Below are 55,842 nucleotides of genomic sequence, written 5' to 3'. Positions count from 1 at the left end.
CGACCCTACGCAGATGAACCTGCGCGCGGCCGTCGGCCAATTGTTCGGCGCCGTTGGGCAAGCCGCGCACGCCGCGACCGAGGAACAGCAGCAGCGCATCCTCGACATCGTCAACAACGCGCGACGCGAGATCTACGGCATCCTCGGCGAGGACTGATCGCCTCTGAAAGCGCCCGTCGGCACACCGTGGCGGCGGGCGTTTTCGCGCGCACCGGCTACGACACGTCGACCCAGTCGAGCGTCCGTTGCACCGCCTTGCGCCAGCCCGCGTACCCCTGCGCGCGCTGGTTGTCGCTCCACGCCGGCGTCCACCTCTTGTCCTCCTGCCAGTTGGCCCGCAGGTCGGACGGGTCGGCCCAGAACCCGACGGCCAGCCCGGCCGCATAGGCCGCGCCCAGCGCGGTGGTTTCGGCGACCACAGGTCGTACCACGTCCACGCCCAGCACGTCGGCCTGGATCTGCATGCACAGGTCGTTGTTGGTGATGCCGCCGTCGACCTTCAAAACCTCAAGGCGCACACCGGAATCGGCAGCCATGGCGTCCACCACGTCGCGGCTCTGGTAGCAGATCGCCTCCAGCGTCGCGCGGGCCACGTGCGCGTTGGTGTTGAAGCGCGACAGCCCCACGATCGCGCCGCGGGCGTCGGATCGCCAGTAGGGCGCGAACAGGCCGGAGAACGCCGGGACGAAGTACACCCCGCCGTTGTCGTCGACTTGGCTTGCCAGCCACTCACTTTGCGCGGCGCCGCTGATGATGCCCAGCTGATCGCGCAGCCACTGAACCGCCGATCCGGTCACCGCGATCGAACCCTCCAGGGCATAGACCGGTTTGGCGTCGCCGAATTGGTAGCAGACGGTGGTCAGCAGGCCGTTGTCCGACCGCACGATCGACTCGCCGGTGTTGAGCAGCAGGAAATTGCCGGTGCCATAAGTATTTTTCGCCTCCCCGGCCGACAGGCACACCTGCCCGACCATGGCCGCGTGCTGATCGCCGAGGACGCCCGTGATCGGCACTTCGCCGCCCAGCGGCCCGCTGGCCTCGGTCACGCCGTAGGGCTGCCGCGGCGACGACGACGCGATCGCGGGCAGCATCTGCCGCGGGATGGAGAAGAACGACAGCAGCTCGTCGTCCCAGTCGAGCGTCTCCAGGTCCATGAGCATGGTCCGGCTGGCGTTGGTGACGTCGGTGACGTGCACGCCGCCCCGCGGGCCGCCGGTCAGGTTCCATAACACCCAGCTGTCGGGCGTGCCGAACAGCGCATCGCCGCTCTCGGCGGCCGCGCGCACGCCGTCGACGTTCTCCAGGATCCACTGCAGCTTCCCGCCGGAGAAGTACGTCGCCGGGGGCAGGCCCGCCCTGCGGCGGATCACGTCGCCCCGGCCGTCCCTGTCCAGCGCCGACGCGATCCGGTCGGTGCGGGTGTCCTGCCAGACGATGGCGTTGCAGTACGGCCGCCCGGTGCGCCGATTCCACACCAGCGTGGTCTCGCGCTGGTTCGTAATCCCCAGGGCGGCAATGTCTTTCGTCGTGAAGTCGACCGAGTTAAGCACCGACATCAGCACCGAGGAGGTGCGCTCCCAGATCTCGATCGGGTTGTGCTCGACCCAGCCGGCGCGCGGCATGATCTGCTCATGCTCGAGCTGGTGGCGAGCGACCTCGGTTCCGTCGTGATCGAAGATCATGCAGCGGGTGCTGGTAGTGCCCTGGTCGATGGCGGCTATGAATTCTCCGGACGCGGCCAATTGTTGCTCCTGGGTAGTGAGCTGTGACACTTCATCGTCCATGATGGTCTACCCGACCACCGCATCTGCAGCAGGGCGACGACGCCGATGACACCGTCACCCTTGCGTAACCGCCGGTAAACCTGTTGCATCGGCGTTGTGGGCGAAGAGGTCAAGCGCACCACGTATGACCGCGGACATCGGCGGGAATACCGGCGCAAGGTGCAGCTCAGTCTGGACGTCTTCGAGACGATGCTGGCCCAGTCACGCTTCGACTCCGACCGGCCGTTGACCGGTATGGAGATCGAATGCAACCTCGTCGACGGCGACTACCAGCCCGCCATGTCGAACCGGTACGTCCTGGATGCCATCGCTGATCCCGCGTACCAGACCGAATTAGGCGCCTACAACATCGAATTCAACGTCCCACCCCGGCCACTGCCCGGGCACACCGCCCTGGACCTGGAGGCGGAGGTGCGCACCAGCCTCAACGACGCCGAGATCAAGGCCGGCGCGGGCGGGGCCCACATCGTGATGATCGGCATCCTGCCCACGCTGATGCCCGAGCATTTCAACGAGGAGTGGATGAGCGAGTCGGTCCGGTACGCCGCACTCAACGACTCGATCTTCAATGCGCGCGGCGAGGACATCCCGATCCAGATCTCCGGCCCGGAACCGCTGGACTGGCAGGCCACCTCGATCGCGCCCGAATCCGCCTGCACCAGCATGCAATTGCATCTGCAGGTGGCTCCCGACGACTTCGCGCCCAACTGGAACGCGGCCCAGGTGATCGCCGGCCCGCAGCTGGCGCTGGGCGCCAACTCGCCGTACTTCTTCGGCCACCAGCTGTGGGCGGAAACCCGGATCGAGGTGTTCACGCAGTCCACCGACACCCGGCCCGAGGAGCTGCAGACGCAGGGCGTGCGGCCGCGGGTGTGGTTCGGCGAACGCTGGATCACCTCGATCCTCGACCTGTTCAAGGAGAACATCGCCTACTTCCCGTCGCTGCTGCCCGAGCTGTCAGACGAGGATCCGGTCGCCGAGCTGGCGGCCGGGCGCATCCCGCAGCTCCCCGAGCTGCGGCTGCACAACGGCACCGTGTACCGCTGGAATCGGCCGGTGTACGACGTCTTCGACGGCCGCCCGCACCTGCGGCTGGAGAACCGGGTGTTGCCGGCCGGACCGACCGTCATCGACATGCTGGCGAACTCGGCGTTCTACTACGGCATGCTGCGCAGCCTGTCCACGGCCGAGGACCCGCTATGGGCGAAGATGGAATTCGCTGCGGCACAAGACAATTTCCTCGAATCGGCGCGCCACGGCATGGACGCCCGGCTGCACTGGCCCGACCTGGGCGACGTGAGCGCGCGGGAGTTGGTGCTGGATCACTTGCTGCCGATCGCCGAAGAAGGGCTGAGCGGCTGGGGAGTGGACGTCGAGGTGCGCGACCGATTCCTCGGTGTCATCGAGGGCCGGGCGAAGACCGGCCGCAACGGCGCCGGCTGGCAGGTGGCGACGGTGCGGGCGCTGCAGGACGGCGGCATGACGCGGCCGGCGGCGCTGGCCGAGATGCTGCGGCGGTATTGCGAGCACATGCACAGCAACGAACCAGTGCACACCTGGGGCAGCGAGTAGGTTTGCAGCATGTCGACTGAATTACCGGACTGGGACAGTGAATACCGCGAACAGGGCCGGCTCGAGGGACCGCCGCCGTGGAATATAGGTGAGCCGCAGCCGGAGTTGGCCGCGCTGGCGGCCGCAGGCAAGTTCCGCAGTGACGTGCTCGACGCGGGCTGCGGCGTCGCGGAGCTGTCGCTGTCGCTGGCCGCCGACGGTTACACCGTCGTCGGTATCGACCTGACGCCCACGGCAGTTGCGGCCGCCACTAAAGCGGCCGCCGAACGCGGCCTGAGCTCCGCCACTTTCGAGCAAGCCGACATCACGTCGTTCACTGGCCACGACGGTCAGTTCAATACGATCGTCGACAGCACGCTGTTTCACTCGCTGCCGGTCGAGGGCCGCGATGGCTACCTGCGTTCGATACACCGCGCGGCGGCACCCGGCGCCGACTATTACGTGTTGGTGTTCGCTACGGGGGCGTTCCCCGAGGAGTGGGTACAGCGTCCCAACCAGGTCGGCGAGGACGAGTTGCGCGCCGCGGTCAGCAAGCACTGGGTGATCGACGAAATCAGGCCGGCCTTCGTGCACGCGAACATGCCCGCGGACCGCCAGCAGGGGGACCAACCGATGCCGCCGCACGACCGCGACGAAAAGGACCGGATGAAGCTGCCCGCCTACCTACTGTCGGCACACAAGGCCTGAGCTACGCGGCGGCCGTGGCGGCGGTCGCGGCGATCAGCGCCTCGGCGAAGGTCTCCAGGTCGGCGGCGGTGGTGTCGGCGTGCGGCGAGATCCGCAGCAGCGGCCCCGTCAGCTCCAGGGGCGCGCGCTGGACGCCGGCATAGGTGGTCAGGATTCGTCGTTCGGCGAGCAGCCAATCTCGCACCGCCTGCGGGTCGGCGCCGTCGACCGGGGCCAGGGTGGTGATCGCGCTGGGCTCCTCGGCCTCCTCGATCACCGACCAGCCGGGCACGTCGGCCAGCACGGAGCGGCTGATGCTGCCGAGCTCGGCCAGCCGGGCGCGCACCGCCTCGGGCCCGTAGGCTAGATATTCGCCGAGCGCCACCGAAAAGCCCACGCGCGCAGCGACATTGGCTTCACCGAATTCGAGCTGCTGGGCCACCGTCGCCGCCGGCGCCCACTCCGGGGCGGCCAGCCGCGGCGACAACCGCTGCATCAACTCCGGGCGCACCGCGAGCACGCCCACCCCACGCGGCCCGGCGATCCACTTGCGCGAGGTGGAATACGTGACGTCGGCGCCGGCCGCACAGTCCACCTGGCCCAGCGCCTGGGCCGCGTCGACGACCAGCGGCAGGCCCAGCTCGCCGCACAGCCGGGCGAGCATCGGCAACGGCTGCACGACACCGCAGTGGCTGGCGACCGCCGTCAGGTGCACGAAGTCGGGACGGTCGGCCTCCAGCGCGAACGCCGCGTCGTCGAGGGCCAACCGGCCGTCGCCGAGCGTCGGCAGCAGTTGGCGGTCGAATCCGTGCGCCGCCAGCACGGCCAGGTTGGGGCCGTATTCGCCGGGCAGGCACGCCACCTTTCGGCGATCGGCCGGCCAACCGCCGAGCAGCAGGTCCAGGGCGTTCAACGAGCCGGTGGTGTAGACAACTTCGGCGTCGGGCATCCCGCACAGCGCCGCGAAGGCGGCCCGCCCGGCGTCGAGCGCGGGGGCGGCCGCCTCGGCCGCGACGTAGCCGCCGACCTCGGCCTCGTAGCGCGCGTGCTGGGCGGCGGCGTCGATCACCGAGAAGCTCTGGCGCGAACATGCCGCGCTGTCCAGGTGCAGGCCCGCGACCGGAGGCCGGGCCTGTCGCCATCGCTCGGCCAGCGCGTCGCCGGCGCTCACTTCAGCGCTAACGACAGCCCGAAATCGCCCGCCTTGTCGGTCCACCACTGCACCCGGCGCAATCCCGCGTCGGCCAGTTCGGCGCTCACCCCTTCCGGGCGGAATTTGCAGGACACCTCGGTCAGCATCTCCTCGCCCGCGGTGAAGTCGACGGCCAGATCGAGCGCGTTGATCCGCACCCGCTGGCCGACCTCGGAGCGCAGCCGCATCTCGATGCGTTGCTCGTCGTCGTTCCAGCGGGCCACGTGCGCAAAGGCGTCGACGTCGAAGTCGGCGTCGAGTTCGCGGTTGATCACCGCGAGCACGTTGCGGTTGAAGCGGGCCGTCACCCCGGCCGAGTCGTCGTAGGCGCGCAGCAACCGGTCGGTGTCCTTGACCAGGTCGGTGCCCATCAGCAGCGTGTCGCCGGGCCGCATGACCGCCGACAGAGACCTGAGGAATTCGGCGCGCGGCCCGGGCGTGAGGTTGCCGATCGTCGACCCGAGGAATGCGAACAGGCGCCGCCCGCCGCTGGGGATCTCGCCCAGGTGTTCCTCGAAATCGCCACAGACGGCCTTGATTTCGACTCCGGGGTATTCCTCCTGGATAGCGTTGGCCGCGATCTGAAGGATGCTCGAGTCGACGTCGAACGGCACGAACCGGCGCAACGACCCGCGGTCGCGCAGGGCATCCAGCAGCTGCCGGGTCTTTTCCGAGGTTCCACTGCCGAGCTCGACCAGGGTGTCGGCCTCGCTGGCCGCCGCGACCTCGGCAGACCGGGTCCGCAGGATCTCGGCCTCGGCGCGGGTGGGGTAGTACTCTGGCAACCGGGTGATCTGGTCGAACAGATCACTGCCAACCGAATCGTAGAACCACTTGGGCGGCAACGACTTCGGTATCTCCCGCAGGCCGTCGAGCACATCGCGTCGTAGCGCCCGGTAGGCGGAGTCGGCCTTGAGATGGTTGGACAGCGTCAGCGTCATGAAAGTCCTTTCGGTTAGTCGAGCGCGGTCATCGTGACACCCTGCGCGGTGACGTCGACGAGATGACGATCCGGCACGTCCTCCCACGCGGGGTCGTGGTCGTAGGGTTCGCTGGCCAGCACCACCCCGTCCGGGCGGCGCAGGATAGACAAGGTGTCCCCCCAGGCGGTGGCCAGCATGCGAGAACCATTGGCGGCCAAAATGTTCAGCCTGGCAGTTCGATCGAGCGATCCGATCTGCGCGATCGTCTCGCCCAGCACGTCCAGCCCCAACGCGAAGATAGCGGACGCCAATAGCGCACTGTCGCACACGGATTCGGCCGACGACGTCAACGGCAGCACGGCGCGGTCGACAATGCCGTTGTGCGACAACAACCATTGCCCGTCGGTGAAAGGTGCGGTGGCGCTGATTTCGATCGGCATCCCGACGGTCGCCGAGCGCACCGCGGCCACCACGCAATGGCTGCGCAGCGCCGGAGCGACCGACTCGAACGACGTGTCGCCCCACAGCGGTGCGGCACTGCGCCAGCGCCGCGGCACCGCGCCCTCGGCGGATCCGTCGAAAAACCCGACGCCCCAACCGTCGGCGTTCAGCAGGCAGTGCTTTTGGCGGCGCGGGGCGTAGGACTGCACCCGCAGGCCGAACGGCGGGTCGAGCACCAGCGAGGACACCGAGACGTCGGTCCCCAGCCAACCCAGATGACGGCACATCAGGCAGTGGCCCCGGAGTCGGGGCCATCCCACGCCAACCGGACGCCGGAAAAGATCTGACGACGGTACGGGTGATCCCAGTTGCGGAAGCTGGGCCGCAGGATCGCCGATTCCACCGCCCACGAGCCGCCGCGCAGGATCCGGTAGTCGCCGTCGAAGAACGGGTGCGAGTAGCGCTCGTAGATCATCGGCACGAACCCGGGCCAGGGGCGCAACGGCGAGCTGGTCCACTCCCACACGTCGCCCAGCATCTGCTCGACGCCGTAGGCCGAGGCCCCGGCGGGGTAGGCGCCGACGGGCGCCGGGCGCAGCGACGTGCCGCCCAGGTTCGCGACGGCGGTCGACGGCTCCTGCGCGCCCCACGGGTAGCGGCGCCGCGTGTTGGTCGCCGGGTCCCAGGCGCAGGCCTTCTCCCACTCGATTTCGGTGGGCAGCCGGGCGCCGGCCCAGGCCGCGTACGCCTCGGCCTCGAAGTAGCTGACGTGCTGGACGGGCTCGTCGGCGGGAACGTCTTCGACGTGGCCGAACCGGGTCCGCGTCCGCGCGTCGCAACCCCAGAACTGCGGTGCGCTGAGGCCCACGCTCAGCCGGTGCTCCCAGCCGCGGTCCGACCACCAGCGCGGCTCGGTGTAGCCGCCGTCGGCGATGAAGTCCTGCCATTCGCCGTTGGTGACCGGCACCCGGCCGATCCGGAATGCGGGCACGTCGACGACATGGGCGGGGCGTTCGTTGTCCAGCGAGTACGGCTCGTCCGCGGCGTCCACGCCGAGCACGAACGGGCCGGCGGGCACCAGCACCGAGCTGCCCGCCACGTCCGGACGGCCGGCGGGCAGTTGGCCGGGATCGCGCAGCAGCGCGGCCCCGGTGCGCAGGTTCAGCGCCTGCAGCATGGTCTCGTCGTGCTGGTTTTCGTGGCTGACCACCATGCCGTACACGAACGCGGCGCGGTCCCCGGCGGGATCGTCGGGCAACGCGTCCAGCGCGTCCAGCGCCGCGGAACGCACTGTGCGGCAATAGGATCGGGCCTCGTTCGGCGAGAGCAACGGCAGGTCGACGCGGCTGGCGCGCGAGTGCACGAAGGCGTCGTAGAGGCCCTCGACCGGCGGCGGCAGGATGCCGGGCCGGTTCGGGTCGCCGCCGCGCAGCAACCAAAGCTCTTCCTGCTGACCGATGTGCGCCAGGTCCCACACCAGTGGGCTCATCAACGGGTCGTACTGCCTGCGCAATTCGGCATCGTCGAAATCGACGAGGTTCAGCGTGCGCGTCCGCGCCCGCTCCAGGTCGCCGGCGAGCTGTTCCCTAGACGTCACAGATCCCCTTGTGCCAGCTGCGAAACCGTCGCCGCGATGCCGTGGCCGACGACCTGGTCGGAAAAATCGTCGCCGGGGCATCGGCCCTGCGCGACGTTGTCGACCAATCGCCCCATCGGTTCGGCCAGCTCCGCCGGCGCCCGCTCGGCCGCGATGGCCACACAGCGGATGGCCGCCGCGCACAGCCGCCGATCGCGCAGACCGAGCCGCGCGGCGGTGTCCCACGCGGTGGCCACCGGTTCGACGACTTCGGCGGCGAGGTCGGCGGCGGCCGGGTCGTCCAGCAGGGACACCAACGTGAACACCACCGCGGGCCACAAGGCGTCGGGCACGCTGTCGAGGTAGCGGATCTCCAGCCATCGCCTGGGCCGCACCGGCGGGAACAGCGTGGTCAGGTGGTAGTCCAGGTCGGCGATGGTGGGGCGGCGGTCGCCGAGCAAGACGCGGCCGTCGACCCAGTCGGTGAACGGCACCCAATGCGTCACCGGCACCGCCTCCGGGTTGTTCACCAGCATCACCGGCGCCTTGAGCGCATACCGGGCCCAGTCGGTGCCGGGGTCATCGCCGCTGGCACCCAGGACCGGGCCGCAGCGCGCGGAGTCCATCGCGCCCCACACGCGCTGCCGGGTGGACACCCAGCCGGTGAACTCGCCGCGCAGCATCGGCGAGTTGGCGGTGATCGCGATCATGGTGGGCCCCAGCGCATGCGCCAGCCGCACCCGCGCCGCCCATCCGGACTGCGGCCCCGCGTCGACGTTGACCTGAACCGAGGCGGTCGACGTCATCATCGCCGAGCCCGCCTCGGCCGAATCGCTGGCGGCGAAGAATTCCTCCATCGCGCGATACCGCGCGCCGGGGTTCACGCGCGTGGGTGGCCGCAACGGGTCGGCGCCCAAAAAGACAAGTCCCAGACCAACATTCGCGAATGCCTTGCGCAGCACGGCCTGATCGGTGTGCATCGCGCCGATGGCCGCGGCGATGTCGTCCGCCGGCGGGCCGGACAGTTCGACGGCGCCGCCGGGCTCGACGGTGACCGCGCTGGCACGCGGCAACGGCGGCAACGACTCGATGACTTCGGTGATCTCGTTCCAACTCGGCCGGCGATACGGATCGGCCGGGTCGAAGCAGTGCGCCTCGACCTCCAAGCCGACGCGACCCAGCGGACCATCGACCAGGCAGCCGTCGGCGATGTATTGCGCGGCGGCCGAGGAATCTGCCATCTCGGCTTCGATTGGGCGGGCGGTATCCCGCTGCGAGGCCGCGGTGGTGATAGCGGCGAGCGTCATATCACGATCCCTCCGGGCCCGACCACACCCGAACATCTTCGGGCCGAGCGCCATCTTGGGCGGCTATCGGAACGATAACCGCCGTCACTTCATCATGCAGATCGCCCCGACAAGTTCCCGTTCCCGCAGGTTCTCGCGACGCGATAGACAGATACCCACATTTACCGCGCTATTGGCCTAACGCGTTTTGCATCGCCCCGGCCAGCACGTTGACCGCCGGACCCGCATTGCCAGATTGGCAAACCTTGGCCTGCAGCAGGACGTTTTCCCGCAGCCGGGTTTGATTGAAGCACCGGCGATCGGTGCCGCCTTCCTGCTTGGTCCAGTTCTCGTCGGCTGCGCCGGCCGGCCCGCCGGTGAACGACCAGACCTGCGTCTGCCCGTTGTCCAGGTGCATCGCCGTGGTCTGACCCGAGCAGCCCACGGTCCGGTCGACCACCCGGTGGAAGGCCCGGGCAGCGGCGTCGGGGGTGGCGAACACCCCGACCGCCTGCTTGACGAAGTGCGTCTGGTCGTTCGGAGCGGTTTGACTGGTGGCCCCGTTGAACGACGCCAGGTCGGGATCGTTGTAGACCTCGGGCAGGCCGATGTCGGCCCAGTTGTTGCAGTCGGCGAGGTCGACGAAGTATCCCTGAACCGGTTCGGTGAACACCGACTCGAAGCCCATCGGCCCGCCGACGATGTTGCCGACCGACCCCTTGCCGAGGACCGCGTAGGAGACCACCCCGGGCTCCGACGGGTGCGCGGCGGCGCTCGGGATCGCCGATGCGGCCACGACGGCCACAGCGACGGTCACCGCCGCGGCGCAGATTCGCCTCGTCGGGTCCAAGCGGCTAGACCTTGGCCGAGACTTCGACGTCCACATTGCCGCGGGTGGCCTTCGAATACGGGCACACCTCGTGCGCGGCCTCCACCAGATCGGTGGCGGCGGCCTGGTCGAGACCGGGCAGGTAGCCCACGATCGTCCCGGTGAGCCCGAACCCGCCGTCGGAAGAGTCCTTGCCGAAGCCGATCTGGACCGTGACGCTGGTGGCGTCGTCCAGCTTGATCTTCGACTTGCCGGCCACCAGCCGCAGCGCGCCTAGGAAGCAGGCCGCGTATCCCGCCGAGAACATTTGCTCGGGATTGGTGCCCTCGCCGTTGCCGCCCATCGCCTTCGGCGGCCGGGTGTCGAGATCGATGCGGCCGTCGTCGGACTTCACGTGGCCGTCGCGGCCGCCGCCGGTTGCTGTGGACGCCGTGGTGTAAACGACTTCAATGGTCATGAGTCTCGATCATGCCAGGGTGCCCGCCGTGCAGGGAACCTCGAAATTCACTGCCCCTGGTTGGCCCGCAGTCCTTCCTCGACCTTCTTGCCGAGATCGGGGTCGACGTTGCGCCAGTACTCGAAGACCCGCGACAGCACCGGCTCCTTGACGCCCTTGGAGACGTGACCAATGATGTTGTGCGCCAAGCGTTCCCGCGCCTCGTCATCGAGCACCTCGCGGACCATCGTGCCGGCCTGGCCGAAGTCGTCGTCCTCGGCGCGCAGCGTGTAGGCCGCCCGGATCATCTCGCCGTCGGCCTGCCAACGCACCTCGGCGGCCCGCGCCGGATCGGCCTGCGGGCCGCCGTACGAGTTGGGCGCATAGACCGGGTCCGACACGTTGCTCATCCGCATCGCGCCGTCCTTCGAGTAGCTGTTCACCTCGACCCGCGGCGTATTGACCGGGATCTGCCGGTAGTTGGTCCCCAGCCGCGCGCGATGCGCATCGGAGTACGAGAAGCCGCGGGCCAGCAGCATCTTGTCCGGGCTCAGACCCGTACCGGGCACGGTGTTGTTCGGCTCGAACGCGGCCTGCTCGATTTCGGTGTGGTAGTCGGTGACGTTGCGGTTCAGGGTCATCTTGCCGACGTCGATCAGCGGGTAGTCGCCGTGCGGCCACACCTTGGTCAGGTCAAAGGGGTTGAACCGGTAGGTCTTGGCCTCCTCGAACGGCATGATCTGCATCTTCAGCGTCCAGCTCGGGTGATCGCCGCGCTCGATGGCCTCGTACAGGTCGCGCTGGTGATAGTCGCCGTCCTCGCCGGCCAGTTGGTCGGCGTCCTCCTGGGTCAGGAAGTCCACACCCTGATCGGTGATGAAGTGGTACTTCACCCAGAAGATCTCGCCGGCGGCGTTGATCCAGCTGTAGGTGTGGCTGCTGTAGCCGTTCATCTGCCGCCAGCTCTTGGGGATGCCCCGGTCCCCCATCAGCCAGGTCACCTGATGGGCGGACTCCGGCGACAGGCTCCAGAAGTCCCACTGCATGTTGTTGTCGCGCAAATTCGTTGCCTGCATACGCTTTTGGGACCGGATGAAGTGCTGGAACTTCAGTGGGTCGCGCATGAAGAAGACCGGCGTGTTGTTGCCGACCAGGTCGAAGTTGCCCTCGGTGGTGTAGAACTTCAGCGCGAAGCCGCGCGGGTCGCGCCAGGTGTCTGGGCTGCCGCGCTCGCCGGCCACCGTGGAGAACCTGGCGAGCATGTCGGTCTTGGCGCCGGGCTGGAATACCGCGGCCCTGGTGTATTGGCTGACGTCGTTGGTCACCTCGAAGCTGCCGAAGGCGCCGCCACCTTTCGCGTGCGGCTGGCGTTCCGGGATGCGTTCCCGGTTGAACTGCGCCATCTGCTCGATGAGGTAGTGGTCCTGCAGCAGGATCGGGCCGTCGGGACCGATCGTCAACGACTGGTCGTCGCTGGGCGCGGCGATTCCGGCGTCGGTGGTGGTAAAGCGGTCGGTCATCGGACCATCTCCTCGGGGCTGTCGTGGAACTTCGGGGGCATACCCACACCGGTCGAACGTCAATCGGCATCAACACGTTTCAGTCCCCCAACGCACAAACCGGCGCCCCTTCGACAGGGCGCTGGTTTGGTGTCGCGAGCGCTACGGACGCGGGGGCGGCGAGCTGGGCCCGCCCGGCCCACCCGGTCCGCCGGGACCGAACGGACCGATGAATACCGGCCCACCCGAGCCGAACGGCGGCGGACCGCCGGGGCCACCGGGGCCGAAGCCGGGACCGGGACCCCACGGTCCGGGGCCACCGCCGTATTGCCACGGACCGGGGGCACCGGGTCCGGGGCCAGCGGGCCCACCGGGCCCGTACATGCCGGGGTGATGCTTGTGGTGGCAGTGGTAGTGCCCGAAGACCATGGCTCCCGAGAAGAACACCACCGACAGGATGAAGACGATTCCCGCGACGATGGTCACCCAGGCCGCGGCCACATACAGTTTCGGCGGCTTCAGGCGCTCGGGCTGTGCGGGCGGTCCCGCCGGCACCGGCGGCCGCGGCGGTGGCGGCGGAGGCGGGGGAACGGCGCCGGCCGGCGTCGGCTGGGTTGACGGTTCTGGTGTATCACTCATGCCTTCGATAGTGCCCTCGTCTGGCCCGCCGTAACAGGTCGCCCGAAACAAAGTTGCTCTGAATTAACCGAATTGGGTTCTTAGCGCAGCTCGCAGGGAAATCGCAGGTAGCCCGGCGCTCGGGGTGAGCGCCGGGCTACTTTGTGTTCAATTAGCGGCCCCCCGGGGTCCTCCTGTTGCCCCGTGAGCATCTGAACGGTTGGGGACTCACCCCCACAGGCACTACGGCGTGTGGGAGGGAGCGACCGACGACGGGATCTGGCTGGGTCCGGGAGCACCGGCAGGTCCACCACCCGGCAGCGCGCCCTGCGGCGCCTGCGGCGGCGCGAACTGCCCGCCGGGACCACCCGGGCCACCCATGCGGTGGTGCCAGCCCGCCGCGTGGTGCTTGTGGTGGTGGTGGTGATGGCCGTGGTGCCCCAACGCCATTCCGGCGAAGAAGATCACGGACACGATGAAAACGACGCCGGCGACGATGGCAACCCATGCAGCGGCCAGGAAGACCCGAGGGGTCTTGTAAACGGGTGACACGGGCTTGTTGGCCGGTGCCGGGGCGGTGGCGGTCGAGGACCGCGCAGTTGGGGTTTCAGATGTTTCACTCATGAGACACATGATGCGGGGGTAAACAGTAGTGATCGCTATGCGCTGCTTATGTAGCAGCTGTGAGCTAAAAACCCCGTCCTACCAGGCGGAACGGCTTCGAAGACGCGCTAATCCGGCTTGAACGGGTTGACCGCGAACTGGATCACCCGGTACGGGGCGGCAACCCTGGCGCGGGTGTCCCACTGGCTGACGAATATGCGCAGCTCGTCGAGCGTCGAACCGGGCGAGATGTACCCGCCGTACGGCTGCGCCAGCCGGTTGTCGGTCGGCGGCGGCAGGCTTTCGGCCGGGTCGGGCCAGTCGTCGTGCTGGACCACCGTCGTCACCGGCGCGGTGCCCAGCGACGTCGGGTCGTCGGCCACCCGGACCTCCATGTTGCCGTTGCTGGCGTTGAAGTACGACAGCACGGTCTTGCCGTCGATCTGCCGCACGGACATCTCGCCCACCTGGTCCGGCCACAGCGGCGTCGGCGGCTTGTTCCAGCCGCCGTCCGGGCCGCCGGCCCAGCCCTGCCAGCGGGACCGGTCGGTGAAGCTCTGCGGCGTCGCCCGATACAGCACCACGGGCTGGCTGCGGGTGAAGCTGTTCGCCACGATGTACACCCAGCCGGTCTGCGAGTCGGGCGTCGGGATCGGGTCGTAGTACCCGCTGATCTGGGTCTGCGAGCCGCCCTGATATGCGGCCTCGCGCTTGGACCCGGCAATCGTCTGCCAGCCTGCGTGCGCCGGTTCGGCCGCCACCAGCCGTGAGGTCTGCGGCTTCAGGTCCTTGGTGGTGGTCACCATCATGTAGTTGCGCCGGTTGATCTGCACCACCCCGGCGGGCAGCTGCGAGTCCCCAGACGGTGTCGGATCGGCCAGCAGCGGCCTGGTGATTCCGGTGACGCCGGTGTAGCGCACCCCGTCGGGGTCGTCCACCGATGCGGTGTCGACGTGCAGCGCCACCGGCGAATACCAGCCGCCGAACCCGACGCCCTGCCCGGCGAAACTGTCGCCGCACACCTGCAACAGCTCGGCCGGGAATTCGAGAAATTCACATAGGTCAGTGGCGCCGATGCCGTAATCTTTTGTGGCGGTTCCGGTTCCGGCCGTCGGGCCGATCCGCAGCACCTGACCCGGGGCCAGCGGCTGCACAATCGGCTGCGGGGCGGGCGCGGGCGGGTCGGCACGCGCGACTGAAAGACCTTGCGCGGCAAGCAAACACAACAGAGCGCAACACGCGACCCGGGTGGGACTCACCCGCGGATCACAATTCAGAGACCAGCAGCTCGGCAATCTGGATGGTGTTCAGCGCCGCCCCCTTGCGCAGATTGTCCCCCGACACGAACAGCGACAGGCCCCGGCCGTCCGGGACTCCCTCGTCGCGCCGAATCCGGCCGACCAGCGAGTCGTCGATTCCGGCGGCCGCCAGCGGCGTCGGGACATCGGTCAGCGTCACACCCGGTGCGGTACTGAGCAATTCGCGCGCCCGCTCGGGCGAGAGCGGCCGGGCGAACTCGGCGTTGATCGACAGCGAGTGCCCGGTGAACACCGGGACCCGCACGCAGGTCCCGCTCACCAGTAGCCCGGGAATGCCGAGGATCTTGCGGCTCTCGTAGCGCAGCTTCTGGTCCTCGTCGGTTTCGCCGGATCCGTCGTCCACCAACGAGCCGGCCAGCGGCACCACGTTGAAGGCGATGGGCGCCACGTAGGTCTTGGGCGCGGGGAAGTCCAGCGCGGAGCCGTCGCGCACCAGCTGCTCGGCCTCGCCGACGACGGCGCGCGCCTGCGTCGCCAACTCCTCGACACCGGCCAGCCCGCTACCGGAGACCGCTTGATAGCTCGACACCACCAGACGCTGCAGTTGCGCCTCGTCGTGCAGCGGCTTGAGCACCGGCATCGCGGCCATCGTCGTGCAGTTCGGGTTGGCGATGATGCCCTTCGGGCGGTTGACGGCGTCCCTGTAGAAGTTGACCTCGGACACCACCAGCGGCACCTCGGGGTCCTTGCGCCACGCCGAGGAGTTGTCGATCACCGTGACGCCGGCCGCGGCGAAGCGCGGCGCCTGCACCAGCGACATGGTCTTGCCCGCCGAGAACAGCGCGATGTCCAGCCCGGTCGGGTCGGCCGTCGCGGCGTCCTCGACCTCGATCTCCTGCCCGCGGAACGGCAGCTTGCGGCCCTGCGAGCGGGCCGACGCGAAGAACCGCACCGTGGTCGCGGGGAAGTCGCGCTCCTCGAGCAGGTTGCGCATCACCTGGCCCACCTGCCCGGTGGCCCCTACTACTCCGATGGCAACCATTTACCTACCCGTCCCCCCGTACACCGTGGCCGTCTCCTCGCCGCCGAGCCCGAACGCCTCGTGCAACGCCACGACGGCCTTGTCCAGTTCGGTGTCGCGGCACAGCACCGAGATGCGGATCTCCGAGGTGGAGATCAGCTCGATGTTGACGCCGACGGCGGCCAGCGTCTCGCAGAAGGTCGCCGTGACGCCGGGGTGGCTGCGCATCCCGGCCCCGATCAGCGACACCTTGCCGACGTGGTCGTCGTAGAGCAGCTGGGTGAAGCCGATCTCGTTCTTGAGGGCGTCCAACTTGGCCACCGCGGTGGGCCCGAGGTCGCGCGGGCAGGTGAACGTGATGTCGGTCTTGCCGTCTTCGACCTTCGAGACGTTCTGCAAGACCATGTCGATGTTCACTTCGGCGTCGGCGATGGCCCGGAAGACCCTGGCCGCATAGCCCGGGATGTCCGGGATGCCGACGACGGTCACCTTGGCCTCGCTGCGGTCGTGCGCGACTCCGGTCAGAAGGGGGCTTTCCATGGTTATGTCCTTGATCGATCCGACGACGACTGTGCCCGGCTTGTCCGAATAGGACGACCGGACGTGTACGGGCAGGTTGTAGCGACGGGCGTACTCCACGCAGCGCAGCATCAGCACCTTGGCGCCGCAGGCCGCCATCTCGAGCATCTCCTCGAAGGTGACGGTGTCCAGCTTGCGGGCGTTGTGCACGATCCGGGGGTCGGCGCTGAAGATGCCGTCCACGTCCGTGTAGATCTCGCAGACGTCGGCCTTCAACGCGGCGGCCATCGCAACCGCCGTGGTGTCCGAGCCGCCACGGCCCAGCGTGGTGACGTCGCGGGTGTCCTGGCTGACGCCCTGGAAGCCGGCGACCAGCACGATCCGGCCCTCGTCGAGCGCGGCCTGCAGCCGGGTGGGCGTGACGTCGATGATCTTGGCGTTGCCGTGCGTGCCGGTGGTGATGACCCCGGCCTGCGAGCCGGTGAACGACCGCGCCTGCGCGCCGAGCGACTCGATGGCCATGGCCACCAGCGCGTTGGAGATCCGTTCGCCGGCGGTCAGCAGCATGTCGAGTTCGCGGGGCGGCGGCACCGGGCACACCTGCTGGGCCAGGTCCAGCAGGTCGTCGGTGGTGTCGCCCATCGCCGAAACCACCACGACGACATCGTTGCCCTGCTTCTTGGTCTCCACGATGCGTTCGGCGACGCGGCGGATTCGATCGGCGTCGGCCACCGAGGATCCGCCGTACTTCTGTACGACAAGCGCCACTGTTTCTCTGCCTGCCCTTCTGCGGCTTGCATGCGCCCTTTTCGGGCCCCGCCCAGGGATTGAACCGCTGGGTCTAAGTCCACAACAGGATACGTTCCGGTGCATTTTATTTAACGGCGCGATGCCCAATGGCCCAGCCCACGGTCAAAAGCTCGATTTCTCGCCGCCGAGCCGATCGCGGTAGAGTTCAGGGCGTGCAGCGGGTGCTCCTCCTCGGACGCCGCGACGGGGTCTGATCCAGACCGGCCTCCCGTCGCGGGGGTTCGTGACGCGCCGGTCTGAAGTCCCCCTTCTGACATCCCCGGAGCAACTACCGTGAACAACTTTTCCGCTTCTGATAGCGCCGATGCCTATTCGTCGGCGCGGACCATCGTGACTCCCGCGGGCCCACCCGGGCCCGGCCAGGCCGGGTGGAATCCCCAGCGCGGATCGGCGATGCCGGTCAACCGCTACCGGCCCTTCGCCGACGAAGTCGAGCCGATCCGGCTGGCCGATCGCACCTGGCCCGACCGCGTCATCGAGCACGCCCCGATGTGGTGCGCGGTGGACCTGCGCGACGGCAACCAGGCGCTGATCGACCCGATGAGCCCGGCCCGCAAGCGCCGGATGTTCGAACTGCTGGTGCGCATGGGCTACAAGGAGATCGAGGTCGGGTTCCCGGCGGCCAGCCAGACCGACTTCGACTTCGTCCGCGAGATCATCACCGAGGGCGCCATTCCCGACGACGTCACCATCCAGGTGCTGACGCAGTGCCGGCCCGAACTGATCGAGCGCACCTTCGAGGCATGCGAGGGCGCGTCGCGGGCGATCGTGCACTTCTACAACTCGACGTCAATCCTGCAGCGGCGCGTGGTATTTCGCGCGGACCGGGCCGCCGTGCAGGCGATTGCGGTCGAGGGTGCCCGCAAGTGCGTCGAGCAGGCCGCGAAGTACCCGGGCACGCAGTGGCGGTTCGAGTATTCGCCGGAGTCCTACACCGGAACCGAATTGGAGTACGCCAAGCAGGTGTGCGACGGGGTCGGCGAGATCATCGCGCCGACGCCGGAGAACCCGATCATCTTCAACCTGCCCGCCACCGTGGAGATGGCGACACCGAACGTCTACGCCGACTCGATCGAGTGGATGAGCCGCAACCTGGCCAACCGGGAATCGGTGATCCTGAGCCTGCATCCGCACAACGACCGCGGAACGGCCGTTGCCGCAGCCGAATTGGGCTACCAGGCGGGCGCGGACCGGATCGAGGGCTGCCTGTTCGGCAACGGCGAACGCACCGGCAACGTGTGCCTGGTGACGCTGGGCCTGAACCTGTTCTCCCGCGGCGTGGACCCGCAGATCGACTTCTCCAACATCGACGAGATCCGGCGCACGGTGGAGTACTGCAACCAGCTGCCGGTGCACGAGCGGCACCCGTATGGCGGCGACCTGGTCTACACCGCGTTCTCCGGCAGCCACCAGGACGCCATCAACAAAGGCCTGGACCAGATGAAGATCGACGCCGACGCCGCGGGCACCGATGTCGATGACCTGCTGTGGGCCGTGCCGTATCTGCCGATCGACCCGCGCGACGTGGGACGCACGTATGAGGCGGTGATCCGGGTCAACTCGCAGTCCGGCAAGGGCGGGGTGGCCTACATCATGAAGGCCGATCACGGCCTGGTGCTGCCGCGACGGCTGCAGATCGAGTTCTCGCAGGCGATCCAGAAGATCACCGACGGCGAGGGCGGGGAGGTCTCGCCCAAGGAGATGTGGGACGCGTTCTCCGAGGAGTACCTGATGCCGATCCTGCCGCTGGAGCGAATCCGCCAGCGGGTCAACGCCTCCGAGGAGGACGGCGGCAGCACCTCCGTCGTCTCGACCGTGAAGATCAACGGGGCCGAGCACGAGATCAGCGGCGTCGGCAACGGCCCGCTCGCCGCGTTCGTGCACGCGCTGGGCGATGTCGGGTTCGACGTCGCCGTCCTGGACTACTCCGAGCACGCGATGAGCGCCGGCGACGACGCCCAGGCCGCCGCCTATGTGGAGGCGTCGGTGGGCGGCCGCACGGTGTGGGGTGTCGGGATCGCGCCGTCGATCACGACCGCGTCGTTGCGGGCCGTGGTGTCGGCGGTCAACCGCGCGTCGCGCTAGGGCCGGTCAGAACAGCGCGAGCTGCTCCTCGGCCGGGGCGGTGTCGATGAATTCCTCCATGCTGGTGCCGCCGATGACGCCAGTCACGCAGTCCATGAACTGCACGTCGGAGACCACCGGCACGCCCAGCTGCTTGGCCTGATAACCCTTGCCCTGCTCGGAGGCGGCGTCGTTGCAGATCACCAGCGACGTCTCGTGGTCGACGGCGTCGGTGTAGGCCAGCCCGGCGTGCAGGATCCGCTCGACGAGCTCCTCGTGGGTGCGCCGCACCTCGCTGGCCAGCGCCACCCTCATGCCCTGCACCAGCGGGCGGCCGCGGACATACGGGCCCGGGTTGAGGTACGGGCACGGCATCCGCGACGCCAGCGCCTTCAGCGGCCGCAGCTCCTCGTGCGTCACGCGGCCGTTGGGCCAGCGGCGCCGGGTGACCGGCCGCACCGGCAGCCAGATGTCGTGCTCGCGGGCCCGCTGCAGCGCCGACGCCAGCACGCGGGTCAGCACCATCGCGTCGTCGAACGCGTCGTGCGGGCGTTCCTGGGTGACACCCCAGTGCGCGGCCAGGGTCTCCAGGCGCAGGTTGTCCAGGCCGAGGTTGAGCCGGCGGCCCAGCTCGACGGTGCACATCACGCTGTCGACCGGGAGGGCGGCGCCGGCGAGCTCGGCCTCCGCCGTGACGAACGCGTAGTCGAACGCCACGTTGTGGGCCACCAGCGTGCGCCCGCGCAGCACCTTCACCAGGTCGCCGACGATGTCGCCGAACTGCGGCTGGTCCTCGAGCATCGCGGTGGTCAGGCCGTGCACGTGGGTCGGGCCCGGGTCGACGCCGGGGTTGAGCAGGCTGACGACGGACTGCTCGACGTTGCCGTCGGCGTCCAGTCCGAGCACCGCGACGCTGATGACGCGCGCCTGGCCAGGGCGAAAGCCCGAGGTCTCGACGTCGATGACGGCCCAGCCCCCGTCCGGGTCTCTCGCCGGGCGGCCCCAGGGCGCCGATGTTAGGGGGCTCATGGACTGAGAATGGCACGCCAGACCGACATCACAGGGTCGCTCGCGCATCGTGTCGGCACCTAAACACCGATCGCCTTTAAACTGCGCGGGTGGTAACCACCCGGGCACGTCTGGCGCTGGCCGCAGGCGCGAGCGCGCGATGGGCGTCCCGGGTCACCGGCCGCGGCGCCGGGGCCATGATCGGCGGCCTGGTCGCGATGACGCTGGACCGCTCGATCCTGCGCCAGCTCGGCGTCGGCCGGCGCACGGTCGTCGTCACCGGCACCAACGGCAAGTCGACGACCACCCGGATGACCGCGGCCGCGCTGTCCACCCTGGGGCCGGTGGCCACCAACGCCGAGGGCGCCAACATGGACGCCGGCCTGGTCGCCGCGCTGGCCGCCGACCGGGACGCCGCGCTGGCGGCCCTCGAAGTCGACGAGATGCACGTGCCGCACGTCTCCGACGCCGTCGACCCCAGCGTCGTCGTGCTGCTCAACCTGTCGCGCGACCAGCTGGACCGGGTCGGCGAGATCAACGTCATCGAACGCACGCTGCGGGCGGGCCTGGCCCGGCACCCGGCGGCCGTCGTCGTGGCCAACTGCGACGACGTGCTGATGACGTCGGCCGCCTACGACAGCCCGAACGTGGTGTGGGTGGCCGCGGGCGGCGGCTGGGCGAACGACTCGGTCAGCTGCCCGCGCAGCGGCGAGGTCATCGTCCGCGACCCCCCTGGTGAGCAAGGCCACTGGTATTCCACCGGCGCCGACTTCAAGCGGCCCAGCCCGCAATGGTGGTTCGACGACGACACGTTGTACGGGCCCGACGGGCTGGCCCTGCCGATGCGGCTGACGCTGCCCGGCGCGGTGAACCGGGGCAACGCCGCCCAGGCCGTCGCGGCCGCCGTCGCGCTGGGCGCCGATCCCGCCAAAGCGGTGGCCGCGGTCTCGGGAGTGGATGAGGTGGCGGGCCGCTACCGCACGGTCCGGGTCGGCCAGCATGAGGCGCGGATCCTGCTGGCCAAGAACCCGGCCGGCTGGCAGGAAGCGCTGTCGATGGTGGACAAGCACGCGGCGGGCGTGGTGATCGCGGTCAACGGGCAGGTGCCCGACGGCGAGGACCTGTCCTGGCTGTGGGACGTGCGCTTCGAGCATTTCGAGGACACCCAGGTCGTCGCCGCCGGGGAACGCGGCACCGACCTGGCGGTGCGGCTGGGGTACGCGGGCGTCGAGCACACGCTGGTGCACGACACGCTGTCCGCCATCGCGTCCTGCCCGCCCGGCCCCGTCGAGGTCGTCGCGAACTACACGGCGTTTTTGCAGCTGCAGCGGGCGTTGGCGCGCCATGGCTGACTCCGGGTCTTTTTCCAAGGTGCGGATCGGGCTGGTGCTGCCCGACGTGATGGGCACCTACGGCGACGGCGGCAACGCGGTGGTACTGCGTCAGCGACTGCGGCTGCGGGGCATCGACGCCGAGATCGTCGAGATCACCCTCGACGATCCGGTGCCGGAGTCGCTGGACCTGTACACGCTGGGCGGCGCGGAGGACTACGCGCAGCGGCTGGCCACCCGGCACCTGATCAAGCACCCCGGGCTGCAGCGCGCTGCGGATCGCGGCGCGCCCGTGCTGGCGATCTGCGCGGCCATCCAGGTGCTGGGGCACTGGTACGAGACGTCGTCGGGCGAACGCGTCGACGGCGTGGGCATGCTCGACGTGACGACCTCGCCGCAGGACAAGCGCACCATCGGCGAGGTGGTGGGCACGCCGCTGCCGGCCGGGTTGAGCCAGCAGCTCACCGGCTTCGAGAACCACCGCGGCGGCACCGTGCTCGGCCCGGCCGCATCGCCGTTGAGCGCGGTGGTCAAGGGCGCGGGCAACCGCGCCGGCGACGGCTTCGACGGCGCGATTCAGGGCAGCGTGGTCGCCACCTACATGCACGGGCCCTGCCTGGCCCGCAACCCGGAGCTGGCCGACCTGCTGCTGGGCAAGGTGGTCGGCGAGCTGCCCCCGCTGCGGCTGCCCGAGGTGGAGTTGCTGCGCACCGAACGACTGACGGCGCGCTAGCGATGCGGCCCGATATGGGGAAGATCAGCCCGAGACTGGCTGCCAGCGCGGCACTGATCGCCGCGCTCCTCACGTCGTCGGCACCGGCGAACGCCGCCCCGGAAGTCCCGAGCGGCCGGTACAACGTGCACTACACCGACAACGACAAATCGACCGCCTGGCTTTTCGTCGCGTGCGGATCGGACTGCACCTTCGCGACCTCGCAAGATGGCGGGACCTTCGTCATCAGCTGGGAGTTCTACCTCGCCAAGGGACGATGGACTCACACCGGCACGGCCCAGGCGCCGTGCCCGAACGGCGCGTCGGCCCCGGTGACCGTCAACTACAGCTTCGATGCCGTGTCGCTTGCCGGCGAAGGCCAGCAGACGACGGCGCCGGACGCGTGTAGTGGAGAGCCGGGCAGGACCTTTACCAGGCAATTCCAATTGAGCAAAGCCTGAAGATCGTCGGGTCATCGCCCGCTAGCACCGGCTCGTAGCTGCGCGCCAAGCTTCTTTCAAGAATCCCTCTAGGGCCTTTGCCCAGCCTTTTCTCGACGCACCACGCCGATCGCCGGCTCGAGAAAAAGGGGCCCCATGACGAACACCCGCAGCTTCAACGCCGCCACCACAGCGCGCCTCGGCGTGCTCGCGGTCCTGGTAGGCGCGGCCGTCGCAGCCGCGGCAGCGCTGCTCGGATCGTCGGATCCGATACAGGCCGCGCCGCAGACGATCGCCCAGCGCACCGAATCCGGGATGCATGGCGACCCGGCCGCCGCCGCGCCCTACTGGCGCTATCAGCAGCAGAACTTCGACTGCGCCGAGATGGCCGTCGCCGACGTGATCGGTCAGATCAGCGGCCACTCGCCCACCGAGGACGAGATCACCGGCGCGGCAGCCAACATCGCGAGCGTGGCCCACCCCGGGCCGATTTACAACGGCGGCAGGACCAGCAACAGGGACCTGCCGCTGCTACTGGACCACTACGGCATCGCGGCCGACATCGCCCACTCCGGCACCGACATGCTGATCCAGCGCCTGGACGAGGGCCGCAAGGTGATCGTCGGGGTCAACGACAAGGTGCTGTGGAACCAGCGCGGCAACCGCACCCGGGAAAACCACTTCGTCGTCGTCACCGGCATCGACACCAAAGCCAAGATGGTGCACCTCAACGACAGCGGCACCAGCACCGGCCGCGACGAGCAGGTCTCCATCGCCACCTTCGAGACGGCGTGGGCCGCCAGCAAGAACTTCGCCGTCGTCACCCGCTGATGAGCTCAGGCCATCGCGCGGCGGCCGGTGAGGGCGCGACCCAGGGTCAACTCGTCGGCGAACTCCAGGTCGCCGCCCATCGGCAGCCCGGACGCGATGCGCGTCACGGTCAGGCCGGGGATGTCGCGCAGCATCCGGACCAGATAGGTGGCCGTCGCCTCGCCCTCGGTGTTGGGGTCGGTGGCGATGATCACCTCGGTGATGTCGACGTCGTCGACGCGTTCGCCGATGCGGGTCAGCAGTTCTCGGATCCGCAGCTGCTCGGGGCCGACCCCGGACAACGGGTCCAGCGCGCCGCCCAGCACGTGGTAGCGGCCGCGGAACTCGCGGGTGCGCTCGACCGCCTGGATGTCCTTGGGCTCCTCGACCACGCAGACCAGTGAGCCGTCGCGGCGCGGGTCGCCGCAGATGCGGCAGCGCTCGTCGTCGGAGACGTTGCCGCACACCGCGCAAAACCGCACGCCGTCACGGACTTTGGCCAGCACCGCGGTCAGCCGGTCGATGTCCGGCGGTTCGACCGACAACAGGTGGAAGGCGATGCGCTGCGCGCTCTTTGGTCCGATGCCGGGCAGCTTGCCGAGCTCATCGATCAGATCCTGGACCGGTCCCTCGAACATGAGGAAAGTCAGAGCCCCGTCGGCGGCACGGAAGGCGGCGGCGCGGACGGCGGGCCACCCAGGCCACCGGCCAGCGCACCCAACCGCTCCTGCGCCATCTGGGTGACTTGAGCCGAGGCGTTGGCCATGGCGCCGACGATCAGGTCCTGCAGTGTCTCGATGTCCTCCGGGTCGACGACCTTGGGGTCGATGTTGACCGCGATCAGCTCGCCGCTGCCTTTGACGACGACCGTGACCAGACCACCGCCGGCCTGGCCCTGTATCTCGGCGTTGGCGAGCTGGTGCTGGGCCTCCATGAGCTTCTGCTGCATCTGCTGCGCCTGAGCGAGCAGCGCGGACATGTCACCGCCGGGTTCCATGACAATCCCCTCGCATCTTGGTCTCGACTTGGTTTCGCCTGTGCGGGTCGGGCGATTCGAAACACCCAGCGTAGACCGCGCGAGGTTACCTTTGCGCCGTGGACCTTCCAGTGAGCACGCGTGTCGGAATCAGAACATTGCTCGGCGTCCTGATCGCCGCGGCGAGCGTCGTCATCCCGACGGTGACCCATACGGCATGGGGAGCCCCCTCCAACATCGCCGGCATGGTCGTCGTGATCGACCCGGGCCACAACGGATCCAACGACGCGTCCATCAACCGTCAGGTCCCGACCGGCCGCGGCGGCACCAAGGACTGCCAGACCAGCGGCACGGCGACCAACACCGGCTACATGGAACACAGCTTCACCTGGGACACCGCGCTGCGGCTGCGCGCCGAGCTGAACGCGCTCGGCGTCCGGACCGCGCTCGCACGCAACGACGACACCGGGCTGGGACCGTGCGTTGACGCCCGCGCCAACATGGAAAACTCGTTGCACCCCAACGCGATTGTGAGCATTCACGCCGACGGCGGACCCGCGTCGGGGCGGGGCTTCCACGTCAACTATTCGGCCCCGCCGCTCAATCAGGCGCAGTCCGGGCCGTCGGTGCAGTTCGCCCGGATCATGCGGGACCAGATGCAGGCGTCGGGCATTCCCCCGGCGACGTACATCGGGCAGAACGGCCTGTACGGGCGTTCGGATCTGGCCGGCCTGAACCTGGCGCAGTACCCGTCGATCCTCGTCGAGTGCGGCAACATGAAGAACCCGGTCGACTCGGCGCTGATGGAGTCCCCCGACGGGCGGCAGAAGTACGCCGACGCGTTGACCCGCGGCGTCGCGGGCTTCCTGGCCGGCCAGGGGCAGGCGCGCTAGCTTTCCAGTTCGCTCTTCAAGTTGGCCAGCATCTCGCCCTGAATTCTCTTCAGACCCAGTGGCGCAAAGGTCTTTTCGAAGAATCCCTTGACGCCGCCCGCGCCCGTCCAGGTGGTCTTCACGGTGACGCTGGAGCCGGGGCCGGCCGGCGCGATCGTCCAGTTGGTGATCATCGACGAGTTCGCGTCCTTCTCGATGACCGCGTGGCCGGCGACGTCGACGCTGACCTGCACGTCGCGCACGCGTGACTTGGTGGCCTGCAACTTCCACTTGGCGACGGTACCGGCGCCCTGCCCGCCTTCGAGTACCTGATACTCGCTGTACTGCGGAGACAGGATCTTGGGACGAACCGTCTGATAGTCCGCCACCGCCGCGAGCGTCGCCGCGGGCTCGACGTTGATCAAGATCGTGCTTGCCGCGCTCACCTGGCCCATCGGGGCAACTCCTCTTGTTCGATGCCGCCCGCACGCGGGTGCACGGGCCGATTCCGAAGACTAGGGTATATGTGGTGCTTGTCCCTGGATCTGCACTCTCTAACCACAGGTCGGGCGTCGACCGGTTGATGGCCAGTTATCGGTCCATCCCAGCAACGTCCGCGATCCGGCTCGCCAAACCCACGTCAAATCTGTTCCGCGCCCGCACTAAACGCGACGCGAGAGGCCTGGACACCTCGGGATTGACGGGTGTGCTGAGCGTCGATCCCGAGGCCCACACCGCCGACGTTGCCGGCATGTGCACCTACGAAGATTTGGTCGCAGCAACTCTGCCGTACGGACTTTCGCCACTGGTGGTACCGCAATTGAAGACCATCACCGTGGGCGGGGCAGTGAGCGGCCTGGGCATCGAGTCGGCGTCCTTTCGCAACGGGCTGCCCCACGAATCGGTGCTGGAGATGGATATCCTCACCGGCGCTGGCGAATTGCTCACCGCGTCGCGAACCGAGCACACTGATCTGTTCCGCGCCTTCCCCAATTCATATGGGACGCTGGGGTATTCGACACGGATCCAAATAGAGCTAGAACCCGTCGCGCCGTTTGTGTCATTGCGGCACCTGCGATTCGGGTCGTTGCCCGACATGATCGCCGCGGCCGAACGCATCATCGACACCGGTGGCCAGGGCGGCACCCCGGTCGACTACCTCGACGGCGTGGTGTTCAGCGCCGACGAGAGCTACCTGTGCATCGGCAGGCGGACCGCCACCGCGGGACCGGTCAGCGACTACACCGGAAAGAACATCTACTACCAGTCGATCCAGCACGGCTCCGCCGGCGCGGACACCGCCAAGGACGACCGGCTGACGATTCACGACTACCTCTGGCGCTGGGACACCGATTGGTTCTGGTGCTCACGGGCATTCGGCGTGCAGAACCCGCGGCTGCGGCGCTGGTGGCCGCGCCGCTACCGGCGCAGCAGCGTCTACTCGAAGCTGGTGGCCGCCGACCGCCGCCTGCACGTATCCGACCGGATCGAGGCGCGTCACAGCCAGCCGCCACGCGAGCGGGTGGTCCAGGACGTCGAGGTGCCGATCAGGCGCACCGTCGACTTCCTGGAATGGTTCTTGGACAACGTGCCGATCACGCCAATCTGGTTGTGCCCGTTGCGGCTTCGGGACCGCGAGGACTGGCCGCTGTATCCGATACAGCCCGACCAGACCTACGTCAACGTGGGGTTCTGGTCGTCGGTGCCGGCCGGGGCCGACGAGGGCGCCACCAACCGCGCGATCGAGGCCAAGGTCAGCGAGCTCGACGGGCACAAGTCGTTGTACTCCGACTCCTTCTACACCCGCGAAAAGTTTGACGAGCTCTACGGCGGGCAGGCCTACAACACGGTCAAGGAGTCCTACGACCCCGATTCTCGGCTGCTCGATCTTTACGCGAAGGCGGTGCAACGGCGATGACGACGACCAAGGAGCCCCACCGTTCGACCCACTCGTCCGGGGGCAAGCTCAGCATGGCCGAGGTGCTGGCCATCTTCACCGCGACCAGCGGGCAGCCCCTGAAGTTCACCGCGTACGACGGCAGCATCGCCGGCAGCGCAGACGCCGCGCTGGGCCTGGACCTGCGCACCCCGCGCGGCGCCACCTACCTGGCGACGGCCCCCGGCGAACTCGGCATCGCCCGCGCCTACGTCTCGGGTGATCTGCAGGCCTGCGGCGTGCATCCCGGCGATCCCTACGAGCTGCTCAAGAGGCTGACCGACCGCGTCCAGTTCAAGCGCCCGTCGGCGCGGGAGCTGGCCAGCGCGGTGCGCGCCATCGGCGTCGAGCATTTGGTGCCGGTCGCGCCGCCGCCGCTGGAGACGCCGCCGCGCTGGCGCCGGGTGGCGGACGGGTTTCTGCACAGCAAGACTCGTGACGCCGAGGCCATCCACCACCACTACGACGTGTCCAACACGTTCTACGAGTGGGTGCTCGGCCCGTCGATGGCGTACACGTGTGCGGTCTATCCGCACGCCAACGCGACGCTGGAAGAGGCGCAGGAGAACAAGTACCGGCTGATCTTCGACAAGCTGCGGCTGCAGCAGGGCGGCCTGCTGCTGGACGTGGGTTGCGGCTGGGGCGGCATGGTGCGCTACGCCGCGCGGCGCGGAGTGCGGGTCATCGGCGTGACGCTATCGGCCGAGCAGGCGAGCTGGGCGCGCGCCGCGATCGACGGCGAAGGCCTGTCCGGCCTCGCCGAGGTGCGCCACTGCGACTACCGCGACATCACCGAGACGGACTTCGACGCGGTCTCCTCGATCGGACTCACCGAGCACATCGGCGTCCGGAATTACCCGGCCTACTTCGGCTTCCTCAAATCGAAGCTGCGCACCGGGGGCCTGCTGCTCAATCACTGCATCACCCGGCACGAGAATCGACTGAACTCTGCCGGCGGCGATTTCACCGACCGCTACGTCTTCCCCGACGGGGAGCTGACCGGCTCGGGCCGCATCATCACCGAGATTCAGGACACGGGTTTCGAGGTGCTGCACAACGAGAACTTTCGGCATCACTACGCGATGACGCTGCGCGACTGGTGCCGCAACCTCGTCGAGCACTGGGACGAGGCGGTCGACGAGGTGGGCCTGCAGATCGCCAAGGTGTGGGGGCTGTACATGGCGGCCTCACGGGTTGCCTTCGAGCAGAACACCCTTCAGCTGCATCACGTGCTGGCCGCCAACGTCGACGAGTGGGGCGACGACGGCCTGCCGCTGCGGCCGTGGTGGACGCCCTAGCCCCGCACTAGCTGCCCTCGATCCGGCGGGCGCCGAGTTCGTTCTGCAGCAGTTCGAGCGCGACCTCTTCGGGGTCGCGCCGCGGCGCCGACGGGTCGGTGCGCCCGGCCTCGGCGAGCATGTTCTCCTCTTCGTCCCGTTCGGCCGAATCGGCTTCGGGGACAGGCGTTTCCTCCTGGGCGGGTGCGGGTGTCGCCGCAACGCCGGACGAGGGCGCCGCCACCGCGGGCGCCGGGGGGCCGGTCTCGCAGCGCACCCGCCAGTTCACTCCCAGCGCGTCTTTGAGCGCCTCGGCGATGACGTCGGCGTTGCGCTGTTCGGACAGCCGCTTGGCCAGCGGAGCCGATTCGTGCGTGAGCACCAGCGTGTTGCCCTCCACGGCGCGAACGGTCGCGCCGGCCAGCATCACCTCGGTGGTGCGGCTGCGCTGACGCACCTTGTCGCGCACCGTCGGCCACATCGTGCGCACCGCGGCGGCGTTGAGTTCGCCTGGTGCGGAAGGTGATTCGGCGGCCGGCGCCGGCGATGCGACGGGCTCAGCCGCCGGAGGAGGCGGCGGCGATGCGACGGGTTCGGGGGCCGGAGGAGGCGGCGGCCCGGAGGGGGTTCCGCGGCGGGCTCTGGGGCGGATTCCGGAGCGGGTGTGGGCTCGGGCTTGGCCGCCGCCTTCGCCGACGGCCGCGTGAACCGGGCGGGCTCGGCGCTTTGCGTTGCCCCAGAAGGTCTTTCGGAGGCGGGGATCGACATGTCCAGCCGGGTCTCGATCCGCTCGACGCGCTGCAGCAGCGCGGCCTCGGTGTCGCTGGCCGACGGCAGCAGCAGCCGCGCGCAGATGACTTCGAGCAGCAGCCGCGGCGCCGTCGCGCCCCGCATCTCCCCCAGGCCCGCCTGCACGACCTCGGCGTAGCGCGTCAGCGTCGCCGTGCCGGTCCGGTTCGCCTGGTCTCGCATCCGCTCCAGCACGTCCTCCGGAGCGTCGACCACGCCGCGGCTCACGGCGTCCGGAACCGCCTGCAGCAGAATCAAATCGCGGAAGCGCTCGAGCAGGTCGGTGGCGAACCGCCGCGGATCGTGACCGGCGTCGATCACCGACTCCACCGCGCCGAACAACGCCGCGGCATCCGCGGCGCCGAGGGCGTCCACGGCGTCGTCGATCAGCGCGATGTCGGTGGCGCCCAACAGGCCCAGCGCCCGCTGGTAGGTGACGTGGGCGCCCTCGGCGCCGGCCACCAGCTGATCCAGCACCGAGAGGGTGTCACGCGGTGAGCCGCCGCCCGCGCGGATCACCAGCGGGTAGACCGCATCGTCGACGACGACGTTCTCCTGCTCGCAGATCCGCCCGATCAGCGACCGCATGGTCTTCGGCGGCAACAGCCGGAACGGGTAGTGATGGGTGCGCGACCGGATCGTCGGGAGCACCTTTTCCGGTTCGGTAGTGGCGAAGATGAAGATGAGGTGCTCGGGCGGTTCCTCGACGATCTTGAGCAGCGCGTTGAACCCCGCCGTCGTCACCATGTGGGCCTCGTCGATGATGAACACCCGATAGCGGGACTGCGCAGGCGCATAGAAGGCGCGGTCGCGCAGCTCGCGGGTGTCGTCCACACCGCCGTGGCTGGCAGCGTCAAGCTCGACCACGTCGATGCTGCCGGGCGCGTTGGGCGCCAGCCCTTGGCACGAATCGCACACCCCGCACGGAGTGGCCGTCGGCCCCTGCACGCAGTTCAGCGACCGGGCCAGGATGCGCGCCGACGAGGTCTTTCCGCAGCCGCGCGGCCCGGAAAACAGGTAGGCGTGGTTGATCCGGCCCGCTTCCAGGGCAATGGACAACGGCTCGGTGACGTGCTCCTGCCCCACCACCTCGGCGAAGGTTGCCGGTCGGTATTTGCGGTAGAGGGCCACGGTCAGCAGGCTACCGGCGAGCGCTGACTACGGTCCGGGCCGGGCGTCGACGCCGTCGAGTGTGCGAGCACGGCGCCGTCGGCGCACGCACAACGCCCTCAGTTCACACTCGGCGCCGGGGCGCCCACCCGGGCCTCGGAGGCCGCCAGCAGCGCGCAGGTCGCCAGGCCGTCGACCGCGTCGCGCAGATCCGGCAGCGACGGGAAGGTCGGCGCGATCCGGATGTTCTTGTCCTCCGGATCCCGGCGGTACGGGAACGACGCACCGGCCTCGGTGACCGCGATCCCGGCGCCCTTGGCCAGGGCTACCGTCCGCTTGGCCGTGCCGGGCAGGACGTCGAGGCTGATGAAGTAGCCGCCCTTGGGCTCGGTCCACGAGGCGATCTTGGATTCGCTGAGCCGCTGGTCCAGGATCTCGAGCGCCAGCGCGAACTTCGGCGCCAGGAGCTGTTGGTGGCGCAGCATGTGCAGGCGGACCCCGTCGGCGTCGCGGAAGAAGTGCAGGTGCCGCAGCTGGTTGATCTTGTCGGGGCCGATCGACTTCTTCCCCGCGTACTGCAGATACCAGGCGATGTTGCCCAGCGATCCGCCCAGGAAGCTGACGCCCGCGCCCGCGAAGGTGATCTTCGAGGTGGACGCGAACACGTAAGGCCGGTTCGGGTTGCCGGCCTTGGCGGCCAGCCCGAGCACGTCGATCTGACGCAGGAAGTCGTGCGTCAGGGTGTGCACGGCGTAGGCGTTGTCCCAGAACAGCCGGAAGTCCGGCGCCGCGGTGCGCATCTGGACCAGCCGGCGCACCGTCTCCCAGGAGTAGGTGATGCCAGTGGGGTTACCGAACACCGGCACCACCCACATCCCCTTGATCGCGGGGTCGACGGCCACCAGCTCTTCGATCAGGTCGACGTCCGGGCCGTCCTCGCGCATCGGGATCGGGATCATCTCGATGCCCATGGTCTCGGTGACGGCGAAGTGCCGGTCGTAGCCGGGGACGGGGCAGAGGAACTTGACGCTCGGCTCGTCCTTCCAGGGCCGCTGCGAGTCCACCCCGCCGTACAGCATCGAGAAGGCGACGTGGTCGTGCATCAGCTCGAGGCTGGAGTTGTTTCCGGCGATCAGGTTGGGCACCGGAATGCCAAGCAGCTCGCCGAAGATGGCGCGCAGCTCGGGCAGGCCGTGCAGGCCGCCGTAGTTGCGGGTGTCGGTGCCCTCGCCGTCGCGGAAGTCGTCGCCGGGCAGGCTCAACAGCGCGTTGGACAGGTCGAGTTGGTCGGCGGCCGGTTTGCCTCGGGTCAAGTCCAAAGCCAGCTTCTTGGCCTGCAGCTCCGCGTAGTCCTGCTGGTTGCGGGTGTGCAGCTCTGCCAGGTCTGCAGGGCTGAGGGAATCGAACGCCACTATGGGCCCTTTCGCTGTGGAACGCAGGAGGGACGGGGTCGTACCCGGTCCCCGACATAGGGGACCCCGCGCACCCGACAGAGCCCATTGACCCTTGCTGCCTTCCGGCCCTGGGGGAGTTCACAGGATAGACGCCGCGCGGGGTCCTGCGAGAAGTCTAGTACCTGGCGCATCCGGGCCCGTCGCGACCGCGGGACAGTCGGCCGCCGGCCAGCGGCTACCATTGCCACGGAGGATTCGCCTAGTGGCCTATGGCGCTCGCCTGGAACGCGGGTTGGGTTAATAGCCCTCAGGGGTTCAAATCCCCTATCCTCCGCAGATCGGTCGCCGAAGCTCGACGAGGGCGGCCAAGTGCTTGGATTCGGTTTGCGCTGCCTCTAGGCTGGCGTGGGCTCAGCCACCGGCGGCAATGAGGAGGGGCATGGGGCGCAGGATCGCCATCTTGTGGCACGCGTCGTTTGCCGTCGCTGCAGGCGTCCTCTACTTCTACTTTGTGGTGCCCCGCTGGCCTGAGCTGATGGGGCAAACCTCGCATTCGCTGGGCACGACGCTGCGCGTCGTGACGGGCGTGCTGGTCGCCCTGACCGCACTGCCGGTGGTGTTCACCCTGCTGCGCACGCGCAGGCCCGAGCTGGGCACGCCGCAGCTGGCCCTGTCGATGCGGGTTCGGTCGATCGTGGCCCACGTGCTGGCCGGGGTGCTGATCCTCGGCACCGCGATCAGCGAGATCTGGCTCAGCCTGGACAACGCCGGGCGGTATCTGTTCGCGATCTACACCGCGGCCGCCGCGATCGCGCTGCTCGGGATCTTCTCGTTCTATCTGTCGTTTGCCGCCGAGCTGCCGCCGCCTCCGCCGAAGCCCATCAAGGCCAAGCAGCCCAAGCAACGCCGGCTGGGCCGCAAGAAGGGCGACGAGGCGGACGACACGACCGCCGCCGACGACGAGACCGAGGATGCCGACGAGACCGAGGTAGCCGAGGCCGACGAGACGCAGGCGGCCGAGGTAGCCGAGGCCGACGCCGAATCCGAGGCCACCGCCGAAACCGTCGAGGCCAAGGTAGAGCCCGAAAAGCCGACCGCGGAACCGCCGGACGCCGAGGACACGGCGCTCGACGCCGACGACGAAGAGGCGAAGGGCGGGTTGCGCAACCGCCGACCGACCGGCAAGGGCTCGCACCGGATGCGCAGGCGCACCCGCGGCGGCGTCGCGGTCGACGAATAACCCGCACCTAGCCCGCGATCAGTCGCGGCGGCGCAGACTCTCCACGTAATCCGCGAGGCGCTGCAGCGTCTGGTCCGATCCCCACATCCGGCGAACCTCGTCGTCGATTTCTGCACCCGCGCGGATCCGCGCCACGGTCGGGGCGCGCAGCTGTTGCTTCGTCTGGCTGTAGGCGTCGACCGGGATGGTCCCCAGGTCCGTCGCCTCGACCACCGCCGCCTCGAGCAGGTCGTCGCCGACGACGCGGTGGGCGAGCCGGTTAGCGACGGCCTCCTCGGCTTTGTACAGGCGGCCGCCAAGCAGCACGTCCTCGGTGGCATCGCCGCAGGCATAGCGCATCACTTCGAGCGCGGCGACGGGAAATGCGACGCCGACCCGCACCTCGGACGCCCCGATCTGCGCATTCGGGCTGATCAGCCGGCGGTCGCAGGCGCACGCGACGATGCACCCGCCCGCGATGGCGGCGCCGTTGATCGCGGCCACCGTCGGGCGCGGAAACTCGAACAACGCATTGAACGCCTTCGACAGCGCCGGGACCAGCCGATCGGTGTAGGCGGACCCGCCCTCGACCACGCGGTTGAGGTCGACGCCGGCGCTGAACGCGCGGCCCGCGCCGGTGAGCACCAGCGGGCCCTCGCCCGAGCGCTGCAGCTCGAGCACCGCGTCGGTCAGCTCATCCAACAGCTCGACGTCCTGGGCGTTGACGCGCCCCGACGCCATGGTCAGCACCTGCACCGCACCGACGTTCTGGATCTCGATCACAGTGACACTCAAGCACCCGGTGGCGGCGCTATTGCTTGCGGGTCAGCTTCACCAGGACGACGGGAATGTCGGTGTTCTCGTCGGTGTGATAGCTCGCGCACACCCGGTGGTAGCCGTCGGCGATCTGCAACGCGACGCCGGCCACGATGTCGCCGCGGACCAGCAGAATCGGCGACAGCGCAACGCCCTTCTCGATCTTGGCGAGATCGGCCGCGACGTGCGGGTTCTCCACCGGGAGCAGGCTCAGCTGCGCGGCCCGCAGGATGTCCTTGGCCTTCTTGTGCACGACGGCGCCCGCCTGCAGCCGTTTGGTCAGCTTCTTCACCGTGGCCGCCTCCGCGATCAGGTCGAGGTAGTCGGCCGCCGCCGGAAAGTCATGTGCCTCAGGCTTTTCCAGCCATTTCACGCTCGCCATCGGGAGCTCCCTTCACCGGACTTCGAGTCGACGTGGCGTAGACGATTGCACCGGAAATTGGGATCGGTAGCAAGGCGGCCGTCTTGTACTTGCTCCCAAGACGACGCCAACAGGGCGGCGCACGAAGGAAGGAAAACCCGTGAAACGTCTTCTCGTGGCAGGGATTGGAACCCTTGGCCTGGCATCGGCGTTGGTCGGGTGTTCAGACAACGGGCACTCAGCCGCCCCGGCGTCGAGCACCGCGTCCGTCGCTTCAGGCACGCAGGCCCAGGTCAAGGTCGGTGGCAGCGACCTGTCCGGGCTCAACCCGGCGTCGGTGACCTGCGTCAAGCAGGGCGGCAAGATCGACATCGGCAGTGGCTCGACCGGTGGCACGCAGCAGGCGCTGGCCGTAGTGATGACCGACGCCAACCCCCCGACGGTCGATTCGCTCGCGCTGGTCGTCGACGGCAACGCGCTGTCGGTCGCCAACATGGGTGCCAAGGTCGGCTCGGCGAACGTGGCGGTCGACGGCAAGACCTACACCATCACCGGTCAGGCGCAGGGCGCCGACCTGAAGAACCCGATGGCCGGAATGATCACCAAGGACTTCAACATCAAGGTGACGTGCGGTTAGTGGGTCCCACTCCGGGCGGCGGACGTGCCTTCACTCACACGTCCGCCGCTCCGGGCTGCTCCGGGGCATCCCATCCGGGCGCCGACGGATTTATGATGCAGCCGTGTCGCTCTCCGGCGAATTAGCACGCGCCCGTCGTCTGGCCTTTGCCGCCGACGAGACCGCGGCCCGGGATCTGCTGCTGTCGTTGGTCCCGCAGATCGAGCGCGAAGACCGCGACGACCTGATGCTCGAGGCGCTGGCGCAGTTGGGCGAGATCTACCTCGTGCGCGGCGCCAACGACGGTGTGCAGGAGTCGATCCGGCGCATCCGCGACTGTGTGGCGATCTACGCGGAAATCGCCGCCGGCGTGCACCCCGATGCCGCCGAACGCGCGCGGCTCTCCCCCGCCGAAATCGCCCACCTGATCTGTCGGTATTCGCGGCGGGCCCCGTTTCTGCACACGGGCCTGGCCGCCGCCCAGGGCGATCACGACGGCGCGGCCCAGGCACTGGACCAGTTGACTGCGGGCGGGAGTGAATTCGCCGACCTCGCCGACGAACACGCTTACCTGATCGCCCGCGCGCAGGTCCTATGCGCCACCGCGCTGTGCGACGACGATCTGCATACCCGCTCGCTTCCGTTGTGGGAGCGGGCGCTGCGCGCCGTGGACCGGCCGCGCGAGGGTGGGGAATTCACCGACCACCTGCTGGTCACCGCGGCCACCGCGTACGGCCGGTTCTGCGTCCAGACCGGACGGCTGTCCGAGGCGGAGCCTTGGCTGCGCCGTGCCGGCGCCCGTGCTGAGCAGAACGGCTGGGATCTTGCCACTGCCACAACGGAATTGGAACGCGCCGCGGCGCGCTGGCTGGTGGCCGACCACGCCTCCACCGAGCAGCTGGTGTCGCAGGCCCATCCGGTGATCGCCCGTTACGCCCGGGCGCACGACGTGGCGCGCTGCTGGCTCTACCTCGGCCTCACCCGGATGGCCTCGGGCGCCCTGGAAGGCGCCGACGAGTGCTTCGCGCACGCCGAACAGCAGTGGCGCGACCTGGGCAAGCCACTGCATCTGCATCGTATTCTGTTGCAGCGCAGCTGGATACCGATCTTCTGGGGCCGCTTCGGCGAGGCGGTCGAGATGATTGCCGAGGCCCGAGAGCTGCTCGACTCGTCGCCGCGCAGCAGCTGGCTGCAGTACGCCCAGCTCGACAATCACCTGGGCACGGTGTGGCGCGCGGATGCGTTGGCCGACCTCGGTTTCGACAGCTCCGGCGACCCCGACGAGACGCTGCAGGAGACCGAGGCACGCCAGGCCGAGGGCCTCGGCATCCTGCGCGGCGAAGTGGGCACCCCCGAATACTTCCGCGGCCTGACCAAGCTCGAGCAGGCCGCCGAGCTCAAGGTGCCAGCCGCGCTGGCGGTCGACTCGGTTCGGTATTCGATCACCGACGCCGACGCCCGGTCCCGCTGGGCGAGCACCGTTTCGGCCCCGATTCTGGCGGGTGCCTTCGCCGTCGCGTGGGAGTGGGAGAACACCGAGCTGATCAGTGAGCTTGTCGAATACCACAGCGCTCGAGGAACTTTCAATGCCGAGCCGCAGCGTTCGCCGGTCGGCGAATGGGGTTCGGCGGCCACCGCGACGGCCATCCTCGATGTCGGCGAGGCGCTGGCGGCGGCCGGCCCGCCGACGCAGGGCGCCGGCTCCCTGACCAGGCTGGGGCCGTTGCCGCCGCTGCAGATGCAGCCCGACACGGCACCGATCATGGCCCACTACCGCGCGCTTGCCTTCCAGCGCTACGGCCGCGACGTCATCGCCGCCGAGCCCGCCTGGCCGACGTGGCCGTGAGCGAGCCCGACCGCCTCACCCTGGTGCTGCGGTACGCCGATCTCGGGATCGCCACCTACGCGAGCCTGCGGATCGTGGGGCAGCCGTCGCGAACCGTCAATTGGGTGATCGAGGAACCGATCCTGCTGACCGCGCTGGAAGAGTTGGCCGGCGCCCTGCCCGAGCCACACGACTCGGAGAGCCCGCGCGACGCCATCGAGCATTCGCTCGCCCAAGGCCCCTTGGCCGCAACGGAAGCCGAGCTGACGCTGGCCTACATCCTGGGCGTGCTGCTGATCGCGACGCCGGGGTGGCAGCTGCTGAGCGAGTGCGTGACATCGCCGCGCGCGACGTTGTTCGTGACCCCCAGCGCGCGCCTGGCCCGGGTCCCGTGGGGACTGCTGGCGGTGCCGAAGTCGGGCCCGAGCAAAGAGGAGCTGGTTCGCGCGCGCCAGGACGCCATCACCGCGTCCGGCCGGACGGCCGCCCGAATCCCGTGGCAGCTGGCCGATATCCACGAACACACCGACGGATACCGGCTGATGGAACTGGTCGACGTGCTGATGGCGGTGCCCCCGAACATCGTGCACGCGCCGCGGTCGCCGGCCGGCTGGGAGTCCCGCAAGGACGCTCCCCCGCTGCTGGTGCTCGACCCCCGGGTGCCCGGGCAGCGCCCGGATTCCGCGCTCGGGTCGGTGCTCGGCAGGCCGTCGCCGGAAACCCAATTGGCGCAGCACTTCACCGCGGCCATGACGGAACACGCGGTGCTGCCGGCGGTCGACGGTGCGCTCGAGCTGTTCCGCCGCCAAGACGCCGACCGCGGCTGGCTCGCCGCGCTGCTTGCCGAAGAACCGAGCCGGCTGATGTATGTCGGTCACGCGAGTTCGGCCGACATACATTCGGACCGCGCGAGCCGAGCGGACCGGGCGGCTATCCACTTGGCCTGCACGGCCGGCGTTCCCGGTGATGCCGATGCGATCGGCGATCACCGCCCGCTGACCGCATCCGACCTGATGTCATTGCGGCTGCCGATGCCGCCGCGGGTGGCGCTGTTGGCCTGCGGGTCGGGCGGTGACTACCAGTTCGACGAGGCCACCGGCCTGGTCGCAGCGATGATCCTGAGCGGCGCGCAGTTGGTGACCGCCACGCTGTGGTCACTGCCCACCACGGCGGCCTACCGCATGTTCGCGGCGGCCCCCGGCGCGGACACCGCCGATCCGATGGCCGAGATCGTCGTCGCCGTCGACCGCGCCCACGACGAGCCCGAGGCGGGGTGTGCGGTGAACCGCTGGCAGCGCGAACAGATGCGGCGTTGGCGTGCGGGCGACCTGGCCGCCAGCCCGCTCTACTGGGGTGCGCTGATCACCTTCGCGGTCGACGGCGCACGCTGAGCTCAGATCGCGGCCAACCACGACGCGCGCACGGCGAGCACGTCGTCGGGCAGCGAAAGTTCGTCGCGCGCAGCGGGATCGAACGCCACGAGCACGACCAGCCCCGGACGCAACACCGACAGGTCCGGGTCCCTGCCCGAGCGCGCCAACTTCCCGATGAACGTCTCCCCGGAAACGGCGACCACCTCAATGAATACCTGACTCTCGTCGGGGTCGGCGATCGGTGCGGCGTCGAGCGCGCATACGGTTCCGACGCCGACGGTGGGCCCGCGCGCTGCCCGGCGCCGGGCCAGCGCGATGCGGACGATGAGCGTCAACGCCGCGGCAAGAACGGCGACGCCGGCATAGGCGATCCACACCTGACGCAAAGCGAGGTACAGCACAGCGGTTGCGATGAGCGCGATTTCGGCGCCGGTCAGCAGCGTCGTCAACTTCTTCATCGGTCCAGGCTGTCCGCCCCGGCCGGCTACCGAACCCAAGTTTTGTGCTGCCGCTATTTTCCGAAAGCCCCTATTCTGTGCTGATGAGCGCGGAGTCCCAGCTGGCTACTGCCCCGGAAGGCTGGGCGGTCGGCCACCCACGCCGGTCGGTGATCGAGGCGGCGTGGCGGGCGATCGGGCCCGGCGTCGAGGTGCTCAGCAGCGACGACGGCGGACCGTTGACCCGGACCGTCAAGCGCATCATCGACCCGCTGGTGCTGCGGTTGCGGTCCAACCCGCAGTACTCGGCCCCGGTGGTGGCCGCCGACACGGCCGCGGCGATGCACGACCTGATCATCGGGAGCGCTGCCGAATTGTGTTCCACCGCAGTGTGGTTCGATGCCCTCAAGCTGGAACGCCGCCGACAGCGGATCCGCTCCGGCAACGCCCAGGAACTCTACTTCCCGGTGTGCTTCGAGCTCGCGGTCACCAAGGGCCCGCCCACCCCGCACGATCACGAGACCGCCCCGGCGACGCTTCGCGAGATCCACGAGAGCCGCGACCGCACCGGAATGGAGCAGCTGCATCAATATGTGGCGAGCCCGGATGTCGTTGCCGCACTGGCGGCTCAGCTGGAACGCAGCTGGCGCGACGTGCGGGCCTCGGAAGACGTCTGGTCGAACGCCACCGCCGGATTGGTGGCCGAGCTCGGCACCGTGCTCGGCGCGGCGGCGGGCCATCGCGCCGCGGTGGCCCGCCAGCGCGTCTGGTCGGCGGTGATCGCCGATGCCACGCCGTACAACCTGGGCGCCGCGGCCCGGGACGAAACAGCCGAGCTGCCATGGTCGATCGTCGAACTTGGCCTGAGTTCGGTTGCGCCGCAACGGCAACCGCCAGTCGCCGGCGGCGCCGACAACGATCGCCCGCTGGATCGCAGCGTGGTGAACCGGGTGCGCGCCACGCTGCGGCGCGCGCTGGACCGTGACGCGCTGCCCGACATCCCGCTGCTGTGCGAGGAGGAAGTCGACCGGGCCTGCGCCCCATGGGGGCTGCTGTCCGAGGACAAACAGGCCACGCTGGTCGCCGGCATCGAGGTTGCGGTCGAGCTGGCGCCGCTGGACCGGTCCGTCGCGAGCCGCTACGCGCTGGCGGCGCAGGTCCAGGCCCGGCTGCGCAAGGAGGCGTACGTCCTGCATGCCCGGCGCTACCTGGCCGAGGGCGGGCCGATCCATCCGCGCCAGCAACAGGTGGTCGACGACCTCGCGTCGTATGCGCAGCCGTACCTGAGCCGGCTGTGGGCGCGGCTGCACGGGCGCGACGTGTGGCAGGAGCCCTGCGAGGACGTCGACGACATGCGCTCCCTGCTCGAGGGGGTCGCGCGCTCGGTCAGCCTCGATCACCGCCAGCGCATCAAGTCGATGCTCGAACTGCAGGTGGCCGGATGAGACTGGTTGCCGACGCCGGCCTCTGGCGAACCGATCCCGCCGTCCCCGACACCCCGCTGGTCGCGGTGCTCGAGGTTAGCGGCGCGGTGCTGTCCTGGACCATCGACGATCCGCCGGGCGAAGCGCCTACGCACATCGCCTTCACGAATGTGGCACGCGCCGACTGGCTTTGGCGCGTGCTCGGCGAGTCCGGGCACGTCGCGGTCGCGGCGGCGGTGGCGTCGTCGGCAGAGGCCACCGACCGGCCGCTCGACCTCAACGGCGTCGACATCGTGCCGGGCTCGGTCGACCCGCTGCGACGGCTGGCCATCGGGCATTGGCTGCGCAGATGGTGGCCCGCCAGCAGGCAAGACGGCATCGCCGGCCTGGACCGCGCCCTGCTCGACGTCGAGATCGCGCTGCTGACGGTCGGCGCGCAGGGCTTCTTCACCGACGACACACTGGATTCCGACGCCGCCGAGCTGCTGGCGCCGCACGCCGCGGCCCTGATCGGCCACGCCGGCAGCGGCGACCCGCGGATCGCCGATATGGTGCGTGCCGGCGGCGGGCTCGCCGACGACATCGGCGTCGACTCCGGACGCTGGCCTGAACTACTTGCGGCCCTTGATGATTCGAGCATCGTCCTGTCGTTGCCGAGCGATCGCCGCGACGACTACGCGCTGGCCGCCGGTTCGGATGCGGGCCCCCGGGGTGCGGCCCCGATCGCCCGCGGCGTCGCGTCCATCAGCTGGAGCGCGGTGCCCCCCGCCATCTTCGATGCGGGCGAGGACACGGTCGAGTGGAGCGTCGAGGCGGCCGGCGCCGCGGTGCGCGCGGCCATCATCGGGCCGGACCTGCCGTCCGGCATCGCGGTGCGATTGCGGTCCGGCGCCATCACCGGCACCGGCGTCCTGGACGCCGGCGGACGCGCCACCCTTCCCCTGCTCGACGCGCAAGGGCAGCCGATGACCGAAGCGGCCGCCTGGAACCACGACTGGGCGGCGACGGCGGTGCTCGTCGGAGCCGACACCGCCGAGGCCCGCGAGACACGCGAGCGGGTTCGCCGCTGGGCGCGGTCCCGCCTGGACCGGCCGCCGGCCGATGCGTTCCTCGCCGAAATATTGGCCGCCGAATCCTCCTACTAAGCCCTGCTAAGTTCCCCTATGCTGAGCGAGTGCCAAACACCTATCGCGTCGTTCAGTGGAACACCGGAAACGTCGGCAAGAGCTCGCTGAAGTCGATCGTCAGCAACCCCACCCTCGAATTGGTCGGCTGCTACGCCTGGTCATCGGAGAAGGCCGGGCGCGACGCCGGCGAACTCGTCGGCCTGCCGCCGATCGGTGTCAAGGCGACCAACGACATCGACGAGCTGCTGTCGCTCAAGCCCGACTGCGTGGTCTACAACCCGATGTGGATCAACGTCGACGAACTGGTCCGGATCCTGTCCGCTGGCGTCAACGTGGTGACCACGGCGTCGTTCATCACCGGGCACAACCTCGGCGAGGGCCGCGACCGGCTGCTGGAGGCCTGCGAAAAGGGCGGCTCCACGATCTTCGGGTCCGGCGTCAGCCCGGGCTTCGCCGAACTGCTGGCCATCGTCTCGGCCATGGTCTGCAACCGGGTCGACAAGGTCACCGTCAACGAGGCCGCCGACACCACGTTCTACGACTCACCGGAGACCGAGAAGCCCGTCGGCTTCGGCCAGCCGATCGATCACCCCGACCTGCAGGCCATGGCCGCGAAGGGCACCGCCATCTTCGGCGAGGCCGTACGGCTGGTGGGCGACGCCCTCGGCGTCGAACTCGACGAGATCAAGTGCGTCGCCGAGTTCGCCCAGACCACCGAGGACCTCGTCATGGCGTCCTGGACCATCCCGGCCGGACACGTCGCGGGCACCTACATCAGCTGGCAGGGCATCGTCGGCGGCAAGACGCTCATCGACCTCAACGTCCGGTGGAAGAAGGGCCAGACCCTCGACCCCGACTGGCAGATCGAGCAGGACGGCTGGGTCATTCAGGTCGACGGGCAGCCGACGGTGACCACCAAGGTCGGCTTCCTGCCGCCGCCGTACTTCGAGGCCACCACGCTCGAGGAGTTCATGGACCTCGGCCACATCATGACCGCGGTGCCCGCGATCAACGGGATCGCCGCCGTCGTCGCCGCGGCTCCGGGCATCGCCACCTACGCCGACCTTCCGCTCACCCTCCCCCGGGGCTTCGCGAAGACCGACTAGCTGGACTTGGGCTTGTCCTTGGTCGCGTCGGCGTTCATGTCCGGGCAGAACGTGAGCACCGCGCTGGCGGCGATCACGTTCGCCTGCTTGTCGGTGTAGCCGGCGCTCTGGATCTTCTGCACGGCTTCCTGCGCCGGACCGTCGGCGTGCCGCAGGTCGTGGCAGAGCGTGGTCCCGACCTGGACCATCTGCACCGGGTCCTTGTACGAGATGTTGTGCTGCTCGAGCAGGGCAAGGTACGCCGACGTCGGATCCGGAGCGGCGCTGGCGACTGCCGGCGCGGGCAACAGCAGCGCGGACAGGGCCATCATTGATGTGGGTAACAATTTCATGCGGCTCATGAGGGGTCCGTACCCACGCTTTTCAAGCGGGAGCTGAACAGCCGATTAACGCCTGGGTCACCAAAGCGCGCCGTGGTTGACGAACGCATCGGCCACCAGCCCGACGCCAAACACCAAGAACAGCAGCCGAACTGAGAGCGGGCCGTAGCGGGTGAGGGCGCGCATGATCCCGCGCTGAATCCGTGCGGCGCGCACGGTCCGCCGCATCGAGAGACCGAGAATCAGCAGCGACGGCGACAGTGCCACCGCCCAGTAGCCCACGATGACCAGCGGCCAGATCGGCGGTCGCGGGTGCAGCGCGGCCAGCATCGCCAACGCCGTCAGGTACGGCACGTCGGTCGGCGCCTGCCCGGTGCCCACTGCCAGCCCGAGCGGGCCGAGCACCCACGGGCGATCCCGCATCGCCGCCATCGCCCACCCCGGGGCTGATGACTGCGCCGTCAACGGGAAGAACGCCAGACCGACCAGCACCGCGCCGAGGATCAGCTCGCCCCGAAACCGGATGGCCGGGGTCACGTGGAAGTCGAGCAGATCGGTCAAAAAGCTGAGGCCGAGCACCGTGCACACACCGAATGTGGTGGTCACCGCGAACACCCCGCCGATGAAGCTCAGGGCGCCGGGGATCGGTGAGCGGCGGCTGAGCCGGCTGGTGAAGATGACGGCCGAGACGACGCCCGCGTTCAGCACGTTGAGGGAGTCCAGCAACGCCAGTCCGGCCAGCGCCAGCAGCAGGGGTCCCACGCGCCGGTACCGGACCTACCGTGCGAGCCCGGCGACGGCGATCATGCCTGCAGGCTAACCACCCGATGCCGCCGCCGCACCGGGGGCACGCACCCGCCGCCGAGCTGCTTTGGGGTAGGCCGCGCCCAGCGCGGGCACCTCGAGCGGGCCCTGGTGCCGGGCGGCCTCGATGGCGTTGCGCAGCGGGCTGGCCAGGCCGGCGAACGATCCCATGTCGAACAGCAACGGCGTCAGCAGCCGGTTGTGCACGAAGCCGAACGAGCTACCCGAGGCCGGGTCCGCCCACCCGAGCGTGCCGCCCAGGCCGACGTGACCGAACCCCTGGAGCAGTCCCGGCACCGGCGACTCGTGGTAGCCGAGGTGAAAAGGCATGGGCACCACCATGTTTGCGTCCGGCCACTTGATCCGCGACTGGCCCGTCAGGCCGAGCGCCAACTCCTTGGACAGGAATTTCTTCCGGTCGATGCGTCCCTCGTTGGCCAGCACCGCGTACATCTTGGCCAGGCCGCGCCCCGTCACCACACCGTTGGCGGCCGGCACCTCGCCGTCCAGAAATGGTGTGTCGCCCTGCATCAGGGATTTGATGCCGGGGAAGTACATGGCGCCCAGCGCGCCCGAATATTTCATGCCGGCGACTCGGGGGGCGAGGAAATTGAAGACCGGGTTCTGCAGCTTCCCCTGCGGCATCAAGATCTCCGCGGGCGTCGTCGGCGAGCCCTCCGGGGGGCGGCCGAGGTGCAGGCCGTCGGTGTCCAGTGGACGCGCGACTTCCTGGCGGATGAGCTCGCGCATGCCCTTGCCGGTCACGGCGCGGGCCAGCCCGGAGAGCAGCCAGCCGTATGTCAGCGCGTGGTAGGCCTGCACGCCGCGCAGGTGATCGACGGGCGCGGCCGCCAGGCGCTCCTCCATGGCGAGGTGGTCCATCAGGTCGGTCTTGGTGACGCCCCGCAGGTGCGACAGCCCGGCTCGATGCCGCAGCACGTCGCTGACGGTGATGTCGGCCTTGCCGTTGGCCGCGAACTCGGGCCAGTACTCGGCCACCGGGGCTTCGTAGGACAGCAGGCCGCGATCGGCCAGCCGGTGAATGACGGTCGAGGCCACGCCCTTGGTGGCCGAGAACACCATGGCGCCGGTGTCGGCGGTCCACCGCTGAGTCGCGGACCGGTCCGACCACCCCGTCCAGACGTCGACGACGGGCACGCCGTCGATGTAGACGCACAGCGCGCCGCCGCCGAAGCGGCGGCCGGGGAACAGCTGCGAAAAGATCTTGATGACGTTGGCGAAATGGGGGTCGGCGGCCCCGGACACTCCGCGGGGCAGGCCGTCGTCGGTCGCGAGCAGGGTCGGCGTTGGCATTGCGCCGCGATCCGTCGTGCGCTCGCCGCGCCCTGTCGCCGCCGCGGCATCACCCCCATGTGGTGCCATCAGGCGAAGCTATCAGGATCGCCGTGACCGTCGTCACCAGGCGCTTGATTCGGAGGCGCCTGATTCAGGTACTTCCTGAGCCGCAGCAGCTGGTTGGTGACGATGCCGATGCCCAGCAGCATCAGCACCACCACTACCCCCACCACGATCGCGGTGCTCACGAAATCCATGGTGACAGATCCCGCCGCAACGGCCTGAACGCTTTCACCGACTGCCCGATTTGCCAGCAGTCACCGAGGTAGCCGCCCCGAGCCGCAGCGCGGGCCGGCGGCGGTGTTTCAGAATCGGCCGCCGCGGGGTAGCCAAGGCGGGAAGGCAACAGTGCAAGGAGGGAACGCAAGCGTATGAGCACCGAAGACAAGATCAAGAACAAGATCGAGGACCTTGGCGGCCGGGCGAAGGAAGCCATCGGTAAGGCGACCGGGGACCACGACACCAAGAACGAGGGCCGCGCGGACCAGGCTAAGTCCAGCCTGAAGGACGCCGGCGAGAAGGTGAAGGACGCCTTCAAGAAGTAGGTTTCTCCCTCTCGACCAGCAGGCTTGCTCCAAAAACCAGTAAGCCTGCTGGTCGTCTTCTGTTCTGAGGCCGGTGCCAACGCGGAAGCCGCATCGCTCGGCGTTCGGCTGCCGGGCAGCAACGCCGGGACGGCGCTGGAGTGCATTTCCCGTTGGCGGTGTGGCGCCGCTGCGCCCGGCTCCCCGTCCCGCGTGACGCCGGGCGGCCTCCCGCAACATTTGCTGACGGCCCTGCGCAGCGGCCCGCCCCGCGGCCAACCACGGAATCGTCGCGGGCGGGCGGTTTGCGTCGCGTCGCCCACGGCGTGCCAGCGGTTGAGAATTGGCACAGCGGGGCAATCCTGGATGTCGTCGGCACCGAATATCGAACGGTCGGTTGCTACGAAACGTTAGGGAGAAATGAGCGTCTTCACGGTGGTCAAGAAACGGATGGGCCGCGCCGCGGCGAATGTCGGAGCGGCCGCGGTGCTGGCCGGAGCGCTCGGGTTCGGTGTGCCGGCCCCGTCGGCACACGCCGACTGCCCCGACGTCGAGGTCGTGTTCGCCCGCGGCACCAGCGAGCCGCCGGGCGTCGGCGGTATCGGTTCCGGCTTCGTCGACGCGTTGCGCGGCGACATCGGTGGACGGACGCTCACGGTGTACCCGGTGAATTACCAGGCCAGCAGCGACTTCGGCAATCCCGATTTCCCGGCAACTTTCATCGACGGGATCCGCGACGCCAGCTCGCACATCGAGTCGATGGCGGCCAACTGCCCCAAGACGCGCGAGGTGCTGGGCGGCTTTTCGCAGGGCGCGGCCGTCGCCGGCTTCGTGACCTCGTCGAGCGTGCCGAAGAACGTCCCCGCCGCATCGGTCCCGGCGCCGATGCCGCCGGACGTCGCCAACCACATCGCGGCGGTCACGCTGTTCGGCACGCCGTCGGATGAATTTCTCGAGCACTTCGGCGCACCCGCGATCGCCATCGGCCCGCTGTATCAGGGCAAGACAATCCGGCTGTGCGCTCCCGGCGATCCGATCTGCGGCGGCGGCAACGACGGCGCCGCGCACGCGTCGTATATCGCGAACGGTATGGCGGGTCAGGCCGCAACCTTCGCCGCCGGCCACCTGTAGCGAGTCGCCCCGCGGACGCGCCGAGACGACGCGGTTGCAAGAATCTGCGGCATGCGCGTTCTGATAACGGGGGGTACCGGTTTTGTCGGCGGGTGGACGGCCAAGGCCGTCGCCGACGCGGGGCATTCAGTGCGATTTTTGGTGCGTAGTCCGGACCGGCTGCAGACCTCGGTCGCCCAGCTGGGCGTCGATGTCTCGGACTACGCAAAAGGGGACATCACCGACCGCGTCTCGGTGCGCGAGGCGCTGCAGGGCTGCGACGCCGTCGTGCACAGCGCGGCGCTGGTGGCCACCGACCCCCGGCAGACCAGCGAGATGCTGACCACCAACATGCAGGGCGCGCAGAACGTGCTCGGGCAGGCGGTCGAGCTCGGGCTGGATCCGATCGTGCACGTGTCGAGCTTCACCGCGCTGTTTCACCCCAACCTGGAGACGCTGTCGGCCGACCTGCCGGTGGTCGGTGGGGCCGACGGCTACGGGACGTCCAAGGCGCAGGTCGAGATCTATGCGCGCGGCCTGCAGGACGCCGGCGCGCCGGTGAACATCACCTACCCCGGCATGGTCCTGGGTCCGCCCGTCGGCAACCAATACGGTGAGGCCGGCCAGGGGGTGAGGTCGCTGCTGGACCTGCATTTCGTCCCCGGACGGGGCGCGGCCTGGTTGATCGTCGATGCCCGCGACGTGGCCGCGCTGCACGCCGCGCTGCTGGAACCCGGGCGCGGACCGCGCCGCTACATGGCCGGCGGCCACCGCGTTCCCGTCACCGAGCTGGCGAGCATGTTCGGCGAGCTGGGGAACACCACGATGGTTCCGGTGCCGGTTCCCGACACCCTGATCCGCGCCGCGGGAGCCGTACTGGATCTTGCTACGCCATATCTGCCGTTCAACACGCCGTTCACCGCTGCTGGGATGCAGTACTACACCCAAATGCCGGCCTCCGACGATTCGCCGAGCGAGCGCGAACTCGGCGTCGTCTATCGGGACCCGTTGGAAACGGTGGCCGACACCATCGAGGCGTTCCGCAGCGCCAACGGCTAAGGCTGCGTGGTCTTCTCGAGGCTTCGAACGAAGCCGAGCAGGCCCGCGCCGATGAACGGCACCGGGGCCAGGATGGCGATCAGCGCACTCTTCGTGCCGACGAGCGGCTTGCTGCGCAGACCGAGGGCAAGGTCGGCGGTGTCGCTGACGAGACCGGCGGCCGCCCAGCCCCGGAACTCGCGGCTCCCGCGCAACCAGGCGACACACCCGCCGGAGCCAAGAACCAGGTCGCGGATCCCGATCGTCTGCATCAGCAGCGTCTCGGTTCCCGAGTCGGGCTTGAAGAATCGATCGGGCGCCAAGAGCATGGCGGCGCCGACGGCGAAGCGGGCCGCCGCCACCCAACCGAGCAGCGGGGGTCTTGTCAGCGTCTGGTCGGCAGCCACGCGTCAACCCTAGGGCGTAGCGATGTGGATGCGGTAGGTCCTCTTGTTGAACAACCACTCGCCGTCGACGCGTTTCAGTTCGTCGGCGTAGGCGCCCACGAGCTGCTGGGTCTGGCCGTTTCGAAACCGCAGCGTTTCTTGGCAATACGAGCGTGTGCGGGCGTCCTGACCGTCGATCTCGATGGCACCGATCTGGGTGACGAACGCCATCGTTTCGATCGCACGCCAGATGCCGTCCCAGTGGGCGCGCAGCTGGTCCACGCCGCGGAACTCCCCGCCCGTCCCGAGCCGAATCGGGTCGTCGGTCCAGCACCGCAGGTAGTCATCGAGCGCGATCCTGGATACCGCGTCACTGTAGCTGTCGAATCGCTCACGAATCTTGAGCCGATCCTCGATGGAGCCAGTGAACATAGCCGGTGCCCTTTCTCGTCAGTGCAACCAAAACTATTGGACCGCTTCTACTTTCACAGCTTCTTCAGCCGACGCAGGAGTTTGACATAGGGCGTCGTTGCGGCCGCGCTCTTGGAGAGCTTGGGGTGCAGGGCGCCCATGTTGCCGACGACCAGGCAGCGCAGGCCGGCGTCGCGGAACTCGGCCAGCTGGTCGACGATGTCGTCGGGCATCCCGACGACGAAGAGTTCCTTGACGAGTTCGCGCGGAACCTTCGACACAAACGACAGCGCGGTCTGCTCGTCGATGAGCTGAGGCACCAGGTCCTGCACGCCCTTGAAGTCCGGGCCCATCGGATGTTCGGCGCCGTGCCGCGCCCAATCCGTGCCCGGCGAGTTCAGCGTGAACAGTCGGACCAGTTCCGAGTCGACGATCTCGTCGATCTCGCCCTGGGAGCGTCCGGTGAGGACGAATCGGATTCCCGCCGGGGTGATCGCCATCGGATCGCGTCCCGCGTCCGAGGCCGCAGTGCGCAAATCGTTGAGTTGTTGGCCGTATTCGCTGGCTCGGGTGGTGCCGGGAAACCACCCGTCGGCGTAGCGGCCCGCGGCGCGGATCATTCGTGGCCCGTGGGCGGCAATCCATATTTCGGGCCACTTGCCCTTGTACGGCGTGAGCGCGAAAGTGGCGTTGTGTAGGGGGAAGTAGGCGGATTCGCGGCTGACGAGCTCGCCGCCCGAGTTCCACAGCGCACGGATGGTGGCCATCGCCTCCTCGAAGCGCGCCACGGGTTTTGACCACTCGACGCCGTAGGGCTCGTTGCCCTCGCGTTCGCCGGTTCCGATGCCCAGGATGGCGCGGCCGCGGGTGAGGTGGTGCAGCGTCACCGCGGCCTGCGCGGTGACGGCGGGATTGCGGCGACCGGTGTCGGTGACTGCGACGCCCAGCGTCATCCGGCCCAGCTTGTTGTGCCCGGCGAGGTAGCCCAGCATCGTCCAGGGCTCCACGTGCGCGTCCATCTTGGGGATGATCTTCGCGGCGCCAACGTATTTGGGTTGCCACATCGAGGACGGCAGCACCGAGTTCAGATGGTCGGCCACCCAGAACGAGTCGGCCCCCGCGGCCAACCCGGTGAGGTAGTCGGCCTGGATCAACGGCTTTGGCCCGTATTTGGAATTGATGGTGTTGTGCATGACGCCGATGCGCAGACCAGGCATGGGGACTCCTTCACCGCTGACCCCGACTCGCTACTTAATTAGGCGGTCGCCTAACGACCTGCTTGGGCATATGCTTAGCATCCCGACGCGACGAGGGTCAAGGGACGAGGCGCCGGGCCTACGACAGGACAGGATGGGACACGTGGCCGCACCGAACCGGGCCGGCAATCGCGACACCGGCACCCGCGAGAGGATCCTCGACGCGACCGCCGAGATCATGCTCGAAGAGGGCTATGCGGCGGCGACGTCGCGGCGGGTCGCCGAGTGGGTCGGTGTGCAACGCGCCGTCGTGTACTACTACTTCCCGACGATGGACGACCTGTACCTGGCCGTGTTGCGCCGCGGCACCGAGATGAACCTGGACGTGCAGCGTTGCGCCCTCGCGTCGGACAATCCCCTGCATGAGTTGTGGGACATGACAATTGACTCTCGCGGTACGCGGTTGACGATGGAGTTCATGGCGCTGGGAAACCATCGCAAGGCGATCCGCGCGGAACTGGCCGCCGGCGCCGAACGGTCCCGCGAGGCCCAGATCGCCGCTCTGACTTTCATCCTCCGTGAACACGCCTCCGATGACGCCATGCCACCCGACGTCGTGGCGGTCCTCATCGCCAGCATCGGGCGGACCCTCAGCATCGAAAATCGATTGGGCATCACCACCGGCCATCCGAAGACCTTGCAGCTGATCGAGGAGTACTTGCGGCGCTACGAGTCTCCCCACCCGCGCACCACCGCGACGACGAGCTAGGCGACTGCCTAATTGAAAGCGCGGCCTACGCCGGCGTGATCTCCAGACCGACATGCACCTTGTCGATGCCGCCGCGCACGATCGAATGCGCGTAGAACCACGGCGCGTGGTACCAGTACCGCTTGAGCACGGCGTTGTACACCCGCCGCGTCTCCGACTTCGGCAGCACCCGGGCAATGCCCTCGACGTCTTCGCTCTTGGGCTTGCCCAGCGCCCCGCTCTTGGCGATCGTCACCCTGGGCGTGTTGTTGATCCGCTTGGTCTTCCACGACCCGTCGTCGGTGATCACCAGGAGCTTGTCGCCCTCGGGCACACCCCAGATCGCCGTCGGCTTGGGACGGCCATCTTTGGTGAACGTCGTCAACAGCAGGTACTTGGATTTGATGACGTCCTGAAAACTGGGAGCCACGCGTTTGCCTTCTTCCGATGGGTGGGATGACAGAGCAAATGCCCGAGCCGCCGGTTCCTAAAACGTCGCGGCATCAGACCCTGCCAGCTAGTCTGATGTCCCCAGCGAACAGGGCCGGAAGGGGCGAACCGTGACCGGTTTTCGTGTGGGCGTGGTCGATCCGATTCTCGCCGCGCACCCGGCGGCCGAAGGCTTCACCCGGGCCAACTACTTCACCGCGGTCGCCAGGGGCGTCGATTCGTTTTGGGTGCCCGACCATCTCAACCAGTTGTTCCCCCGCTCGCTGTGGAAGCAAAAGTATTGCGGGCTAACCAAACTCGTACCAAAGATCGACGCCGCACTGGAGCCCTGGACCATGCTGGGGCACGTCGCCGGGCGCAACCGGGTGGGCCGCCTACGCCTCGGCGTCGGCGTGACCGACAGCGGCCGGCGCAACCCCGCGGTGACGGCGCAGGCCGCAGCGACCCTGCACCTGCTCACCCGCGGCCGGGCAATCTTGGGTATCGGTCCGGGTGAGCGGGAAGGAAACGAGCCCTATGGCGTCGACTGGTCCAAACCGGTCGCGCGGTTCGAGGAAGCGATGGCCACCATCCGGGCGCTGTGGGATTCGGGCGGCGAACTTGTCAACCGGGACTCCCCCTACTTCCCGCTGCGAGACGCCCTCTTCGAGCTGCCGCCCTATCGGGGCAAGTGGCCCGAGATCTGGATTGCGGCGCACGGTCCGCGGATGCTGCGCGCCGCCGGGCGATACGCGGATGCCTATTTCCCCTCCTTCCCGCACCGGCCGACGGAATTCAAGCAGCGCCTCGACGCGGTCCGGTCCGCCGCCTCGGACGCCGGCCGCGACCCCGCGGCGATCCTCCCGGCACTGCAGATTTTCGTGATCACGGGCCGCACCCGCGATGACGTCGACGAGGCGCTCGATTCCGAGATGATCCGCGCGTTCGGGCTCAACGCGCCCGACGAGGTGTTCGGCCGCCACGGTTTGCAACATCCACTGGGAGTGGGCTTTTCGGGCGCACAGGATCTGCTGCCGCACGGCATCGACGAACAAACCGCCCTGTCCCACGCGGCCGCCATCCCGCCGCGGGTGATCAGGGATTCGGCGCTGTGCGGAACACCCGATGAGGTCATCGATCAGCTCACGCAGTGGCGTGATTGTGGCGTCCGCTACGTCGTGCTGGGCAATCTGAGCATGATGCAGCGCAGCCTGCGCAAGGGGATGACGTCGGCGCTGTCGTTCGGCCGAATCGTCCAGGCGCTCAAGAAGTTCTAATCAGTTCGCGGTCGCCGCAACCGAAATCGATTGGCTCACCGTGTAACTGTCGATGCCCTCGGTGCCCAGTTCGCGGCCGTAGCCGCTGTTCTTGACGCCACCGAAGGGCGCCGCCGGGTCCATGATGTAGCCCTCGTTGACGCCGAAGGTGCCGGACCGAACCCGGGCCGCGACGCCGTAACCGCGCTCGACGTCGGCGGTGAACACCGAACCGGCCAAACCATATTCGGAGTCGTTGGCGATCCGGAGCGCCTCGTCCTCGTCGCGGTAGGAGATGACGGTCAGCACCGGACCGAAGATCTCCTCGCGGGCGATCCGCATGTCGTTGCTCGCGTCGGAAAACAGCGTCGGCCTTACGTACCAACCGCTTTCGACGCCGTCGGGCAGGTCAGCGCCGCCGGTCACCAGCCGGGCGCCGTCGCTGCGGCCCGACTCGATGTAGCCGCGGACGCGCTCCTGTTGGCGCTGCGCCACCAGCGGGCCGATCTGGGTGTTCGGATCCGACGGGTCGCCCACCGTCATCGAGGCCATCCCGGCCGCCAGCGCGTCGACGAATTCGTCCTTGCGGGCCTCCGGTACCAGGATGCGGCTCAACGCATTACACACCTGCCCGCTGTTGGCCAGGCTGGCCATCTGGATTCCGGTGGCCGTCGCCGCAGGGTCGGCGTCGTCGAGCACGATCGCCGCGGACTTGCCGCCGAGTTCGAGGCTGACCTGCTTGAGCCCGTCGGCGCAGACGCGGGCCACCTCGCGGCCGGCCGCGGTGGACCCGGTGAACGACACCTTGTCCACGCCGGCGTGGCTGACCAGATGTTCGCCGACGTCGCGGCCGCCGGGCACCACGTTGAACACGCCCGGGGGTAGCTCGGCCGCGGCGACCAGCTCGGCCAGCAGCTGTGCGTCGAGCACCGACTCGGGTGCGGGCTTGAGCACCACCGAACAGCCGGCCAGCAGCGCGGGCACCACCTTGGTGACGGTGAGGAACTGCGGCATGTTCCACGGCACGATCGCGGCCACGACACCCACCGGCCGCTTCGCGATCCGAATGTTGTTGCCGTACAAGCCCGGCCGCTCCTGCTGCCACTCGTAGTTGGCCGCCATGCCGCAGAACGCCGACAGCATGGTCAGGGGCAGGCGGACCTGCGCCATCTTGGCGAAGCTGATGGGGGCGCCGATCTCGGCGGAGATCAGCGCGGCCATGTCGCCACGGCGCTCCTTGTAGATGCCGGCGAGCCGGTTGAGTGCCTCGATGCGTTCGGCCGGCTGCATGCGCGGCCACGGCCCGGTGTCGAAAGCGGCGCGGGCCGCTTCGACAGCCCGGTTCACGTCGGTGGGTGCCGCGCAGGCCGCGTGCCCGATGACGGCTTCGCTGTGCGGCGATACCACCGAGATGACCGATTCGGATTGCGGTGCCGTCCACTTGCCGTCGATGAAGAGCTGATCTCTCTCGAACATGTTCCCTCGCTAAGTGTTGCGACCGCCGTTGACGCCGAGGATCTGGCCGGTGATGTAGCTGGCCTCTTCGGAGATGAAGAAGGCGCACGCGGCGGCGATGTCTTCGGGCCGGCCCACCCGCCGCACCGGCGTGCGTGCGATGTGGTCCTCCACGGTGCCGCCCAGCAGGTGTCGCTGCTCGGCGCTGCGCAGCATCGGGGTGTCGACGAATCCCGGCGGCACGGCGTTGACCGTGATCCCGCTCGGGCCGTATTCCAGGGCCAGCGACTTGGTCAGGCCGTTGACGGCCGACTTGGCCGCCACGTAGTGGGCCATGAACGGCTGTCCGGAGTGCGTGCTGGACGACGAGATGTTGACGATGCGACCCCAGCCCGCCTCGAGCATGTCGGGCAGCACCGCCTGAATGGTGTGGAAGACACCGTTCAGGTTGACGTTGATCACCTTGGTCCAGTCCGAGAAGGACATGTCCATGAACTTCTTGAAGCCCTCGACTCCGGCCGCGTTGACCAGCACCAGGATCGGGCCCAGCACCTCGCGGATCGCCGACACGGCGGTGTCCACCTGCTCGCGGTCGGTGACGTCGGCGACGTACCCGAATTGGTCGTCGGTGGGGGAAAGATCGATGACGGCCACCTGAAATCCGTCTTTACGCAACCGTTCGGCGACGGCGCGGCCGATTCCCGATGCACCACCGGTCACCACAGCCGTCTTCGCGACCAACCTCGACCCACCCTTCCTGAGCGATCGCCCAACCAATGGGCTTCCCATGCCTATCACCCCGCGTCAACGGCGGTCAAGTAACGGGCCTTGAATATCGAATGCCGCGCAATCTAGGGTCCGGTGATGGACAGGCCCCCGTTCCGCTTCGCGGTGCAAGCGACCAACGCCGCCGGCGGCCGCGAGTGGCGAGACACCGTGCGCAAGGTCGAAGACCTCGGCTACTCAACGCTTTTCCTGGCCGACCACTACTTGGGCCCGGGTCCGGCGCAGCGCGCCGCCCGCACCCCGCGCCAGGATCTCGCCCCCATCGCCGCGATGGCGGCAGCCGCCGCGGTGACCGAGACGCTGCGCATCGGTTGCCGGGTGTTCTGCATCGACTATCACGTGCCCGCGGTGCTGGCCAAGGAGGCAGCGACGCTCGATCTGCTCTCCGACGGCCGCCTGGAGTTGGGCATCGGTGCCGGCTGGAGCGAAATCGAGTACGGCGCGCTGGGACTCGACTTCGACCGCCCCGGCCGGCGCATTGCCAAGCTCGCCGAGGTGGTGGAGCTGATCAAGGCGCATTGGCGGGGCGAGGAACTGGACTGCTCGGGCGAATTCGTGCGGGTCCACGGGTATGCGGGAAGGCCGCGGCCGGTGCAGCAACCGCATCCGCCGATCATGATCGGCGGTGGCGGGCGGCGGGTGCTGTCGCTGGCCGGTCGCGAGGCCGACATCGTCAGCATCTCCAGCGTGCCGTTCGTGGCCCGCGACGCCGACGGCCTTGACCCGCAGGAGGTCGCGCGGCGCCGCATCGAGTTCGTCCGGGACGCCGCCGGCGAGCGTTTCGGGCGCCTGGACGTCGAGAGTTCGCCCTACTTCACCGAGATCACCGACGACGCCGGGACCGTGCTTGCGGGCCTGGCGAAATCGACCGGCATCGCCGTCGATTTGCTGCGCGACCATCCCAACGTGCTGGTCGGTTCTTCGGAAAGCGTTGTGGCAGCGCTGCATTCGCGCCGCGACAGCCTCGGCGTCAACTACGTGACCGTGCAGCAGTCGCAAATCGAGTCCTTCGCGCCGGTGGTGGCCCGCCTGCACGGCCGCTAAGCCTTGACCGCCGCGGCCTGAGGTGCGAGCATGGCACCTGCAGCAGTTTGGGCGATCGCTCAAATTTCGCAGATAACGGCCCAGCACCGCGAGAATGAGGCAGCTATATGGCAAAGCGGACCAGATATAGCGAGTACCAGAACAGCTATGCCAACTACCGGTTCGAACTCACCGACGATGGAATCCTGTTCATGCAGTGCCACACCGACGGTGACAGCCTGGTGTGGAGCTGGAAGGCACACGACGAAATGTCGGATGCGTTCGCCGATATCGCCGGGGACCGCGAGATCAAGGTGCTCATTCATACCGGCACGGGCGAGAACTACAACGCCAACTGGGGTCGCCTACCCAACGGCGAACCGCCCGAACACCCCATCTATCAAGCCATGCCGAACGACCGCGGGACGCACAAGCTCGACGAGAAAGCCTGGTACGCACGCCATCTCATCTTCAATGTGCTCGACGTCGACGTGCCGATGATCAGCGCGGTCAACGGTCCGTGCAACATGCACTCCGAGGTACCCATCATGGGCGACATCGTGCTGGCCTCCGAGGACGCCTACTTCCAGGACGCCTCCCACTTCCCGCGCGGACAGGTGCCCGGCGATGGTCAGCACGTGATCTGGAGCGTGCTCGCCGGGCACAACCGCGCGCGTTACTTCCTACTCACCGGTCAAAAGCTCAGTGCGCAAGAGGCCAAGGAGTGGGGCGTGGTCAACGAGGTGCTGCCCAAGGACAAGGTGCTGGACCGGGCCTGGGAACATGCTCGCGAACTGATCAGGCGACCACCGCTGACACTGCGATACACGCGACAGCTGTTCACCAACCCGCTGAAGCGGGCCTTCATCGACGAGCTCGGCCACGGTCTGGGCCGCGAAACCTACGCCCAGCGCGTGTTCTTCCCGTTCGGCGGCGAGATGGC

The 55,842-nt window shown here is 68.7% G+C and carries 59 protein-coding genes, 1 tRNA gene and 1 other RNA gene (2 of these 61 running past the window's edge); 26 read left to right on the top strand and 35 right to left on the bottom strand.

Features of this window, described 5'->3' with window-relative positions:
* Positions 1-157, top strand: the final stretch of a protein-coding gene (locus MRAB57_RS09710; protein WP_077087373.1) for a PadR family transcriptional regulator. 572 nt of this gene lie to the left of the window's left edge; only the last 157 of its 729 coding nucleotides appear in the window; its start codon lies off the left edge, out of view; it ends in the stop codon at positions 155-157.
* Between the two features lie 58 nt (positions 158-215).
* Here MRAB57_RS09710 and glpK read toward each other — a convergent pair whose 3' ends face one another.
* Positions 216-1,784: a glycerol kinase GlpK gene (gene glpK, locus MRAB57_RS09705; protein ID WP_173813924.1), complete on the bottom strand. Its 1,569-nt coding sequence runs from the start codon at positions 1,782-1,784 to the stop codon at positions 216-218.
* Between the two features lie 96 nt (positions 1,785-1,880).
* Here glpK and MRAB57_RS09700 point away from each other — a divergent pair, with 96 nt between their 5' ends.
* Both MRAB57_RS09700 and MRAB57_RS09695 read left to right on the top strand, forming a co-directional pair.
* Positions 1,881-3,356, top strand: a complete 1,476-nt coding sequence (locus tag MRAB57_RS09700) for a glutamate-cysteine ligase family protein (RefSeq protein WP_077087372.1) — start codon at positions 1,881-1,883, stop codon at positions 3,354-3,356.
* Positions 3,357-3,365: 9 nt separating this feature from the next.
* Positions 3,366-4,043 (top strand): class I SAM-dependent methyltransferase, encoded by a 678-nt coding sequence (locus MRAB57_RS09695; protein WP_077087371.1) that lies wholly within the window; start codon positions 3,366-3,368, stop codon positions 4,041-4,043.
* Between the two features lies 1 nt (position 4,044).
* Here MRAB57_RS09695 and egtE read toward each other — a convergent pair whose 3' ends face one another.
* The 13 genes from egtE to MRAB57_RS09630 form a co-directional block, all read right to left on the bottom strand.
* Complete coding sequence (gene egtE / locus MRAB57_RS09690; RefSeq protein WP_077087370.1) at positions 4,045-5,193, bottom strand: ergothioneine biosynthesis PLP-dependent enzyme EgtE; 1,149 nt, start codon at positions 5,191-5,193, stop codon at positions 4,045-4,047.
* Complete coding sequence (egtD, locus tag MRAB57_RS09685; protein WP_077087369.1) at positions 5,190-6,155, bottom strand: L-histidine N(alpha)-methyltransferase; 966 nt, start codon at positions 6,153-6,155, stop codon at positions 5,190-5,192. Before egtD ends, egtE begins: the two co-directional genes overlap by 4 nt.
* Before the next feature lie 14 nt (positions 6,156-6,169).
* A complete protein-coding gene (gene egtC / locus MRAB57_RS09680; RefSeq protein ID WP_077087368.1) occupies positions 6,170-6,865 on the bottom strand; it encodes an ergothioneine biosynthesis protein EgtC in 696 nt (231 codons plus the stop codon).
* Positions 6,865-8,175 (bottom strand): ergothioneine biosynthesis protein EgtB, encoded by a 1,311-nt coding sequence (gene egtB / locus MRAB57_RS09675; RefSeq protein ID WP_077087367.1) that lies wholly within the window; start codon positions 8,173-8,175, stop codon positions 6,865-6,867. The genes egtC and egtB overlap by 1 nt, the downstream gene beginning before the upstream one ends.
* The gene (gene egtA, locus MRAB57_RS09670; RefSeq protein ID WP_077087366.1) at positions 8,172-9,461 is read right to left on the bottom strand and encodes an ergothioneine biosynthesis glutamate--cysteine ligase EgtA; all 1,290 of its coding nucleotides are present in this window, start codon (positions 9,459-9,461) and stop codon (positions 8,172-8,174) included. Before egtA ends, egtB begins: the two co-directional genes overlap by 4 nt.
* A gap of 169 nt (positions 9,462-9,630) precedes the next feature.
* Entirely contained in the window at positions 9,631-10,290 is a 660-nt protein-coding gene (locus MRAB57_RS09665) for a sensor domain-containing protein (RefSeq protein ID WP_245835889.1), read from the bottom strand.
* Positions 10,291-10,294: 4 nt separating this feature from the next.
* Positions 10,295-10,726, bottom strand: a complete 432-nt coding sequence (locus MRAB57_RS09660; RefSeq protein WP_077087364.1) for an organic hydroperoxide resistance protein — start codon at positions 10,724-10,726, stop codon at positions 10,295-10,297.
* Between the two features lie 47 nt (positions 10,727-10,773).
* Positions 10,774-12,225, bottom strand: a complete 1,452-nt coding sequence (locus tag MRAB57_RS09655; protein ID WP_077087363.1) for a catalase — start codon at positions 12,223-12,225, stop codon at positions 10,774-10,776.
* A 141-nt stretch (positions 12,226-12,366) separates the two neighbouring features.
* Positions 12,367-12,843: a hypothetical protein gene (locus MRAB57_RS09650; RefSeq protein ID WP_077087362.1), complete on the bottom strand. Its 477-nt coding sequence runs from the start codon at positions 12,841-12,843 to the stop codon at positions 12,367-12,369.
* 222 nt (positions 12,844-13,065) lie between these two features.
* A complete protein-coding gene (locus MRAB57_RS09645; RefSeq protein WP_077087361.1) occupies positions 13,066-13,446 on the bottom strand; it encodes a hypothetical protein in 381 nt (126 codons plus the stop codon).
* Positions 13,447-13,553: 107 nt separating this feature from the next.
* Positions 13,554-14,684, bottom strand: a complete 1,131-nt coding sequence (locus tag MRAB57_RS09640) for a DUF4185 domain-containing protein (protein WP_077087360.1) — start codon at positions 14,682-14,684, stop codon at positions 13,554-13,556.
* 7 nt (positions 14,685-14,691) lie between these two features.
* Complete coding sequence (locus MRAB57_RS09635) at positions 14,692-15,726, bottom strand: aspartate-semialdehyde dehydrogenase (protein ID WP_077087359.1); 1,035 nt, start codon at positions 15,724-15,726, stop codon at positions 14,692-14,694.
* Positions 15,727-16,992, bottom strand: coding sequence for an aspartate kinase (locus tag MRAB57_RS09630; protein ID WP_077087358.1), 1,266 nt, complete (start codon positions 16,990-16,992; stop codon positions 15,727-15,729). It abuts the gene before it with no gap.
* Between the two features lie 315 nt (positions 16,993-17,307).
* On the opposite strand from MRAB57_RS09630, the gene leuA reads away from it, so the two are divergent.
* A complete protein-coding gene (gene leuA / locus MRAB57_RS09625) occupies positions 17,308-19,119 on the top strand; it encodes a 2-isopropylmalate synthase (protein WP_077087357.1) in 1,812 nt (603 codons plus the stop codon).
* Positions 19,120-19,125: 6 nt separating this feature from the next.
* Here leuA and MRAB57_RS09620 read toward each other — a convergent pair whose 3' ends face one another.
* Positions 19,126-20,127 (bottom strand): DEDDh family exonuclease, encoded by a 1,002-nt coding sequence (locus MRAB57_RS09620; protein ID WP_077087356.1) that lies wholly within the window; start codon positions 20,125-20,127, stop codon positions 19,126-19,128.
* A gap of 89 nt (positions 20,128-20,216) precedes the next feature.
* On the opposite strand from MRAB57_RS09620, the gene MRAB57_RS09615 reads away from it, so the two are divergent.
* The 4 genes from MRAB57_RS09615 (at position 20,217) to MRAB57_RS09600 (ending at position 23,420) form a co-directional block, all read left to right on the top strand.
* Positions 20,217-21,458: a Mur ligase family protein gene (locus tag MRAB57_RS09615; RefSeq protein WP_077087355.1), complete on the top strand. Its 1,242-nt coding sequence runs from the start codon at positions 20,217-20,219 to the stop codon at positions 21,456-21,458.
* Positions 21,451-22,170, top strand: coding sequence for a type 1 glutamine amidotransferase (locus MRAB57_RS09610; protein WP_077087354.1), 720 nt, complete (start codon positions 21,451-21,453; stop codon positions 22,168-22,170). The genes MRAB57_RS09615 and MRAB57_RS09610 overlap by 8 nt, the downstream gene beginning before the upstream one ends.
* Before the next feature lie 14 nt (positions 22,171-22,184).
* On the top strand, positions 22,185-22,610 hold the full coding sequence (locus tag MRAB57_RS09605; RefSeq protein ID WP_077090505.1) for a hypothetical protein: 426 nt from the start codon (positions 22,185-22,187) through the stop codon (positions 22,608-22,610).
* Positions 22,611-22,745: 135 nt separating this feature from the next.
* Positions 22,746-23,420, top strand: a complete 675-nt coding sequence (locus tag MRAB57_RS09600; RefSeq protein ID WP_083743356.1) for a C39 family peptidase — start codon at positions 22,746-22,748, stop codon at positions 23,418-23,420.
* 5 nt (positions 23,421-23,425) lie between these two features.
* Here the strand turns inward: MRAB57_RS09600 and recR are convergent, their stop codons facing one another.
* Together recR and MRAB57_RS09590 are read right to left on the bottom strand one after the other, a co-directional pair.
* Entirely contained in the window at positions 23,426-24,037 is a 612-nt protein-coding gene (recR, locus tag MRAB57_RS09595) for a recombination mediator RecR (protein WP_077087353.1), read from the bottom strand.
* Positions 24,038-24,045: 8 nt separating this feature from the next.
* Positions 24,046-24,396 (bottom strand): YbaB/EbfC family nucleoid-associated protein, encoded by a 351-nt coding sequence (locus MRAB57_RS09590; RefSeq protein ID WP_077087352.1) that lies wholly within the window; start codon positions 24,394-24,396, stop codon positions 24,046-24,048.
* Between the two features lie 98 nt (positions 24,397-24,494).
* Between MRAB57_RS09590 and MRAB57_RS09585 the strand changes: the two genes are divergently transcribed.
* Positions 24,495-25,268, top strand: a complete 774-nt coding sequence (locus MRAB57_RS09585; protein WP_077087351.1) for an Rv3717 family N-acetylmuramoyl-L-alanine amidase — start codon at positions 24,495-24,497, stop codon at positions 25,266-25,268.
* Here MRAB57_RS09585 and MRAB57_RS09580 read toward each other — a convergent pair.
* The gene (locus MRAB57_RS09580; protein WP_077087350.1) at positions 25,265-25,702 is read right to left on the bottom strand and encodes an SRPBCC family protein; all 438 of its coding nucleotides are present in this window, start codon (positions 25,700-25,702) and stop codon (positions 25,265-25,267) included. The genes MRAB57_RS09585 and MRAB57_RS09580 overlap by 4 nt on opposite strands.
* Before the next feature lie 71 nt (positions 25,703-25,773).
* Between MRAB57_RS09580 and MRAB57_RS09575 the strand changes: the two genes are divergently transcribed.
* Both MRAB57_RS09575 and MRAB57_RS09570 read left to right on the top strand, forming a co-directional pair.
* Positions 25,774-27,165: an FAD-binding oxidoreductase gene (locus tag MRAB57_RS09575; RefSeq protein ID WP_077087349.1), complete on the top strand. Its 1,392-nt coding sequence runs from the start codon at positions 25,774-25,776 to the stop codon at positions 27,163-27,165.
* Complete coding sequence (locus MRAB57_RS09570) at positions 27,162-28,481, top strand: class I SAM-dependent methyltransferase (RefSeq protein ID WP_216823733.1); 1,320 nt, start codon at positions 27,162-27,164, stop codon at positions 28,479-28,481. Before MRAB57_RS09575 ends, MRAB57_RS09570 begins: the two co-directional genes overlap by 4 nt.
* Before the next feature lie 7 nt (positions 28,482-28,488).
* On the opposite strand, the gene MRAB57_RS29135 is transcribed toward MRAB57_RS09570, so the two are convergent.
* From MRAB57_RS29135 to ffs, 4 genes are all read right to left on the bottom strand, one after another.
* A complete protein-coding gene (locus MRAB57_RS29135) occupies positions 28,489-28,929 on the bottom strand; it encodes a hypothetical protein (protein ID WP_245835887.1) in 441 nt (146 codons plus the stop codon).
* Entirely contained in the window at positions 28,887-30,380 is a 1,494-nt protein-coding gene (locus MRAB57_RS09565) for a DNA polymerase III subunits gamma/tau (protein WP_245835886.1), read from the bottom strand. The genes MRAB57_RS29135 and MRAB57_RS09565 overlap by 43 nt, the downstream gene beginning before the upstream one ends.
* A gap of 98 nt (positions 30,381-30,478) precedes the next feature.
* A complete protein-coding gene (locus MRAB57_RS09560; protein WP_108637912.1) occupies positions 30,479-31,771 on the bottom strand; it encodes an aspartate aminotransferase type Ic in 1,293 nt (430 codons plus the stop codon).
* Positions 31,772-31,825: 54 nt separating this feature from the next.
* An RNA gene (ffs, locus tag MRAB57_RS09555) (signal recognition particle sRNA small type) lies at positions 31,826-31,922 on the bottom strand.
* A gap of 79 nt (positions 31,923-32,001) precedes the next feature.
* On the opposite strand from ffs, the gene MRAB57_RS09550 reads away from it, so the two are divergent.
* Positions 32,002-32,087 (top strand) — tRNA-Ser (locus MRAB57_RS09550).
* Positions 32,088-32,192: 105 nt separating this feature from the next.
* Complete coding sequence (gene lucA, locus MRAB57_RS09545; RefSeq protein WP_077087348.1) at positions 32,193-32,993, top strand: lipid uptake coordinator LucA; 801 nt, start codon at positions 32,193-32,195, stop codon at positions 32,991-32,993.
* 18 nt (positions 32,994-33,011) lie between these two features.
* On the opposite strand, the gene MRAB57_RS09540 is transcribed toward lucA, so the two are convergent.
* A complete protein-coding gene (locus tag MRAB57_RS09540; RefSeq protein WP_077087347.1) occupies positions 33,012-33,755 on the bottom strand; it encodes an enoyl-CoA hydratase/isomerase family protein in 744 nt (247 codons plus the stop codon).
* Positions 33,756-33,783: 28 nt separating this feature from the next.
* Positions 33,784-34,170: a hypothetical protein gene (locus MRAB57_RS09535; RefSeq protein ID WP_077087346.1), complete on the bottom strand. Its 387-nt coding sequence runs from the start codon at positions 34,168-34,170 to the stop codon at positions 33,784-33,786.
* 139 nt (positions 34,171-34,309) lie between these two features.
* Here MRAB57_RS09535 and MRAB57_RS09530 point away from each other — a divergent pair, with 139 nt between their 5' ends.
* The 3 genes from MRAB57_RS09530 to MRAB57_RS09520 all read left to right on the top strand — a co-directional run bounded on the left by MRAB57_RS09530 (position 34,310) and on the right by MRAB57_RS09520 (position 37,981).
* Positions 34,310-34,786 carry a lipoprotein LpqH gene (locus MRAB57_RS09530; protein ID WP_077087345.1) on the top strand — a complete coding sequence of 159 codons (477 nt, stop codon included), beginning with the start codon at positions 34,310-34,312 and terminating at the stop codon, positions 34,784-34,786.
* A gap of 103 nt (positions 34,787-34,889) precedes the next feature.
* Positions 34,890-36,611, top strand: coding sequence for a hypothetical protein (locus tag MRAB57_RS09525; RefSeq protein ID WP_077087344.1), 1,722 nt, complete (start codon positions 34,890-34,892; stop codon positions 36,609-36,611).
* Entirely contained in the window at positions 36,602-37,981 is a 1,380-nt protein-coding gene (locus MRAB57_RS09520) for a CHAT domain-containing protein (protein ID WP_425436734.1), read from the top strand. The genes MRAB57_RS09525 and MRAB57_RS09520 overlap by 10 nt, the downstream gene beginning before the upstream one ends.
* Before the next feature lie 2 nt (positions 37,982-37,983).
* Here the strand turns inward: MRAB57_RS09520 and MRAB57_RS09515 are convergent, their stop codons facing one another.
* A complete protein-coding gene (locus MRAB57_RS09515; RefSeq protein ID WP_083743600.1) occupies positions 37,984-38,298 on the bottom strand; it encodes a hypothetical protein in 315 nt (104 codons plus the stop codon).
* Positions 38,299-38,504: 206 nt separating this feature from the next.
* Between MRAB57_RS09515 and MRAB57_RS09510 the strand changes: the two genes are divergently transcribed.
* Genes MRAB57_RS09510 through MRAB57_RS09500 form a run of 3 tightly spaced genes read left to right on the top strand, consistent with a single transcriptional unit; the run spans position 38,505 to position 42,057 of the window.
* Entirely contained in the window at positions 38,505-39,845 is a 1,341-nt protein-coding gene (locus tag MRAB57_RS09510) for a hypothetical protein (RefSeq protein WP_077090500.1), read from the top strand.
* Positions 39,842-40,969: a hypothetical protein gene (locus MRAB57_RS09505; RefSeq protein ID WP_077087342.1), complete on the top strand. Its 1,128-nt coding sequence runs from the start codon at positions 39,842-39,844 to the stop codon at positions 40,967-40,969. Before MRAB57_RS09510 ends, MRAB57_RS09505 begins: the two co-directional genes overlap by 4 nt.
* Before the next feature lie 29 nt (positions 40,970-40,998).
* Positions 40,999-42,057, top strand: coding sequence for an NAD(P)H-dependent amine dehydrogenase family protein (locus MRAB57_RS09500; protein ID WP_077087341.1), 1,059 nt, complete (start codon positions 40,999-41,001; stop codon positions 42,055-42,057).
* On the opposite strand, the gene MRAB57_RS09495 is transcribed toward MRAB57_RS09500, so the two are convergent.
* From MRAB57_RS09495 to MRAB57_RS28790, 4 genes are all read right to left on the bottom strand, one after another.
* Positions 42,054-42,389 carry a DUF732 domain-containing protein gene (locus tag MRAB57_RS09495; RefSeq protein ID WP_157900587.1) on the bottom strand — a complete coding sequence of 112 codons (336 nt, stop codon included), beginning with the start codon at positions 42,387-42,389 and terminating at the stop codon, positions 42,054-42,056. The genes MRAB57_RS09500 and MRAB57_RS09495 overlap by 4 nt on opposite strands.
* Positions 42,390-42,455: 66 nt before the next feature.
* Complete coding sequence (locus MRAB57_RS09490) at positions 42,456-43,139, bottom strand: GAP family protein (protein ID WP_077087339.1); 684 nt, start codon at positions 43,137-43,139, stop codon at positions 42,456-42,458.
* Positions 43,140-43,193: 54 nt separating this feature from the next.
* Positions 43,194-44,495 (bottom strand): esterase/beta-lactamase LipL, encoded by a 1,302-nt coding sequence (lipL, locus tag MRAB57_RS09485; RefSeq protein WP_077087338.1) that lies wholly within the window; start codon positions 44,493-44,495, stop codon positions 43,194-43,196.
* Between the two features lie 68 nt (positions 44,496-44,563).
* Positions 44,564-44,725: a hypothetical protein gene (locus MRAB57_RS28790; protein ID WP_173813879.1), complete on the bottom strand. Its 162-nt coding sequence runs from the start codon at positions 44,723-44,725 to the stop codon at positions 44,564-44,566.
* A gap of 183 nt (positions 44,726-44,908) precedes the next feature.
* Between MRAB57_RS28790 and MRAB57_RS09480 the strand changes: the two genes are divergently transcribed.
* From MRAB57_RS09480 to MRAB57_RS09470, 3 genes are all read left to right on the top strand, one after another.
* On the top strand, positions 44,909-45,082 hold the full coding sequence (locus tag MRAB57_RS09480) for a CsbD family protein (RefSeq protein WP_077087337.1): 174 nt from the start codon (positions 44,909-44,911) through the stop codon (positions 45,080-45,082).
* 429 nt (positions 45,083-45,511) lie between these two features.
* Positions 45,512-46,192, top strand: coding sequence for a cutinase family protein (locus MRAB57_RS09475; RefSeq protein ID WP_077090499.1), 681 nt, complete (start codon positions 45,512-45,514; stop codon positions 46,190-46,192).
* A gap of 51 nt (positions 46,193-46,243) precedes the next feature.
* Positions 46,244-47,230 (top strand): SDR family NAD(P)-dependent oxidoreductase, encoded by a 987-nt coding sequence (locus tag MRAB57_RS09470; RefSeq protein ID WP_077087336.1) that lies wholly within the window; start codon positions 46,244-46,246, stop codon positions 47,228-47,230.
* On the opposite strand, the gene MRAB57_RS09465 is transcribed toward MRAB57_RS09470, so the two are convergent.
* From MRAB57_RS09465 to MRAB57_RS09455, 3 genes are read right to left on the bottom strand one after another with little or no spacing between them, the layout of a single operon-like run.
* Positions 47,227-47,616, bottom strand: coding sequence for a hypothetical protein (locus tag MRAB57_RS09465; RefSeq protein ID WP_083743353.1), 390 nt, complete (start codon positions 47,614-47,616; stop codon positions 47,227-47,229). The genes MRAB57_RS09470 and MRAB57_RS09465 overlap by 4 nt on opposite strands.
* 9 nt (positions 47,617-47,625) lie before the next feature.
* Entirely contained in the window at positions 47,626-48,027 is a 402-nt protein-coding gene (locus MRAB57_RS09460; RefSeq protein WP_077087335.1) for a nuclear transport factor 2 family protein, read from the bottom strand.
* 53 nt (positions 48,028-48,080) lie between these two features.
* Positions 48,081-49,223 (bottom strand): LLM class flavin-dependent oxidoreductase, encoded by a 1,143-nt coding sequence (locus MRAB57_RS09455; RefSeq protein ID WP_077087334.1) that lies wholly within the window; start codon positions 49,221-49,223, stop codon positions 48,081-48,083.
* A 133-nt stretch (positions 49,224-49,356) separates the two neighbouring features.
* On the opposite strand from MRAB57_RS09455, the gene MRAB57_RS09450 reads away from it, so the two are divergent.
* Positions 49,357-49,971: a TetR/AcrR family transcriptional regulator gene (locus MRAB57_RS09450; RefSeq protein ID WP_108637911.1), complete on the top strand. Its 615-nt coding sequence runs from the start codon at positions 49,357-49,359 to the stop codon at positions 49,969-49,971.
* Positions 49,972-49,996: 25 nt separating this feature from the next.
* On the opposite strand, the gene MRAB57_RS09445 is transcribed toward MRAB57_RS09450, so the two are convergent.
* On the bottom strand, positions 49,997-50,380 hold the full coding sequence (locus MRAB57_RS09445; protein WP_077087333.1) for a PPOX class F420-dependent oxidoreductase: 384 nt from the start codon (positions 50,378-50,380) through the stop codon (positions 49,997-49,999).
* 130 nt (positions 50,381-50,510) lie between these two features.
* On the opposite strand from MRAB57_RS09445, the gene MRAB57_RS09440 reads away from it, so the two are divergent.
* Positions 50,511-51,656, top strand: a complete 1,146-nt coding sequence (locus MRAB57_RS09440; protein WP_077087332.1) for an LLM class flavin-dependent oxidoreductase — start codon at positions 50,511-50,513, stop codon at positions 51,654-51,656.
* Here the strand turns inward: MRAB57_RS09440 and MRAB57_RS09435 are convergent, their stop codons facing one another.
* Positions 51,657-53,111, bottom strand: coding sequence for an aldehyde dehydrogenase (locus MRAB57_RS09435; RefSeq protein ID WP_077087331.1), 1,455 nt, complete (start codon positions 53,109-53,111; stop codon positions 51,657-51,659).
* 9 nt (positions 53,112-53,120) lie between these two features.
* Complete coding sequence (locus MRAB57_RS09430) at positions 53,121-53,879, bottom strand: SDR family NAD(P)-dependent oxidoreductase (protein WP_077087330.1); 759 nt, start codon at positions 53,877-53,879, stop codon at positions 53,121-53,123.
* Positions 53,880-53,954: 75 nt separating this feature from the next.
* On the opposite strand from MRAB57_RS09430, the gene MRAB57_RS09425 reads away from it, so the two are divergent.
* Together MRAB57_RS09425 and MRAB57_RS09420 are read left to right on the top strand one after the other, a co-directional pair.
* Entirely contained in the window at positions 53,955-54,920 is a 966-nt protein-coding gene (locus tag MRAB57_RS09425; protein WP_077087329.1) for a TIGR03621 family F420-dependent LLM class oxidoreductase, read from the top strand.
* Between the two features lie 107 nt (positions 54,921-55,027).
* Positions 55,028-55,842 carry the 5' portion of an enoyl-CoA hydratase/isomerase family protein gene (locus tag MRAB57_RS09420; RefSeq protein WP_077087328.1) on the top strand. 73 nt of this gene lie beyond the right edge of the window, so 815 of the gene's 888 nt are visible here — the first part of the coding sequence; the start codon lies at positions 55,028-55,030; the stop codon falls past the right edge of the window.

The sequence above is a fragment of the Mycobacterium rhizamassiliense genome (assembly GCF_900157375.1).
Classification (GTDB): Bacteria; Actinomycetota; Actinomycetes; order Mycobacteriales; family Mycobacteriaceae; genus Mycobacterium; species Mycobacterium rhizamassiliense.
The sequence above is the reverse complement of the archived record's forward strand: the minus strand, read 5'-3'. Positions and strand labels throughout refer to the sequence as shown.

Coding starts and splice junctions, on each gene's coding strand:
- MRAB57_RS09645 (WP_077087361.1), bottom strand. CDS start 13,446: ATGAGTGAAACATCTGAAACCCCAACTGCGCGGTCCTCGACCGCCACC.
- MRAB57_RS09475 (WP_077090499.1), top strand. CDS start 45,512: ATGGGCCGCGCCGCGGCGAATGTCGGAGCGGCCGCGGTGCTGGCCGGA.
- MRAB57_RS09635 (WP_077087359.1), bottom strand. CDS start 15,726: ATGGTTGCCATCGGAGTAGTAGGGGCCACCGGGCAGGTGGGCCAGGTG.
- MRAB57_RS09660 (WP_077087364.1), bottom strand. CDS start 10,726: ATGACCATTGAAGTCGTTTACACCACGGCGTCCACAGCAACCGGCGGC.
- MRAB57_RS09480 (WP_077087337.1), top strand. CDS start 44,909: ATGAGCACCGAAGACAAGATCAAGAACAAGATCGAGGACCTTGGCGGC.
- MRAB57_RS09580 (WP_077087350.1), bottom strand. CDS start 25,702: ATGGGCCAGGTGAGCGCGGCAAGCACGATCTTGATCAACGTCGAGCCC.
- MRAB57_RS09535 (WP_077087346.1), bottom strand. CDS start 34,170: ATGGCGAGCGTGAAATGGCTGGAAAAGCCTGAGGCACATGACTTTCCG.
- MRAB57_RS09610 (WP_077087354.1), top strand. CDS start 21,451: ATGGCTGACTCCGGGTCTTTTTCCAAGGTGCGGATCGGGCTGGTGCTG.
- MRAB57_RS09655 (WP_077087363.1), bottom strand. CDS start 12,225: ATGACCGACCGCTTTACCACCACCGACGCCGGAATCGCCGCGCCCAGC.
- MRAB57_RS09425 (WP_077087329.1), top strand. CDS start 53,955: ATGGACAGGCCCCCGTTCCGCTTCGCGGTGCAAGCGACCAACGCCGCC.
- MRAB57_RS09460 (WP_077087335.1), bottom strand. CDS start 48,027: ATGTTCACTGGCTCCATCGAGGATCGGCTCAAGATTCGTGAGCGATTC.
- MRAB57_RS09505 (WP_077087342.1), top strand. CDS start 39,842: ATGAGACTGGTTGCCGACGCCGGCCTCTGGCGAACCGATCCCGCCGTC.
- egtA (WP_077087366.1), bottom strand. CDS start 9,461: ATGACGCTCGCCGCTATCACCACCGCGGCCTCGCAGCGGGATACCGCC.
- glpK (WP_173813924.1), bottom strand. CDS start 1,784: ATGGACGATGAAGTGTCACAGCTCACTACCCAGGAGCAACAATTGGCC.
- MRAB57_RS09570 (WP_216823733.1), top strand. CDS start 27,162: ATGACGACGACCAAGGAGCCCCACCGTTCGACCCACTCGTCCGGGGGC.
- MRAB57_RS09695 (WP_077087371.1), top strand. CDS start 3,366: ATGTCGACTGAATTACCGGACTGGGACAGTGAATACCGCGAACAGGGC.
- egtC (WP_077087368.1), bottom strand. CDS start 6,865: ATGTGCCGTCATCTGGGTTGGCTGGGGACCGACGTCTCGGTGTCCTCG.
- MRAB57_RS09450 (WP_108637911.1), top strand. CDS start 49,357: ATGGGACACGTGGCCGCACCGAACCGGGCCGGCAATCGCGACACCGGC.
- MRAB57_RS09600 (WP_083743356.1), top strand. CDS start 22,746: ATGACGAACACCCGCAGCTTCAACGCCGCCACCACAGCGCGCCTCGGC.
- MRAB57_RS09495 (WP_157900587.1), bottom strand. CDS start 42,389: ATGAAATTGTTACCCACATCAATGATGGCCCTGTCCGCGCTGCTGTTG.
- MRAB57_RS09455 (WP_077087334.1), bottom strand. CDS start 49,223: ATGCCTGGTCTGCGCATCGGCGTCATGCACAACACCATCAATTCCAAA.
- lucA (WP_077087348.1), top strand. CDS start 32,193: ATGGGGCGCAGGATCGCCATCTTGTGGCACGCGTCGTTTGCCGTCGCT.
- MRAB57_RS09470 (WP_077087336.1), top strand. CDS start 46,244: ATGCGCGTTCTGATAACGGGGGGTACCGGTTTTGTCGGCGGGTGGACG.
- MRAB57_RS09430 (WP_077087330.1), bottom strand. CDS start 53,879: ATGGGAAGCCCATTGGTTGGGCGATCGCTCAGGAAGGGTGGGTCGAGG.
- MRAB57_RS09650 (WP_077087362.1), bottom strand. CDS start 12,843: ATGAGTGATACACCAGAACCGTCAACCCAGCCGACGCCGGCCGGCGCC.
- MRAB57_RS09590 (WP_077087352.1), bottom strand. CDS start 24,396: ATGGAACCCGGCGGTGACATGTCCGCGCTGCTCGCTCAGGCGCAGCAG.
- MRAB57_RS09510 (WP_077090500.1), top strand. CDS start 38,505: ATGAGCGCGGAGTCCCAGCTGGCTACTGCCCCGGAAGGCTGGGCGGTC.
- MRAB57_RS09435 (WP_077087331.1), bottom strand. CDS start 53,111: ATGTTCGAGAGAGATCAGCTCTTCATCGACGGCAAGTGGACGGCACCG.
- recR (WP_077087353.1), bottom strand. CDS start 24,037: ATGTTCGAGGGACCGGTCCAGGATCTGATCGATGAGCTCGGCAAGCTG.
- lipL (WP_077087338.1), bottom strand. CDS start 44,495: ATGCCAACGCCGACCCTGCTCGCGACCGACGACGGCCTGCCCCGCGGA.
- egtD (WP_077087369.1), bottom strand. CDS start 6,155: ATGACGCTGACGCTGTCCAACCATCTCAAGGCCGACTCCGCCTACCGG.
- MRAB57_RS09605 (WP_077090505.1), top strand. CDS start 22,185: ATGGGGAAGATCAGCCCGAGACTGGCTGCCAGCGCGGCACTGATCGCC.
- MRAB57_RS09620 (WP_077087356.1), bottom strand. CDS start 20,127: ATGAGCCCCCTAACATCGGCGCCCTGGGGCCGCCCGGCGAGAGACCCG.